Consider the following 56,401-nt stretch of genomic DNA (forward strand, 5'->3'; position numbering starts at 1 on the left):
CGTGCCGCCCTTGAGTGCAAAGCCCGGCTCCGAGGCCAACACCGGCAGGATCTCGACCAGCAGCCGCACGCGGTCCGTGTAGCGCCGGTCCCGGTGGTCAAGCCAGGTGCTCATTGAGGTCTCCCGGCAAGGTGATCTGGTAGGTCGGATGCAGGCGTCCGCCGGGCACCAACGCGCGCTTGCCACGGCCCAGATCGACGTCATCCAGCGGCACATGCGAGAGCCACGCATGGCGATGGCGATCGGCCAGGGCCAGGAACAGCCGCTTGGCCTTGATGCTGCGGCAGTGGCGCAGCAGCAGGCCAACGCGCTGCGGCCGCAGCGTGGTCATAGCCTGCATCACCGCATCGGCCTCGTAGACCCCTGCCGCATCCGGCACACCATCGCACAACTCCAGCATGGCCCGCTCGGGCGTCGAGCAGACCAGGGCATCTGACCCAGGCGCCGCGGAATGCCATGCCAAGCCCACCTCGGACAACGTCTTCTCGGAGACTTCCGCCGTGACGGGCATGGCCGGCAGATCGAACGGCCCCTTGCCCAGGAACTCGAAACGTTGCTCCAGCGGCAGTTTGCCCAGCCAGCCCGGTGGCCGCTGCGGCCCATACAGAGTGATCGTCCCAGCATCGCCCAGGCGCAGGTAATGCTCGTGCCCCTGCAGGGCCAGCGCGAAGCGCCCCCCGACATGCAGCGGCATCCCCTCCCCGATCTGCAGGCTGCGGACCACGCCCTCCCATTGCAGACGCCCGCCCGTGCGCATGTAGACACCGCGCGCCGGCGACACCAGCCAGCCGCTGCCCACATAGCGCGCAACGAGGCTGTTGGAGTAGCCGTGCGCGCGCAGCCAGCGACTGGACACCAGGCGCGTATCGCCCAGTTCGGCCAGCAATCGGTTCAGTTTTCCTGAATTTTGAGCATCCATGGTGCTCAAAATAACAGATTTATAAACCTTAACCAAGATCGACCAGTTTGACAAGGACCATAAAAGATCACCCAGAGTGATCATTTCGTCTTGTTCGCAAACCTTGCGCTGGTCGCCGAAAGAAAGTCTCGATACGGTCATCATGCGGCCCTCCCTTCACAAAGCCGCACTGAGCACCGGGACCGACGCGTTCTCCGGCAGCAGTTTCGGCACATGGGGCCGCCCGTCGATCCAGGCATCGACCATGTCCGCCCACTCCTGCAGCATGTGGCGCCGCTGCTCGGCGTACTCGGCCTTGTTGTAGACCGAGCGCGAAGAGCGCCCTTCCTCGTGCGCCAGGCACTTCTCGATCCAGTCGCCGTTGAAGCCCACTTCGTTGAGCAGCGTCGAGCCGGTACGGCGCAGGTCATGCACCGTGAAGGGCTCCAACGGCAGGCCCGCGGCCTTGGCCCGCTCCACGATGAGTTGGGTGACGCGGTTCAGGGTCGCATGCGACATGCAACGGATAGGCTCGTAGCGCGAGGGCAGCACGAACTTCGAGCCAGCAGCGCAGGTGTGCAGCGCCACGAGGATGTCCAGGGCCTGGCGTGACAGGTAGATCACGTGCGGGTTGCGCCCCTTCATGCGCTGCTTCGGGATCGTCCAGGTGGCATTCTCGAAGTCGATCTCGCTCCAGGTGGCCTCGATCAATTCTCTCTTGCGCACCAGGGTCAGCAGGACCATGCGTAGCGCCAGGCGGATCGTCGGATACGTCGCGATGGACTCCAGCTGATGGAACGCCAGCCGGATTTCCGCCGGCGAAAGCGCCCTGTCTTTCGGCACGAAGGTCGCGATCGAGGCCGCCGCCACATCGCTGGCCGGGTTGTCCACCTTCTCGCCGTGCAGGATGGCGAAGGCATAGACCTGCTTCACGATGTCGCGAACATGCACCGCGGTGGCAGGCGCCCCGCGCGCCTTCACCTTGTTGCACAAGGCTCGCAGGTCGTCCGCGGTGATTTCGTTGAGCAGCCGGTTCTGGAACGCCGGCAGGATGTCCCGATCGACGACGTGCTTGCGCATCGCGCGCGTGCTGTCAGCCATCCGTGCGTCCGCCAGCCACTTGAGGGCCACGTCGCCGAAGTTCTTGGCCGCCGTCAGCCGGCGTTTCTCGCGCTGCTTCTCCAGTGCCGGGGAACGGCCAGCAGCGACGGCCTTCTTGGCGTCGAGCAGCTTTTCACGGGCCAGTGCCAACGAGATGCCGGCAGGGCCATAACGGCCGATGGTGAGGGTCTCACGGCGCCCGTTGAGACGGTAATCGTAGCGGAAGGTGACGGTACCGGCGGTCGATACCGTCGCGTACATCCCATCCCGGTCAGAAGCCTTATAAGTCAACGACTTAGGCTTCAGATTGCGCAGTGCTGTGTCGGTCAACATCGAGGTTCTACTCCTGTTTCGTGACGGCTTTTACCGTCAGGGGTCAGGAGACCTGCTGATGCCTGGAAAGCCGCATGAAACAAGCTTTCCAGAGGAGCTTTTTACCGTCAAAGACCGATTTGGTCTCAATAGTAAACGGGAGGGTCTTAATCCGACCTCCGGTTCTTACCGTCCGTTCTACCGTCAACCCGTTTTGCTGGCCGGCGATAGCCACCGATAGCTTCCGTGACGTATTTCCTTTTAAATCAACACGTTAGGACAGTTTTTCGATAACTGGCGATAGTCCCCGAAGGACCCGATTTCACTCCCACTCGATCGTCGCCGGCGGCTTGCTCGACACGTCGTACGTCACCCGGTTGATCCCGCGCACTTCATTGATGATGCGCCCCGACACCTTCTTCAGCAGCGCATAAGGCAGCTCGGCCCAGTCGGCCGTCATGAAGTCGCTGGTCTGCACCGCACGCAGCGCGACCACGTAGTCGTAGGTTCGGCCGTCGCCCATCACGCCCACGCTTTTCACCGGCAGGAACACGGTGAAGGCCTGGCTCGTGAGGTCGTACCAGGTCTTGCCGGTTTCGGCGTCGGTGAAGTTGCGCAGTTCCTCGATGAAAATCGCGTCGGCGCGGCGCAGCAGGTCGGCGTATTCCTTCTTCACTTCGCCAAGAATGCGCACGCCCAGGCCCGGGCCGGGGAACGGATGGCGATACACCATCTCGGGCGGAAGGCCGAGTGCCACGCCCAGTTCGCGCACTTCGTCCTTGAACAGGTCGCGCAGCGGCTCCAGCAGCTTCAGGCCGAGCTGCTCGGGCAGGCCGCCCACGTTGTGGTGGCTCTTGATGGTGACGGCCTTCTTGCTCTTGGCACCGCCCGATTCGATGACGTCGGGGTAGATGGTGCCTTGCGCCAGGAAGGTCGCGCCCTTGACGGCCGGTCGGCCGTCGACTCCGCTCTTGCCGCCGTCGCCCGCCGCCTTGAGCTTGGCGGCTTCCTGCTTGAACACGGTGACGAATTCGCCGCCGATGATCTTGCGCTTGGCTTCGGGGTCGCTCACGCCGGCGAGCTTGCCGAGGAACAGGTCGCTGGCGTCCACGCGGATCACCTTCGCGTGCAGCTTGCCTTCGAACATTTCCATGACCATGTCGCCTTCGTTCAGGCGCAGCAGGCCGTGGTCGACGAACACGCAGGTCAGCTGGTCGCCGATGGCGCGGTGGATGAGCGCGGCAGCCACGCTCGAATCGACACCGCCCGACAGGCCCAGGATGACTTCTTCGTCGCCCACCTGCTCGCGGATCTTCTGCACGGCTTCTGCGATGTGGTCGCGCATGACCCAGTCGGGCTTGGCGTCGCAGATGCCGAGCACGAAGCGCTCGATGATCGCCTTGCCCTGCACGGTGTGCGTCACTTCGGGATGGAACTGCAGCGCGTAGTAACGGCGCGCCTCGTCGGCCATGCCTGCGATGGGGCAGCTGTCGGTGCTGGCCATGAGCTTGAAGCCCGGCGGCAGTTCGGTGACCTTGTCGCCGTGGCTCATCCACACGTTGAGCATGCCGTGGCCTTCCGGCGTGGTGAAGTCGGCGATGTCCTTGAGCAGCGCGGTGTGGCCATGGGCGCGCACGGCCGCGAAGCCGAACTCGCGCTTGTGGCCGCCCTCGACCTTGCCACCGAGCTGGTGGGCCATGGTCTGCATGCCGTAGCAGATGCCGAGCACCGGCACGCCGAGGTCGAACACGGCTTGCGGTGCCTTGTCGGTGGTTTCCTCGTACACGCTGGCGTGGCTGCCCGAAAGGATCACGCCCTTCAGGTGGCCGTCGGCGGCGTATTCGCGCACCCATTCGTCGGTGACGTCGCAAGGGTGCACTTCGCTCAGCACGTGGGCTTCGCGCACGCGGCGTGCGATCAGCTGGGTGACTTGCGAGCCGAAATCGAGGATGAGGATCTTGTCGTGTTGCATGGCGGAAGGACTCAGAGCGTTGAAATGTCGAACAGCCTGACGCCTGCTTGCGGCGCGGCCTGGATGAGGCGCTCGTCGAAAGTGGCGAGCGGAAGATTGAGCGATTTTGCGAGCCAGAGATAGCCCGCGTCGTACTGGGACACACCGGCGTCGATGGCCACGGCGAGCACGGCCTTGTGCTGCGCCGGCGCAAGCTCGTGCAGTTCGACGCGGTGGCGAATGGCGTCGAGCACGCTCCACAGCCCCTCGACCGCGGACGAGGGAATGCGGCCGCTTCGCACGCCGTTGGCCAGGATGTTGGCGCACTCCCATTGCCACACATTGGGCGCCTGCGGCTCGACCTCGTCGCGGCGAATGGCGGCGTAGAGCTTGCGGGTGTGTTCGGTGGCGTGGTCGGGCAGCAGCCAGGCGGCGGTGACCGAGGCGTCCATGACGAATGCGGTCATGGCTGGCGCCCTTCGGCCCGCAAGGCGCTCGGCGACGGGCCGGGCTGGATGGTGGCATGCAGCGCGTCGATCTGGCCGAGTTCGCGCTGGATCTGCTCGTCGGTGATGACCGGCTTGCGGCGCACCGGCAGCATGCGCACGACTTCCTTGCCGTGGCGGGTGATGCGAACCTCCTCGCCCTTTTCGACCGAGTCGATCAGGGCCGAGAAGTTGTTCTTGGCTTCAGCGATACCGATGGATTGCATTTGGGCCAGAAGTTTTAAATCTGGCCCAAATTCTAAACCCGATGTGGCCTGACTTTCAAGGTCTGGCCAGAATGCACTTATTCAGCGCGGTAGTTCGGCGCTTCCTTGGTGATCTGCACGTCGTGGACGTGGCTCTCACGAATGCCGGCCGTGGTGATCTCGACGAACTCGGCCTTGTTCTGCATGTCCTCGATGGTCGCGCAGCCGCAGTAGCCCATGCTGGCGCGCACGCCGCCGGCCATCTGGTAGACGATGGAGACGATTGAGCCCTTGTAGGGCACGCGGCCTTCGATGCCTTCGGGCACCAGCTTGTCGGTGTTGGGGTTGCCGGTGGTCGATTCCTGGAAGTACCGGTCGGCACTGCCCTGCTGCATCGCGCCGATGGAGCCCATGCCGCGATAACTCTTGTAGCTGCGACCCTGGTACAGCACGATTTCGCCCGGCGCCTCTTCGGTGCCGGCGAACATGCTGCCCATCATCACGGTGCTGGCGCCGGCCGCGATGGCCTTGGCGATGTCGCCCGAGTAGCGCACGCCGCCGTCGGAAATCAGCGGAATGCCAGTGCCCTGCAGCGCGGTGGCCACGCTGTCGACCGCCATGATCTGCGGCACGCCCACGCCGGCCACGATGCGGGTGGTGCAGATGGAGCCAGGGCCGATGCCGACCTTGACCGCGTCGGCGCCGACGTCTGCCAGCGCACGCGCGGCGTCGCCGGTGGCGATGTTGCCGCCGATGACGTCGACCTGCGGATAGTTCTTCTTGACCCAGCGCACACGCTCGATCACGCCGGCGCTGTGGCCGTGTGCGGTGTCGACCACGATGGCATCTACGCCGGCCTTCACCAGAGCCTCGACGCGTTCCTCGGTGCCGTCGCCCACGCCGACTGCGGCCCCCACGCGCAGGCGGCCGTTGGCGTCGCGTGCGGCGTTGGGGAAGCTGGTCTGCTTGGTGATGTCCTTGACTGTGATCAGGCCCTTGAGCTCCCAGTCGCCGTTGATGACCAGCAGGCGCTCGAGCTTGTACTTGTTGAGCAGTGCCTTGGCTTCGGCCAGCGTGGTGCCGTCGGGCACGGTAATGAGCTTCTCGCGCCGCGTCATGATTTCGCTGACGGGCACGTCGTAGCGGTTTTCGAAGCGCAGGTCGCGCCCCGTGACGATACCGACCACCTTGCCGGCGTCCACCACCGGGAAGCCCGAGATGCCGAGCTGGTCGGAAAGCGCCATCACCTGGCGCACCGAATGCGTCGGGGTGATCACGACCGGGTCGCGCAGCACGCCCGATTCGTATCGCTTCACGCGGGCCACTTCCGCGGCCTGCTGCTGCGCGGTGAGGTTCTTGTGCACGATCCCCATGCCGCCCTCCTGCGCGATGGCAATCGCAAGGCGGGCTTCAGTCACGGTGTCCATGGCCGCCGAGACGAGCGGCAGGTTCAGCGTGATGTTGCGGGAGAGTTTGGTGGCGAGGGAGGTGTCCTTGGGCAGGACCTGGGAGAACGCTGGCACCAACAACACGTCGTCGAAGGTGAGCGCTTTGCCGAGAAGGCGCATGGGTGAAGCTCCAAAAGACGGATTGTAACGAGGCCCTCGAGGGGTTTGCTGGCGCAGGCATTTGACAAACGTTGCAAAACCACCCAATCCGGATGTTGCAAAAAGTAAGGCAAGGCTAAACTTCAGGGATGAAATTCGTGCACTGGCTCCTATTGGGATGTGTCGTTGCGATGCCGCTGTCTGCAAGCGCGCAGTGGCAATGGATCGACAAGAACGGCAAGAAGGTCTTCAGCGACCAGGCGCCTCCGCCGGACGTGCCCGAGAAGAACATCCTGCGCCGCGTCGGCCCCCAGCCCGGGGCGCGCTCCACGGCAAACCCGAACGTAGACGCACCGCCGGCCGAAGGCGCGGCCGACGCCGCTGCGGGCACTCCCGCAAAGGCCGCAGCCGCCCCCAAGCCGACCGGTGTCGACAAGGAACTCGAGGAAAAGACCAAGAAAGCCGAGGCCGACGCCAAGGCCAAGCAGACTGCGGAAGCCGCCAAGGTAGCCCAGGCCAAGGCCGAGAACTGCACCCGTGCCCGTCAGGCCAAGGCCACGGTCGACAGCGGCATGCGCATTGCGCGGGTCAATGCGCAGGGCGAGCGCGAAATCATGGATGACACGGCGCGTGCCGCCGAGCAGAAGCGCGTGCAATCGGTGATCGACTCCGACTGCAAGTAAGGCGCCGGCCCCGCCGGCTTCAGTAGCCGGCCTTGCCGCCCTTGCGGCGGTTTGCAAAAAGGCCGGTGCCCTTCGAGCCCTGGCGCTGAAAACGCTCCCGCCGCGCCACCTTGGGATCGACCGACAGGGGCCGGCACAGCTCGATGCGGTCGCCGTCTTTCAGTGCCTGCTCCCACTCGACCACGCGGCCCCAGATGCCCGGCGTCATGGAATGGCGCCAGTCCAGGTCGGGAAAGCGCGCGGAAAGGCCGCTCGCCTTCACCGCTTCGACCAGTGTGGCGCCGGACGCGAGCTGCAGCACCTGCTCGAACACCTCGCGCGCAGCGGGCGAACAGCTCAGCGTGACCTCGATCATCAGGCGCTGCCGTAGACCTGCTCGGCGCGCTTGACGAAAGCCTCCACCAGGCTCGATGCGATGGTGTCGAACACCGGCCCCACCAGCGCCTGCAATGCGAAGTTGCTGAAGCCGTAGCTCAGGTGCAGTTCGACGCGGCAGGCGCGCTCGCCCTCTTCGCCCACGGGCACGAATTTCCACTTGCCATCGAGGTTGGAGAAGGGCCCGTCGACCAGCTTGAGCTGGACTTCGCGCCCCGGCACATGCGTGTTGCGGGTGGTGAAACTCTGGTGCAGTCCGGCAAAGGCCAGGCCGACTTCGGCGGTCATGCCGGCCTCGTCCTGCTCGATGACTCGCGACTTGTCGCACCAGGGAAGAAACTGCGGATACTTGGCCACATCGGTGACGAGCGCATACATCTCTTCGGCGCTGTACCAGATGAGGACGGACTTGTTGACTGTTTTCATAGAATCGGCACAGCGTGCGCGATGGATTGTATTGAAGCCATGCAGCCCCAACATTCCCGAGTCATGGCCACAAAGAAACAAGATACCTCCTCCCGAATCGCCGACAACAAGAAGGCCTCGTACAACTATTTCTTCGAAGAGCGCTTCGAGGCCGGCATGGTCCTCGAAGGCTGGGAAGTCAAATCGCTGCGCGAAGGCAAGGTGCAGCTCACCGACGGCTACGTCGTGATCCGCAATGGCGAACTGTTCGTCGTCGGCTGCCAGATCAACCCGCTCAAGAGTGCGTCGACCCACGTCAACCCCGATTCGGTCCGCACCAAGAAGCTGCTGCTGAAGAAGGACGAGATCCGCCGCCTGATCGGCAAGGTCGAGCAAAAGGGCTACACGCTGGTGCCTCTGAACCTGCACTGGAAGGCCGGCAAGGTGAAGTGCGAAATCGCGCTGGCCAAGGGCAAGGCCGAGCACGACAAGCGCGACACCATCAAGGACCGCGAAGGCAAGCGCGAGGTCGAACGCGCCATGAAGAGCCGCAACCGCTGAATCTTTTTTGCACGCGATGGAATAAAACGCGGGCTGCGGGCGTTTGTGCGGTTGTCATCGGATCGCCGGTGGCAAGCCCACCACCCCAGGAGCCCTTTCATGTCGCCTTTTCGTGCCTCTTCCGCCGGCCTTGCCGCCATCCTGCTGAGCGGCGTGCTCGCCCTGCCGGCCCTCGCCCAGCCCAAGCCCGCAGACGGCGCGCTGGTCGGCCCCAACGGCATGACGCTGTACACCTTCGACAAGGACACGGCCGGCAACGGCAAGTCGGTGTGCAACGGCGCCTGCGCCACCAACTGGCCACCATTCATGGCCGCCGAGAGCGACAAGCCCGCCGGCGACTTCACCGTCGTCACGCGCGACGACGGCAAGAAGCAATGGGCAGCCAAGGGCTGGCCGCTGTACTACTGGGCCAAGGACACCAAGCCGGGCGACAAGACCGGCGACGGCGTCAACGGCACCTGGAAGACCGCCAAGCCCTGACACACTGAATCCCCATGGACGCCCGCCTGCTGGTCGAGCACATCCCGAGCCTGCGCCGCTACGCCCGGGCGCTCACCGGCAATGCGTGGGCGGCCGACGATCTGGTGCAGGACACGCTGGAGCGCGCCTGCGGCAAGTGGCGGCTGTGGACGGTGGGCAGCGACCTGCGGGCGTGGCTCTTCACCGTCATGCACAACATCTTCGCAAGCCAGGTGCGGCGCACGCCGCCGCCGCACGCTGTGGTGCCCATCGACGACCTGCCGCACGAACTGCACGGCGGCATCGACCCCGGGCGCGGCCAGGACACCAGCCTCGACCTGCAACGCTGCCTGATGCAGTTGCCCGAGGAGCAGCGCGCAGTGCTGCTGCTCGTGACGCTCGAAGACCTGTCGTATGCCGAAGTGGCCAAGGTGCTGGGCATTCCCGCCGGCACCGTGATGTCGCGCCTGTCGCGCGCCCGCGTGCGGCTCCAGGAGTTGATGGACGGCACCTCGGCGCCGGTCCGCCCCGGCCTGCGCCGCCTCAAATGAAACCCGCCGCACCATGAATCGCCCCGTCCCGCCCCCCACCGACGACGAACTGCACGCCTGGGTCGACGGCCAGTTGGCCCCGGACCGTCATGGCGCAGTCGAAGACGCCATCGCCCGCGACCCCGCCGTGGCTGCCAGGATCGCGTCCTGGCACACGCAGCGCGACGCCCTGCGCCGGCTGCACGGCGAGCTGCTCGATGCCCCGGTTCCAGAAGCGCTGATGGGCGCGCTTGACCGCAACCAGCCCCGCCACGCGCAACGCGGCGCATGGATGCGCCTGGGCGGCATGGCGGCCGGCCTGCTGTTGGCCTTTGCAGCCGGCTGGCTGGGCAATGCCCAATGGTCCGCGCCGCGCGGCGGCGCGCAGCAGCAGCAACTGGCGCGCGCCGCGGCGCTGAGAGAGTTCGTGCATGACGCATCGATCGCGCATGCCGTCTACACACCCGAGAAAAGACATCCGGTCGAAGTGACTGCCGCCGAGCAGCAGCACCTGGTGCAATGGCTGTCGAAACGCCTCGACCGGCCGCTGAAGGTGCCCGATTTCTCCGCCCAGGGCTACACCCTGGTCGGCGGCCGCCTGCTGCCCGGGGAAACCGGCGCGCGCGCCCAGTTCATGTTCGAAGATGCCGCCGGCGAGCGCGTGACGCTCTACGTCGGCACCCTCGACGCCAATGCCGCCGGTGCCATCGCTGCCCGTGAGACTGCCTTCCGCTTCGCCTCCGAAGGCCCCGTCCCCAGCTTCTACTGGGTCGACCAGGGCTTCGGCTACGCCATTGCCGGCAAGCTGCCGCATGACCTTTTGCTCAAACTCGCGACGCTGGCCTACCGCGATCTGTCTTGATCAGCGCATAAACTGCCGGCTCGCGCAACCACCCCGGCCAGTCACCCCGGCCTTGTTTTCGCGATTCATCAACTGAAGGAGAAACTGCATGAAATTGCTCAGCGCCTCGATCCTCGCAGCGGCACTGCTTGCCGGCTGCGGCAGCATGTCCCCGGCCGCCCCCGACACGCCCACCCGCACCGCCGACGGCATCCTGGTCGGCCCGAACGGCATGACGCTGTACACCTTCGCCAAGGACACGGCCGGCGCCGGCACCTCCGCCTGCAACGCCCAGTGCGCCACCAACTGGCCCGCGCTCGGCGTGGCCGAAACCGCCAAGCCCATGGGCGGCTACACCATCATCATTCGCGAAGACGGCAAGCGCCAATGGGCCTACAAGGGCTGGCCGCTGTACTACTGGTCGAAGGACGCCAAGCCTGGCGACAAGACCGGTGACGGCGTCCTCAACGGCGCATGGAAAGTCGCCCGTCCCTGATTCCATCGGGACCTGACGCAAGACAACGCCGGCACCCGCCGGCGTTTTTTTGTCCGTTTCGGCCGACGCGAAGGCCCTGGGCACCCACGGCAGAATCCCCGCATGATTTCTGACGCCAATCCGGACGCGTTCCTTGCCCTGCTGAGCCAGGGCCTCATCACCGACTCGCAGCACGACGCAGTGCTCGCCCACCCCGAGACCCCTACCCTCCCCCCGCTTCCGAGCCCGGGCCACGCGCTCGCCTGGATGCGCGTGAAAGGCCTCGTCACCGAAGAAGAACAGAATGCGGCGCTCGACCGGATCGAAGCCGCAACGCCCCCGGACCCGAACGCGGACGACGCGGCCGACACCGCCATCGACGCGGACGACCTCATGGAATGCGCCGGGCGCGGAATCACGCACGAGGCGGTCCAGGCGCTCTACCGCGACGGCCTGATCGACGCGGAAACGCGCGACATGGCACTGCAAGAAACGCCGGTCGCGGGCAGTGTTCCCGCCGCGCTGGGCGCCACGCTCGCCTGGCTGGTGACGGACGGCCCGCTCGAGCGGGAGCGCTTCGACGCCACCCGCGCACAGGTTGCCGCCGAACCCGCCTTTGCAATGGCGGCCGAACGCTCCCGCATCGTCGCCGAGGCCCAGGCATTGATCGAGGCCGAAGACCGGACCATCGCGGAATGGAAATCGCGCTCGCAGCGCCAAGGCCGCATCGGCGCATGGAAATTCATCCTCACGGTTCTCGTGATCGGCGGCGGCCTGGGCTGGTATCTGTTCGCACCCGACAGCGTGCCCGCCTGCGACGCCAGCTCCACGCGCAAGACGCTGAACAACATGATGTTCCGCGTGACCATGGACGTGCGCATGCGCACCTTCGATGCCGAGAAACGCGCCGACATCCACACGCCCTTGCTCGGCGGCATCCGCGAAGTCGGCTACCGCAAAGACCAGCGCGTGCGCGGCTGCATCGCGACCCTGACCCAGGGCGACGACAAGGACACGATGGCCTTCACCATCGGCGCGACTTCGCCCAAAAGCGACGAAATGGTGGTGCGCGGCGCGGACGCGGACATCGTCGAGGCACGCTTCGGCCACCTGGACGCGAGCGGCAAGCCGCTTTTCAACGCCGAACCCCTTGGGCGCGAGGCGATGGAAAAGGCTTTCCGCGAAGGCGCCGAATCGCTGTCTGCGCGTTCACAGTCCGGCGCGCTGGCACGCATGCGTGCCCAGGAGCGCGCCGCCTCGGGGCTGCCGGACCTCGACCCGGACCGCACGCGCGAAATCGCCGACATCGAGCCCACGGGGCCCTGCCGGGCGCTCGATGGCGGCGCGGGTCGGCAGGCGTGCCCGCTGGTTGTCGAATACAACGACCGCCTGCTGGGCGCCCTTAGCGGCAACGGCGGCACGTCGCTGCCGCTGACGGGCGAATTCACCTTCGTGCAGGACAACGGCACTTGGCGCATGGGCGACGATTTCATGCAGACCTTCATGCGCAAGGTGGTCGAGGCTCGCATGCGCAAGATCGGCGCCACCGATATCGCCATGCCCGCGTTCCCGGCCCCGCCCAAGCCATCACGCTGAGAGGCACGGGCCCCAGACGGCAAAAATCACCAGCGGTGACGGCTTCACGAAGAAGCCGCACCGGATGGTGACTTTGGGAGTCATGCATTGCCGTGCGCCAGGACGCACGGCAAGGCAAAGGCGATCAGCCCTGCGACGTGTCGCGGCCGGCGCGCTTGCGCTCGTGTTCCTTCAGGAAACGCTTGCGCAGGCGAACGCTCTTGGGCGTGATTTCGACCAGTTCGTCGTCCTCGATGAATTCCACGCCGTATTCGAGCGTGAGTTCGATCGGGGGCGTGATCTTGATCGCGTCTTCCTTGCCGCTCACGCGGAAGTTGGTCAGCTGCTTGGTACGCGTGGCGTTCACCACCAGATCGTTGTCGCGGCTGTGGATGCCGACGATCATGCCTTCGTACACCGGGTCGTTGGCGCGCACGAACATGCGGCCGCGGTCGTCCAGCTTGCCCAGTGCGTAGGTGAAGATTTCACCGTCGTCCATCGAGATCAGCACGCCGTTCTTGCGGCCGCCGATGTCGCCCTTGTGCGGCTCGTAGCTGTCGAAGATGTTGCTGATGAGGCCGGAGCCGCGCGTCAGGTTCAGGAATTCGTTGGTGAAGCCGATCAGGCCACGCGCCGGAATGCGGTACTCCAGGCGCACGCGGCCGCGGCCGTCCGGTTCCATGTTGACGAGTTCGCCCTTGCGCTCGCCCAGTGCCTGCATCACGCCGCCCTGATGCTGCTCTTCGATGTCGGCCGTGACCAGCTCGATCGGTTCGTGCTTCTCTCCGTCGATGGTGCGGAACACCACGCGCGGCTTCGACACGGCCATCTCGTAGCCTTCGCGGCGCATGTTTTCCAGCAGGATGGTCAGGTGCAGTTCGCCGCGGCCCATCACTTCGAACACGCCTTCTTCGTCGGTCTCGTTCACTCGCAGGGCCACGTTGTGCTGCAGTTCCTTTTGCAGGCGGTCCCAGATCTGGCGGCTGGTGACGAACTTGCCTTCGCGGCCGGCCAGCGGGCTGGTGTTCACGCAGAAGTTCATCGTCAGCGTGGGCTCGTCGACCTTCAGCATGGGCAGCGGTGCGGGATTGGCCGGATCGGTGATGGTCACGCCAATGCCGATGTCCGCAATGCCGTTGATCAGCACGATTTCGCCGGGGCCGGCCTCCGTGGCCTGCACGCGGTCCAGGCCCTGGAACGTCAGCACCTGGTTGATGCGGCCCTTGACCGACTTGCCGTCCGGACCTTCCATGACCACGACGTCCGTCATGGGCTTGAGCGTGCCCTGGCTGATGCGGCCCACGCCGATGCGGCCGACGAAGGTCGAGAAGTCGAGTGCCGAGATCTGCAGCTGCAGCGGCGCGGCGGGGTCACCCTTTTGCGACGGCACGTGCTTCAGGATGGTGTCGAACAGGGCCGACATGTCGGGGCCCCACTGCTCGCCGGGCGCACCCTCTTCGAGCGACGACCAGCCGTTGATGCCCGAGGCGTAAACCACCGGGAAGTCGAGCTGTTCGTCGGTCGCGCCGAGCTTGTCGAACAGGTCGAAGGCGGCGTTGACCACCTTGTCGGGGTTGGCGCCGGGCTTGTCGACCTTGTTCACCACCAGGATGGGCTTCAGGCCGAGGGCCAGTGCCTTCTTGGTCACGAAGCGCGTCTGCGGCATCGGGCCTTCCTGGGCGTCGATCAGCAGCACCACGCCGTCGACCATCGACAGCGCGCGCTCCACTTCACCGCCGAAGTCCGCGTGGCCCGGGGTGTCGACGATGTTGATGTGCGTGCCTTGCCAGGTCACGGCGCAGTTCTTGGCCAGGATGGTGATGCCGCGCTCTTTTTCGATCGCGTTGTTGTCCATCACCGTGTCGACCACTTTCTCGTGCTCGGCGAAGGTGCCCGACTGGCGCAGCAGCTGGTCGACCATGGTGGTCTTGCCATGGTCCACGTGGGCAATGATGGCGATATTGCGAATTTGCTTGGTACTCATGGTGTCGCTTCGGTCTGTTGTGCGTTCAAAAGAATTTGCTGGATTTCGATGGGGTTCAGCAAGCGCCCCGGAATCAGTTCGCCACCGGTGACGTGGGCCGTCCCGAGAAAGGCGGCAGGCTCGGCGCCGAAAACGGCCACCTCGCCGGCGTCGGCCCAGCTGCCACGGCGGCGCAGGCCCGAAAGAAAGCGTGCAGCATCTTCCGCGCCAAGCGTGACGCGGCTGTGGCCGTCCACCAGCGCCTCGGCGGGCAGCAGCCGCGCAAGCCGCTCGTCTTCGTCCATGGACTCCAGCGCCTCGAGCGTGACGCACTGCGCCTCGACGAAATCGCCGGTGGCGATACGGCGCAGCGACGTCAGGTGCGCGCCGCAACCCAGCGCCTCGCCGATGTCCTCGCCGAGGGTGCGGATGTAGGTGCCCTTGCTGACGGTGGCACGGATGCGGATGACGTTGTCGCCCACCGCGCCGATCGCGAGCCTGTGGATCACCACGTCGCGCGGCGCCCGCTCGACTTCGACGCCTTCGCGGGCGTATTCGTACAGCGCCTTGCCGTCTTTCTTGAGCGCGCTGTGCATCGGCGGCACCTGCCGGATCGGGCCGGTGAATTGCGCCTCGACGCGCGCCAGGTCTTCCGGCGTGACGTGCACGGGCCGCTCGGCGATGACCTCGCCCTCGGCGTCGCCGGTGGCGGTTTTCACGCCCAGGCGGGCCGTGGCCTCGTAGGTCTTGTCAGCATCCAGGTGGAGCTGGCTGAATTTGGTGGCCGCGCCAAAGCACAGCGGCAGGACGCCCGTCGCGAGCGGATCGAGCGTGCCGGTGTGGCCCGCCTTTTCCGCGCGCAGCAACCACTTGGCCTTCTGCAAGGCCTGGTTGCTGGAGAGTCCCAGCGGCTTGTCGAGCAACAACACCCCATGCACAGGGCGCCGCTGCACCCGTGTGCGTGGCGCGTTCATGGCTAGTCGTCTTTCGAGCGCGAAGCGACGGCTTGCGCGATGAGCGCGTTCATGTCGGCCGCACGCTCGGTGGTGCGGTCGAACAGGAAGTGCAGCGTAGGCACGGTATGGATATGCAGGCGCTTGAACAGGCCGTTGCGCAGGAAGCCCGCGGCCTGGTTCAACGCTTCGGTGGTCTCGGTCACGTCGCCCGTGAGCATGCTGAAGAAGACCTTCGCATGCGCATAGTCGGGCGTCACCTCGACAGCCTGGATCGTGACCATGCCCACGCGCGGGTCCTTCAACTCGCGCGCGATCAATTCCGTCAGATCCCGCTGGATCTGGTCGGCGACCTTGAACGCGCGGTTGGGGGCGGCGGCTTTTCTTTTCGGCATGGACTCTTTCGCGTCGAACGCTTACAGCGTCCGGGCGATTTCCTTGATCTCGAAGAATTCGAGCTGATCGCCCTCTTTGATGTCGTTGTAGTTCTTGAGCTTGATACCGCACTCAAAACCTTCGCGGACTTCGCGGACATCGTCCTTCATGCGCTTGATCGAATCGACTTCGCCGGTGTAGATCACCACGTTGTCGCGCAGCAGGCGGAAATGCGCGCTGCGGTTGACCGAGCCAGAGGTGATGTACGAACCTGCAACGGTACCGATCTTCGAGGCCACGAACACCGTGCGGATCTCGGCCGAGCCGATGATTTCCTCGCGGCGCTCCGGTGCCAGCATGCCCGACATCGCGACCTTGATCTCGTCCACGGCGTCGTAAATGATGCTGTAGTAGTTCAGCTGGATGCCATTGCCCTCGGCCAGCTTGCGCGCACCGGCATCGGCGCGCACGTTGAAGCCGATAACGACCGCCTTCGACGCGATGGCCAGGTTGATGTCGCTTTCGCTGATACCACCCACGCCGGCGTACACGATCTGAACCTTGACCTCGTCGGTCGCCAGCTTGAGCAGCGACTGGGCCAGCGCTTCCTGCGAGCCCTGCACGTCGGCCTTGATGATGATGCGCAGCGTCTGCACTTCGCCGGCCGACAGGTCGGTGAACATGTTCTGCAGGTTCGCGGCTTGCGCCTTCGCCAGCTTGGTGTTGCGGAACTTGCCTGCACGGTAGGTCGCGATTTCGCGCGCACGGCGCTCGTCGCTCATCACCATGAACTCGTCGCCCGCCTGCGGCACTTCGGTCAGACCCTGGATTTCGACCGGGATCGACGGGCCGGCGGCCTTGGTCGACTTGCCGTCTTCGTCCAGCATGGCGCGCACGCGGCCATAGGTCGAGCCGGCCAGCACCACGTCGCCGGTCTTGAGCGTGCCGGACTGAACCAGCACGGTAGCGACCGGGCCGCGGCCCTTGTCGAGCTGGGCTTCGATGACCAGGCCCTTGGCGGCGGCATCGACCGGCGCCTTGAGTTCGAGCACTTCGGCCTGCAGCAGCACTTGCTCGAGCAGGTCGTCGACGCCCTGGCCGGTCTTGGCCGACACGCCGACGAACGGAACGTCGCCGCCGTACTCTTCAGGCACGACCTCTTCGGCCACCAGTTCCTGCTTGACGCGGTCCAGGTTGGCATCGGGCTTGTCGATCTTGTTGATCGCGACCACGATCGGCACACCCGCCGCCTTCGCGTGCTTGATGGCTTCCTTGGTCTGGGGCATGACGCCGTCGTCGGCCGCCACCACCAGGATCACGATGTCGGTGGCCTGTGCACCGCGGGCACGCATGGCCGTGAAGGCCTCGTGACCCGGGGTGTCGAGGAAGGACACCATGCCGCGTTCGGTCTGCACGTGGTACGCGCCGATGTGCTGCGTGATGCCGCCGGCTTCGCCCGCGGCGACCTTGGCGCGGCGGATGTAGTCCAGCAGCGAGGTCTTGCCGTGGTCGACGTGGCCCATGACGGTCACGACCGGTGCGCGCGGCAGGGCTTCCGCCGTTTGCGCCGACACGTCCTCGTCGGTGAAGGCTTCCGGATCGTCCAGCGCGGCAACCACCGCGTTGTGACCCATTTCCTCCACCAGGATCATTGCGGTGTCCTGGTCGAGCGACTGGTTGATGGTCGCCATCTGGCCGAGCTTCATCAGCTGCTTGATGACTTCCTGTGCCTTGACGGCCATCTTGTGCGCGAGTTCGGCCACGGTGATGGTTTCAGGCACGTGCACTTCGAGAATGCGCGCCTCGACCGGTGCGGCCGGTGCGTGTTGCTCGTCGTGACCGCCGCGGTCGTTGCCACGGCGACCACGCGGGCCTCCGCGCCAGTTGCCGCGACCGACACCGCCGCTGGCGTCGCCGCGGGTCTTGATTTCCTTCTTCTTGGCAGGATCGCCAGCCCAGCTCGACGAGAGCTTGGCGGACTTGACTTCCTTGCCGGCACCGGCGGCTGCGCCGGGTGCGGCTGCAGCGCCGGGCGCCGCAGGCGCGCCAGGGCGGGCCGCAGGCGTGGCCGGCTTGTGCAGAGTGCCCTTGACCGCGGCCTTCTCGGGCTGCGGCTTCTCGGGCGCCTTGTGCGGCACCAGCACGCGGGCCGGTGCGTTCATCATGGCGCGAATGGCTTCGGCTTCGGCCAGGGCCTTGCGGCGACGCTCGTCGAGGTCCTTGGCGCGAGCGGCTTCTTCATCGGCACGGGCCTTCGATTCGGCGGCGGCCTTGGCCTTCGCGTCTTCCTTGGCTTGCGCGGCGGCGTTCTGCGCGGCGAGCTTGGTGTCGGCAGCCTGCTGCTCGGCAGCGGCTGCCGCGGCGGCCGCTGCCGTCACTGCGGGAGCGGGTGCGGGCGCAGCCGGCTTGGCGGGAGTGCTCTTGGCGGCCGCTGCGGCAGCTGCCGCCTCGGCGGCGGCCTTCTTCTCGGCGGCCGCGCGTGCGGCTTCCTGCTCAGCCTTCTCTGCGCGCTCGGCCTTCTCGGCCTGTTCGCGTTCGCGGGCTTCGGCTTCTTCGCGCAGGCGGCGCTTCTCGGCCAGTTCTTCTTCCTGGCGGCGGATCAGTTCGGCCTGGCGGCGCGCTTCTTCCTCGCGGCGGGCCAGTTCGGCCTCGTCGACGCGGAGAGCGGCGGGTGCCGCGGCGGGCGCTTCCGACGCTTGCGGTGCAGCCTCGGGCAAAGCCGGATGGCCGTCTTCGCGCTGGATGAAGGTGCGCTTCTTGCGCACCTCGACCTGGATGGTGCGGGCGCGGCCGGTGGCGTCGGCCTGCTTGATCTCGCTGGTCGACTTCTTGGTCAGCGTGATCTTCTTGCGTTCGGGCTCGACAGTGCCGTGGCTGGCCTTGAGGTGGCCAAGCAGGCGCTGCTTGTCAGCCTCGGTGAGCGCATCGGTGACGGCCGCTTTGGGCACGCCTGCGCTCTTGAGCTGGTCAAGCAGGGTTTCGGGAGTCTTCTTGAGCTCGTTCGCGAACTCGGCGACAGTGGTACTGGACATATTGGTTTCGTGCCTCCATGACCGTCACTCTTGGCCGGCGAACCAATGTTCGCGGGCTTTCAAGATGAGGGCTTTGGCGTCATCGGCGCTTTGGCCGGTGATCTCGGTGAGTTCATCGACCGCGAGGTCGGCAAGATCGTCACGGGTGTTCACACCCGCTGCGATCAGCTTGGGAATCAGCTCGGGGTCGAGCCCTTCGAGGTCGTGCAGGTTCTGGGAAACCTGCGACTGGGCCTCGACGCCCTCTTCCTTGGCGATTTCCATGGTGAGCAGCGCATCCTTGGCACGCGCGCGCAGCTCGTTGATGGTGTCTTCGTCGAATGCCTCGATCTCCAGCATTTCGGAAATCGGCACGTACGCGACTTCCTCGAGGCTGTTGAAGCCTTCGGAGATGAGGATGTCGGCGATTTCCTCGTCGACGTCGAGCTTTTCCATGAAGAGCTTGCGGCTGGCGTCGGTCTCGGTCGCCTGCTTCTGGGCCGACTCGTTGGCGTCCATGATGTTGATCTTCCAGCCGGTGAGGTCGGAAGCCAGGCGCACGTTCTGGCCGCCGCGGCCGATGGCGATGGCGAGATTTTCCTCGTCGACCACCACGTCCATGGCGTGCTTTTCTTCGTCCACCACGATCGACGACACGTTGGCCGGGGCCAGCGCACCGATCACGAACTGGGCCGGGTCTTCGCTCCACAGCACGATGTCCACGCGCTCGCCGGCGAGCTCGTTGGTCACGGCGTTCACCCGGGTGCCGCGCACGCCGACGCAGGTGCCGATCGGGTCGACACGCTTGTCGTGCGAGAGCACGGCGATCTTGGCGCGCGAACCGGGGTCACGGGCGCAGCTCTTGATTTCGAGCAGGCCCTGTTCGATTTCAGGCACTTCCTGGCGGAACAGCTCGACCATGAACTCGGGAGCAGAGCGCGACAGGATGATCGGCGCGCCGCGCAACGTCAGGTCGACTTCCATGATCATGGCGCGCACGCGGTCGCCATTGCGCAGGTTCTCCTTGGCGATCATCTCGCTGCGGCGCAGGCGCCCTTCGACACGGCCGGCCTCGACGATGATGTCGCCCTTGTCCAGTCGCTTGACGGTGCCCACGAAGATCTTGTCGCCGCGCGACATGAAGTCGTTGAGCAGCATCTCGCGCTCGGCGTCGCGGATCTTCTGAAGGATGACCTGCTTGGCAGCCATGGCACCGATACGGCCGATCGGCACCGATTCGACCGCTTCCTCGATGTACTCGCCGACCTCGATGTCCGACATTTCTTCCTTGGCTTCGAAAAGCAGGATTTCCTGGTCGGGCAGTTGCAGGCCGGCTTCGTCCGGAACGACGTGCCAGCGGCGGAAGGTTTCGTAGTCGCCGCTGTCGCGGTCGACCGAGACGCGGATGTCCACGTCGCCCTGATGGAGCTTCTTGGTGGCTTGCGCCAGTGCGGACTCGACCGCGCCGAAAACAACGTCACGCTCGACGTTCTTCTCGCGCGAGATCGCATCCACCAACATCAACATTTCGCGATTCATGCCACCACTCCTCTGTCATTCCGGAACTTGCGTTCCGTCGTCAATATCCGAAAAACCCGGTTGGGTTTTGGCCTTGCGGCCCTTGAAATCCACAATGGGCGCGAGCCGCGCCTCGCGCAGCTCGTCCAGCACGAAGCCCAGCGCATGCAACGGTGCAGGCGCGCGCTTCTTGCTCACTTTTTGACCCGGCTTGGGTTCCGGCGCCTCGCTCCACACGATTTGCCAGCCCGGGGCTGCGTCAGCCCCCTCTGCCGCTGCGGCACGCTCCAGCGTGCCGCGAAACTTCTTGCGGTTGGCCGACACCTGGCCCGCCGCGGCGGCGCCCATGGGCGCCTTGAGCGTGATGTCGATTACCTCGCCCACGAAACGTTCGAAATCCTGCTCATTGCGCAGCGGACGGTCAATACCCGGCGAGGACACCTCGAGCCGCTTGTAATCGACACCATCGACCTCCAGCGCGAACTGCAACTGGCGGGTCACCTTCTCGCAGTCTTCCACCGTCACGAAGGGCTCGGGCACGCCGGCAGCCACATCTTCTGAGGTGGGGGCCGTCCAGGGCAAATCAATCGTCACGCGCAGCAATCCCCCGGCGGAGCGCTCGATCTCTACCAGGTCGTAGCCCAGACCGGCTACGGTTTGTTCCACTATTTGCTGCAATGCCACGTGTTCGAAAAAGCCTTTTTAAGAATCGGTTTCCGTGTCACCCGCCCGCCGTGGGTGCCACCTGCATGAATAAAGCCAGAAAGCTCGAGAATGCATAGACCAAAAAAAACGGGCGGTTTGTACCCGCCCGTTTGGTCGTGAGCCTCGAATTATATGCTATTCACGTGATAAATGAAGGGGCTCGACCATTCAAACTGCCATCAGACGGCGAGATTTGGACCAGACCAGCGCAAATAAGACGGATCCGAACGCCAAAGCAGCCGCCGCGACCAGCAAAGGCAGCCCGAAAGAGCCGGTGCGTTGCGCAAGCGGCGCCGCGAAGAGCGGCCCGACGATCTGCCCCACTCCATATGACGCCGTGGCATAGCCGATCAGCCCTGCCGCCGCATTTCCGCGCAGCCGCCGCGCTTCCCGCACCGCGAAAAGCGTGATGGCGGTAAATGGCATGCCTAGCAGCAAGCTGCCGAACGCGAAACCGACGATCGTCGGCCAGGCAACCGACAGCACCACGCCAAGCGCCTGCAGCGCATAAGCCACGGCCAGCAATAGCCGGTTGTCCCAATGCGTCGGCGCGCGGGCGCCGATCAATGCCCCTGGAATGACGGCCAGCCCGAACAGCGGCCAGAAATAGTCCGGCCACGACGAGTCAGGCAGCGCCTGGCGCGCAATCACCGGCAGGAAAGTGGCCGTGATGATGTAGCCGAAGCCCGCCAGCCCGTAGAGCGACACCAGCCAGATCGCATCGCTGCGATCCGTACCCGTCCCCGTCGCGCCCGAAGCAGCGGCAGCCGAAGTGGCCGCCTTGCCTGACGCCAGTTGCCCATCGTCGAAAACCCGCCAGATCACGGCAATCAGCACGAAAGCCAGCAGGCCCAGCCCGATCCATCCGGCCTCGGAGCCCCATCGCCCGAGTGCTCCGCCCAGCAAGCCGGTCATGGCAATTCCAATGCCGGGACCGGTGTAGATCACGCCACCCAGCGTCGGCGCGTTGGTCTCGGCCAGCCTTCGCAACCCCCAACCCGAGGCGAAGACGAAAACCCACGCGCTCATCACGCCGGCGGTCCAGCGCAGCACGCCCCAACTGGTGAAACTGTGCAGCAGACCCATGCCGATCAGCAGCAGAGCCGTGGCGACCAGCCCGCCGCGCACCATGGTCGACGCCTTGATGCCGATGGCGGCGCAAGTGACAGCCCCCAGGAAATAGCCCAGGTAATTGAGCGACGCCAATACCCCGCCGGCCGCCAGTTCCAGCTTTCCCTCGTGAAGCATGATGGGCAGCATGGGCGTGAAAGCAAAGCGCCCCAGGCCCATTGCCACCGCAAGAGTGACCATGCAGGCCAGCGCCGCGCGCCAGGCCTCGCGCCGGTCGCGTCCGGTTTCCGACATTTCTTGCTTGCTCCGTTTATTCCAGCAGCGCGGCGGCCACCAGTTTTTTTGTATAGGGATGCTCAGGCCTGTCGAGCACGCGCTCGACAGGCCCGGTTTCCAGAATGGCCCCATCTTTCATCACGATGACCTGATGGGCCATGGCCCGGATCACCTCCACGTCGTGCGTGATCAGCAGATAGCTCAGCCCACGCTCGCGCTGCAGCCGCTGCAGCAGGCCCAGCACCTGCTTCTGGATCGTCACGTCGAGCGCGCTGGTCGGCTCGTCGAGCACCAGCAGTTGCGGATCGACGATCAGCGCCCGCGCAATGGCCAGCCGCTGCCGCTGGCCGCCCGAGAACTCATGCGGATAGCGGTCGAGCAGCGAAGGAAACTGCGATTCGGTCAATCCCACGTCGGCCAGCGCAGCGAGCGCACGGGTCCGGCGCGCCTCGGCGCCGAGTTCGGGCGCATGCACGCGCAACCCCTCGCCCACGATCTGCTCCACCGTCATGCGCGGCGACAGCGACGAGAACGGGTCCTGGAACACGACCTGCATCACCCGGCGCAACCCCAGGTCGGACGCACGGTCGACAGCCCAGTCCTTGCCGGCGATCTTCAGCGCCCCCTGGTGCTTCAGCAGGCCGAGCGCCGCCAGCGCGAGCGTCGACTTGCCCGAGCCAGATTCGCCGACCACTCCGAGCGTCTCGCCCGGCACGATGCGGAAATCCGCCCCCTGCACTGCCACGAACTCGCCCTTGCGGAACCAGCCGCCGATGCCGGGCTTCGGCACCGGATAGATCACGCGCAGCGCCTTGGCCTCGAGCACCGGCACGGTGCCGGGGCTGGCCGCCACTGCGGCAACATCGCGCGTCGGATGGCTGTCGATCAGCTTGCGGGTATAGGGGTGCTGCGGCGCGTCGAACACCGGGGCCACGGCGCCATGCTCGACGATGTGGCCGTTCTCCATCACGACCACGCGGTCGGCGAAGCGGCGCACCAGGTTCAGGTCATGCGTGATCAGCAGCACGGCCATGCCGTACTTGCGCTGGAGATCGGCCAGCAACTCCAGGATCTGTGCGCGCACCGTGACGTCGAGCGCCGTGGTCGGCTCGTCGGCCAGCAGCAGGCGCGGCTTGCAGGCGAGCGCCATCGCGATCATCGCGCGCTGGCGCTGGCCGCCCGACAGCTGGTGCGGAAACGCCCTCGCCCGCCGCGCCGGCTCGGGAATGCCCGTGTCGGCCAGCAGTTGCACGGCGGCGGCCTGCGCGGCGCGGGCCGACAGGGCTTCATGCAGCTCGAGCACCTCGGCGATCTGGTCGCCCACGCTGTAGAGCGCGTTGAGCGCGGTCATCGGCTCCTGGAAGATCATCGCGATCTCCTTGCCGCGGATGCCGCGCAGCTCGCGCTCGGGAATCGACAACAGGTCGCGCGGTGCTTGCTGGCGCTTTGCGCCGAAGAGCCGCGCCTCGCCGGTCACATCGGCGTTCTGCACCAGCCGCAGCAGCGACAGCGCGGTGACGGTCTTGCCCGACCCCGACTCGCCGACGAGCGCCAGCTTTTCACCGGTGGCGATCTGGAAGTCGATGCCGTGCACCACCTCCTTGCCGCCGAACGCGACGCGCAGGCCCTTCACATCGATCAGGGGCTGGCCGGCTTTATTGTTGTTGTCGCTCATCACTTGTCAGCCTTGCGCGGATCGAGCGCATCACGCAGCGCGTCGCCCATGAAAGTCAGCAGCATCAGCGTGACTACCAGCACGCCGAAGGTGGAAATGGAAATCCACCAGGCGTCGATGTTGGCCTTGCCCTGGCTCAGCAGTTCTCCGAGCGACGGCGTACCGGGCGGCACCCCCAGGCCCAGGAAGTCGAGCGAAGTCAGCGCCAGGATGGCCGCGCTCATGCGGAACGGCAGGAAGGTGACGACCGGCACCATGCTGTTCGGCAGGATGTGGCGCCACATGATCTGCAGATTGCTCACGCCTAGGGCACGCGCGGCACGCACGTAGTCCATCTGGCGATTGCGCAGGAACTCGGCGCGAACATAGTCGGCCAGACCCATCCAGCCGAACAGGCTCAGCAGGATGAGCAGCAGCGCCACGCTGGGCGCGAAGATCGCGCTGAAGATGATCAGCAGGTAGAGCTCCGGCATGGAGCTCCAGATTTCGATGAAGCGCTGGAACGCGAGGTCGATCTTGCCCGCGAAATAGCCCTGCACCGCCCCAGCGGCCACACCCAGCACCGTGCCGATGGCCGTGAGCGCCAGGCCGAACAGCACGCTCACGCGAAAACCGTAGATCAGCTGTGCGAGCAGGTCGCGGCCACGGTCGTCGGTGCCGAAGATGTTGTCGGCCGTCGGAGCGGCCGGACTGGGCGCTTTTGCGAAGTAGTTGAGCGTCTTCGGGCCGTACGGGTTGGGCGCGTAGATCGCCCAGTTGTCGCCCTTGGTGATCCGGTCGCGGATGTAGGGATCGAGGTAGTCGGCGGGCGTCTCGAAGTCGCCGCCGAAAGTCTTCTCGGAGTAGTCGCGCAGCACCGGAAAATAAGTACGGCCTTCATAGCGCAGCACCAGCGGCTTGTCGGTCGACAGCACCTCGGCGAACAGGCTGAGCACCACCATCACGGTGAAGAGCACCAGGCTCCAGAAACCGAGCCGGTTGCGCTTGAAGCGAAGCCAGGCACGGCGGCCGGGCGAGATATGGATTGAAGAACTACTCACTACAGAGCCCATTCCAGAAGCACCGAGGAACCGGCTCCGCCGGGCCTCAGGTGTTGCCCCCGGTAAGGGGACGGCGAAGCGGCACGAAGTGCGCGCAGCCTGGGGGCGAGCCAGTGTTCATTCGAATTTGACACGCGGGTCCACCCATACGTAGCAGAGATCGGAAATCAGCTTCGTCACCAAGCCGATCAGCGTGAAGAGGTACAGCGTGCCCAGCACCACCGGATAGTCGCGGCGGATCACGCTCTCGTAGCCCAGCAGGCCCAGGCCGTCGAGCGAGAACAGGGTCTCGATGAGCAGCGAGCCCGCAAAGAAGGCGCCGATGAAGGCAGATGGAAGGCCCGTGATGATCGGGATCAGCGCATTGCGGAACACATGCTTCCAGAGCACCTGCCGCTCGCCCAGCCCCTTGGCCCGCGCGGTCAGCACGTATTGCTTGCGGATTTCCTCGAGGAAAGCGTTCTTGGTGAGCATCGCCGTCACCGCGAAACTGCCGAGCACCATGGCCGTCACCGGAAGGGTGATGTGCCACAGGTAGTCGACGATGCGCGCCCCCCAGCCGAGTTCGTCCCAGTTGGCGGAAGTCAGCCCGCGCAGCGGGAACCACTGCAGTTGCCCGCCGAAGATCACCAGCAGCGCAACCCCGAGCACGAAGCCCGGAATGGCATAGCCGATCAGCACGATCAGCGTGCTGATCAGGTCGAAGCGCGTGCCCGCCCTCACAGCCTTGGCAACGCCCAGCGGCACCGCCACGCCATAACTGATGAAGAAGGTCCACAAGCCCAGGCTGATCGACACCGGCAGCTTCTCGAGGATCAGCGTCCAGACATCCTTGTTCTGGAAAAAGCTCTTGCCGAGGTCGAATCGCGCGAACTGGCCAAGCATCTGCCAGAGGCGCTCGTGCGGCGGCTTGTCGAAGCCATACAGCGCCTTGATCTGCTCCAGGCGCTTGGGGTCCACGCCCTGGTTGCCCCGGTAGCTGCCGCCACCCGATTCAAAACCGCCGCCTCCGCCGCCGCGGCCCGCCGTCTTGGCCTCGGCCAGGTACTGCTCGACCGGCCCGCCGGGCACGAACTGGATGACAAGAAAAGTGACAAGCAGGACACCGAGCAGGGTCGGAATGAACAACAGCAATCGCTTGAGGACATAGGAGAGCACTGGCTGTTTCCTTCTCTTCTATTTGTTCGATTGCTTCTGCGGCTGCCTGGCCCACCATGTGCCCATGACCCAGTCTTCACCGCCGGCATAGGGCGGCATCGGGGACTTGAACGCCAGGCGCCAGTCGTCGTAGACGATGCGGTGCGAGGTCAGCGTCCACTGGGGAATCAGGTAGTGGCTGTGCATGATGACGCGGTCCAGCGCGCGGCAGGCGGGCATCAGGTCGGCCTTGGTGTCGGCATCGACGATGTCCTTGAGCAGGGCATCGACCGCCGGGGTCGAAACGCCCATGTAGTTGCCCGAACTCTCCGTCTTGGCGGCCTTGCTGCCGAAGATTTCGAGCAGCGACTGGCCCGGGTTGTTGGTGCCCGGGAAGTTGATGGTGGTGATGTCGAAGTCGAAGCGGTCGAGCCGCTCCTGGTAGAGCGCGAAATCGACCGTCGCGAAATTCAGCGTGATGCCAAGCTTCTCGAGGTTGCGGACCCACGGCGACACGGTGCGTACGCCGCCTTCCTTGCTGTCGAGGTACTCGAGCGTCATGGCCTCGCCCTTGGCGTTGCGCAGGGCGCCATCGCGATACTCCCAGCCGGCCTCTTTCAGCAGGTCGCGCGCGCGGCGCAGGTTGTTGCGCAGCGAATGGCCCTCGCCCTCGGTGACGGGCGGCGTGTACATCGGCCCGAAGCTCGCGTCGGGGATCTTGCCGCGCCAGGGTTCGAGCAAGGCCTTTTCTTCCGGCGACGGCAGGCCCTGGGCCTCGCAGTCGGTGTTGCCGAACAGGTCTTTCACGCGCGGGTAGCCGCCGTAGAACATCTGCCGGTTCATCCATTCGTAGTCGAGCGCCAGGCCCAGCGCCTCGCGCACGCGCGGATCTTTCAGCCTCTCGCGGCGGCTGTTGAGCACGAAGCTCTGGAAGCCCGCGGGCTTCTTGTGCTGGAACTCGCGCTTGGCCAGTTCCCCGGTGTTGAAGCGCTTGCCGTTGACCCGCCTTGCCCAGTCGCCGGCCGAGTAGAAGCTCATCATGTCGAACTCGCCGGCCTTCAGCGCCTCGAGCCGGGCCGTGTTGTCCTTGTAGATCTTCACGGTGATGCGGTCGAAATTGTGCGAGCCGCGATTCACGGGCAGGTCGCGCCCCCAGTAGCCGGAGTCGCGCACGTAGGTGATGTCCTTGCCGAAGCGCACCGGGCCGATCTTGTAGGCGCCGCTGCCGATGGGGATGTCCATCACCACCTGGTCGAAGGGCTTGGCCTTGCCGTTCTCCACGCCCCATGCGCGGCTGAAGACCGGCAGGCTGCCGACGATCAGGGGCAACTCGCGGTTCGGCGTCTTGAACCGGAAGCGGATGGTGCGGGCATTGACCACGTCGGCGCCGTCGACCTCCTGCAAAAGCGTCTTGTAGCCGGGCGAGGTGTATGGGCCGATCAGCGTGTCGTAGCTGTGCTTCACGTCGGCCGCCTCGACCGGCATGCCATTGTGGAACCGGGCCTCTGGCCGCAAGCGGAAGGTCACGCTGCGGCGGTCGGGCGCCACGGTGACGTCTTCAGCCAGCAGGCCGTAGCCGGAGGCGGTTTCGTCCATGGAGCCGGTCAGTAGTGTGTCGAACAGCAGGCTGTCGAGGTAGGCCGGCGCCGAGCCCTTGATGGTGAACGGGTTGTACTTGTCGAAGGTGGAAACGCGCAGGTTGCTCACCAGCCGCAGTTCGCCTCCCTTGGGCGCCGCCGGATCGACGTAATCGAAGGCCTTGAAATCGGGCGCGTACTTCAGGTCGTCCCAGAGTGCATAACCGTGCGCGGCCCACGCGGGAACCGCACACACCATCAACGACCAGGCCCAGAGAAACCGCATGCGAGAATTCTGCCCAAGATTTTCACGAGGCAACTTCATGGGCTTTCTTTCCGGCAAGAAACTGCTGATCACTGGTGTATTGAGCAATCGCTCCATTGCTTATGGCATTGCCAAGGCCTGTCATGAACAGGGCGCGGAGCTCGCCTTCAGCTACGTCGGCGAGCGATTCAAGGACCGTATCACCGAATATGCCGCAGACTTCGGCTCGAAACTCATTTTCGACTGCGATGTGGGCGACGACGCGCAAATCGACAAGCTCTTCGCCGATCTGGCGCAGACCTGGCCCAAGTTCGACGGCTTCGTGCACAGCATCGGCTTCGCGCCGCGCGAGTCCATCGCCGGCGACTTCCTCGACGGGCTCTCGCGCGAAGGCTTCAAGATCGCGCACGACATCAGTGCCTACAGCTTCCCGGCCATGGCCAAGTCGGCCCTGCCCTATCTCAACGACAAGTCGGCCCTGCTCACGCTGACCTACCTGGGCGCCGAGCGCGCGCTGCCCAACTACAACACCATGGGCCTGGCCAAGGCCTCGCTCGAAGCTTCGGTGCGCTACACGGCCGCCTCGCTCGGCCCCAAGGGCATGCGGGTCAACGGCATCAGTGCCGGCCCGATCAAGACGCTGGCGGCCAGCGGCATCAAGGGCTTCGGCAAGATGCTCGCGGCCGTGGCCGACGCCTCGCCGATCCGCCGCAACGTGACGATCGAGGAAGTCGGCAACGTGGCCGCCTTCCTGCTGAGCGACCTGGCCAGCGGCGTGACCGCCGAGATCACCTATGTGGACGGCGGCTTCAGCAACGTCGTCGGCGGAATGGCCGAGTAAATCCGGCCATTGAGACCCGGCACGGCCACCAGATGGCCGCGCCTCGCTATTCATTTCATAGCATCGTGCTGAACCGACGCTCCCTCCTGCTTGCCGCTTTCGGCCTCGTTGCCGCGCCCGCCGCGTTCGCGCGCGCGGCGGCCCCCTCGTTGATGCTGGCCGACGTCTACCGCCCCGGCATGTCGCTGCACGACTACTGGGTGAGCGAAAAGTACGACGGCGTGCGCGGCTACTGGGACGGCAAGCAACTCTGGACTCGCGGCGGCGAGCGGATCGCGGCCCCCGCATGGTTCACCGCTGCGCTGCCGGCGCAGCCGCTAGATGGCGAGCTGTGGGCAGGACGAGGCCGGTTCGCGCATGCGGTGGCGACGGTGCGCAGCCAGACACCCAACGACATCGCATGGCACGAGATGCGCTTCATGGTGTTCGACCTGCCCAACCAGCCCGGCGACTTCACGGCACGGCTGGGCGCACTGCGCAAGCTGCTGCCGATCACCGACGCACCGTGGGTCGTGGCCGTTCCGCAGGAACGCGCGACCACACACGCAGAACTGCAGTCGCTGCTCGACAAGACGGTGAAGATGGGCGGCGAGGGGCTGATGCTCCACCGCGGCAGCTCGCAGTACCGTGGCGAGCGCAACAACGATCTGCTGAAGGTCAAGCCGTACGAAGACGCCGAGGCCCGCGTGGTCGAGCACGTGCCAGGCAATGGCAAGCATGCAGGCCGGCTGGGCGCGCTGCTGGTCGAGACGGCCGACGGCAAGCGCTTCAAGCTCGGCACCGGGTTGACCGACGCCGAGCGTGAGAATCCGCCGGCCATCGGCAGCTGGGTGACCTACCGCTACAACGGCACTACCACGAAGGGCCTGCCCCGCTTCGCCCGCTTCATGCGGGTGCGCGAAGGCTAGGCCAGCCCTTCGATCGGTCCGGCCGACTGGCCCCTACTTCATCTGCTTGACGCAGTCAGCGTAGTAGCGCTTCTTGCCCGTCTCGTCGACGCGCGCCACCAGGCCGTGGATGTCGGTTTCGAAGCCCGGGCACTGCAGGTTGAACTCGCGCGAGAACTTGAGGTAGTCGACGATCTTCTTGTTGAACACTTCGCCCGGGATCAGCAGTGGAATGCCCGGCGGGTACGGCGTGATCAGGCTGGTGGTGATGCGGCCTTCCAGCTCGTCGATCTCCACCCGCTCGGTCTTGCGGTGGGCAATGTGGGCGAAGGCGTCGCTGGGCTTCATGGCCGGCGTCAGGTCGCTCAGGTACATCTCGGTCGTGAGGCGTGCCACGTCGTAGCGCGCGTACAGCTGGTGGATGTGCTGGCACAGGTCGCGCAGGCCGAGGCGCTCGTAGCCGGGGTGCTGCTGGCAGAACTCCGGCAAGATGCGCCACATCGGCTGGTTGCGCGCGTAGTCGTCCTTGAACTGCTGAAGCGCCGTGAGCAGCGTGTTCCAGCGGCCCTTGGTGATGCCGATGGTGAACATGATGAAGAAGCTGTACAGCCCGGTCTTCTCCACGATCACGCCGTGCTCCGCCAGGAACTTGGTGACCACGCTGGCGGGAATGCCGGTCTCGGCAAAGTTGCCTTCCAGGTCGAGGCCGGGCGTCACGATGGTCGACTTGATCGGGTCGAGCATGTTGAAGCCGTCGGCCAGTTCGCCGAAGCCGTGCCAGTTGCGCGGCGACTTCTTGCTCTTGGCCTTGGACGGACCGTTCTTCTCGCCATGCATGATCCAGTCTTCGGCGCGGCCGATGCCCTCGTCAACGAGTTTCTCGGGGCCCCAGACCTTGAACCACCACTCGTCCTTGCCGAATTCTTCCTCGACCTTGCGCATGGCGCGGCGGAAGTCCAGCGCCTCCAGGATGCTCTCCTCCACCAGCGCGGTGCCGCCGGGCGGCTCCATCATGGCGGCGGCCACGTCGCAGCTCGCGATGATCGCGTACTGCGGGCTGGTCGACGAATGCATCAGGTAGGCCTCGTTGAAGAGGTCGCGGTCGAGCTGGCGGTTCTGCGAGTCCTGCACCAGCACGTGGCTGGCCTGGCTGATGCCGGCGAGCAGCTTGTGGGTGGACTGGGTGGCGAACACCAGCGATTCCTTCGGGCGCACGCGGCGCTTGCCCATCGCGTGATAGGCACCGTAGAACGGGTGGAAGGCGGCATGCGGCAGCCAGGCTTCGTCGAAGTGGAGCGTGTCGACGTAGCCGTCGAGCATGTTCTTGATGGTCTCGGTGTTGTAGATGACGCCGTCGTAGGTCGACTGCGTGAGCGTCATCACGCGCGGCTTGACCTTGTCGGGGTCCACGTCGGCCAGCAGCGGGTTGGCCTTGATCTTGGCCTTGATGGCGCTCTGCTCGAACTCGCTCTTGGGAATGGGGCCGATGATGCCGAAGTGGTTGCGCGTGGGCTTCATGAACACCGGAATCGCGCCGGTCATGATGATCGCGTGCAGGATCGACTTGTGGCAGTTGCGGTCGACCACCACCACGTCGTCCGGCGCCACCGTGTGGTGCCACACCATCTTGTTGCTGGTGCTGGTGCCGTTGGTAACGAAGAAGCAGTGGTCGGCGTTGAAGATTCGCGCCGCATTGCGCTCGCTGGCCGCCACCGGGCCGGTGTGGTCGAGCAGCTGGCCCAGTTCTTCCACGGCGTTGCAGACGTCGGCGCGCAGCATGTTCTCGCCGAAGAACTGGTGGAACATCTGGCCCACCGGGCTCTTCAGGAACGCCACGCCGCCCGAATGGCCCGGGCAGTGCCACGAGTAGGAGCCGTCTTCCGCGTAGTCGATCAATGCCTTGAAGAACGGCGGCTGCACGCCTTCGAGGTAGCTCTTGGCCTCGCGGATGATGTGGCGCGCCACGAATTCGGGAGTGTCCTCGAACATGTGGATGAAGCCGTGAAGTTCGCGCAGGATGTCGTTCGGAATGTGGCGCGAGGTCTTGGTCTCGCCGTAGATGTAGATCGGCACATCGGCGTTCTTGCGGCGCACCTCGCCGATGAAGTTGCGCAGGCTCAGCACGGCCGGGTCGAGGTCGGGGCCGACGGTGAATTCCTCGTCGTCGATCGACAGGATGAAGGCGCTGGCGCGGCTTTGCTGCTGGGCGAACTGGCTCAGGTCGCCGTAGCTCGTGACGCCCAGCACCTCGAAGCCCTCCGTCTCGATGGCTTGCGCGAGCGCGCGGATGCCGAGGCCCGAAGTGTTTTCGGAGCGGAAGTCCTCGTCGATGATGACGATGGGAAAGCGGAATTTCATGAGCGGGGCTCCGGGTCAGGCAATGAGACGAGGCGCGAAGTGTACGGAATTCAGATGAAGAATCCGGTCAGCTTGCCGCAAGCCATCCGCTGCAGGCGGGCAAGGGCCGCGCCGACCCGGCGCCAGTACCCCTACGCAAGACAAGCGCTTGGGGGCAATGCCGCAGAATGGCGCGCATCGAACAAGCAAGAAGAGGAGTCGACAACATGGCGAATTCCACAGTCTGGTGGCTGATCGCGGGGGCGGCCATCGTGGCCGAGCTGCTTTCGGGCACGGTCTACCTGCTGTTGCTGGCCGCGGGCTTTGCCGGCGCGGCAATCTCGGCACACCTGGGCTTCGACATCGTCACGCAGTTGATCGTGGCCTCGGTGATCGGCGTGGGGGCCGTGCTGGTCTGGTATTCCATTCAACGCAAGCGCCCGCCCGCCCCGCCCAGCGGCGCCAACCCCGACCTGAACCTCGACATCGGCGAGATCGTGCACGTGGAGGCATGGAACGCCGACGGCACTGCCACCGTGCGCTACCGGGGCGCGCAGTGGACGGTGGTGCCCCGCGCGGGCCGCGCGCCTTCGACCGGCGAGCACCGCGTGGTCGAGATGATCGGCAGCCGTCTCGTTGTCGACAAGGTTTAGTCAGTACGTCCGTAGAACTCAGAAAAGGAAGCGCACCATGGAATTTTCGGTCCCTCTCATCATCCTGGTCATCGCGATCATCTTCATCAGTCAGTCGGTCAAGTTCGTGCCGCAGCAGAACGCCTGGGTGCGCGAGCGCCTGGGCAAGTACCACGGCACCATGACGCCCGGCCCCAACTTCCTGATTCCGTTCATCGACCGCGTGGCCTACAAGCACAGCCTGAAGGAAATCCCGCTCGACGTGCCCAGCCAGATCTGCATCACGCGCGACAACACGCAGTTGCAGGTCGACGGCATCCTGTACTTCCAGGTGACCGACCCGATGCGCGCGAGCTACGGTTCGTCGAACTACATCGTGGCGGTGACGCAACTCGCGCAGACCTCGCTGCGCAGCGTGATCGGCAAGCTCGAGCTCGACAAGACCTTCGAGGAACGTGACGTCATCAATGCCCAGGTGGTGGCCGCCATCGACGAGGCCGCGCTCAACTGGGGCGTGAAGGTGCTGCGCTACGAAATCAAGGACCTGACGCCGCCGAAGGAAATTTTGCTGGCGATGCAGGCACAGATCACCGCCGAGCGCGGCAAGCGCGCGCTGATCGCGGCTTCCGAAGGCCGCCGCCAGGAGCAGATCAACATCGCGACCGGCGAGCGCGAGGCCTTCATCGCCCGCTCGGAGGGCGAGAAGCAGGCGCAGATCAACAACGCACAGGGCGAGGCGGCCGCCATCACGGCGGTGGCCACGGCCACGGCGGATGCCATCGAACGCGTGGCGGCGGCCATCCGCCAGCCGGGCGGGGAGCAGGCAGTTCAGCTCAAGGTGGCCGAGCGCGCAGTCGATGCCTACGGCAAGGTAGCGGCCGATTCCAAGACCACGCTGATCGTGCCGAGCAACATGTCGGAGACCGCCGCGCTCATCGCTTCGGCAATGCGCATGGTCCAGGCAGGCAAACCTTCTAATCCGACCTGAACAGACTGCTACAATCGTGGGCTCAGGAGCGGTGGATGAGCGGTTTAAGTCGCACGCCTGGAAAGCGTGTGAGGGTTAATAGCCCTCCGCGGGTTCGAATCCCGCCTGCTCCGCCAGAGATTGTTTGTTCGTAACCGTTCGCGAACATTGCTGATCAGGAAAAGCCCGAGTCGCCACAAGCGCTCGGGCTTTTTTGTCGTCCGCAAGACGGGCCAGAGCGTTGCGTTACAACAACTGGCATCGGCGCCCCAGGCACTTTCGTCTGGCGTACGATCCAAAGGTTTTACTTTCAAGCCCGCAAAGGAGCCTCGATGGCTGGACAACCGCAACCCTCGCCGCGTGGCAAGACATCGCTGGATAGCGCCCTGAAAAAGAGCGAACAAGTGGCCGCAGACGTGCAGCGGGCATCGGACAACCTCGCCGTGGTGAACACGGTGCTCGAACAAGAGCTGCCTGAAGAGGTTCAGGTCGGCGAAGTGGCGCAGGCCATCGAACACACGAGCCAGCTCGAGGAGAAACTGGCCAAGTCCGCCGAGAAGCTGGCCGAGGTCAATGCGGCCCTGAGCGAAGAAATCGAGAAGCGTCTCGAAGTGACTGCCGAGCGCGACGAGAGCCAGGCGCTGGCCGAAAAGCTCAAGGCCAAGATCCGCTCGGGACAGACGGACTGAACGTCGCATCGCGCGCCGCTCTCTCCGTCCGTCTCCCTTCTCCTACGCCGCGCCGGCATCAGGCACGCTACGCTATTGGTTCTCAAAGCGAAACCACGGCATGGCCCTCATCACGTTCCTCGTCGAGGACAACAAGACCATCAGGGACAACCTGGTCCCGGCACTGGAGGACCTGGTCAACGGCCGCGTGGTCGGCTTCGCCGAAACCGAGTCGGACGCACTGGCTTGGATCGCGGCGCATCCGGACGACTGGCAACTCCTCATCGTCGACCTGTTCCTCAAGGAAGGCTCCGGCCTGGGCGTGCTGGCAGGCTGCAAGACGCGCAAGCCCGGCCAGCGCGTCGTGGTGCTGAGCAACTACGTCACCGCTGACATCCGGGCGCGGTGCGGTGCGCTTGGCGCCGATGCCGTGTTCGACAAGTCGCGCGACCTCGATGCCTTCATCGAGTACTGCAACGCCGACCGGCCGTCAGGTCTCGCGCCGCTCTGAACCCGCCTTGGCGCGGACATGAAAAAAGGGCCCGAAGGCCCTTTCTCTTTTGCGGCAACCGCGCGGCTCAGCGCACCACGGCGATCTGCGTGCGCACACCACCCTTGTAGGTGTACAGCGTCAGCGCGCCGTTCTTGATGTCGCCCTTTTCGTCGAAGGCGATCGGGCCGGTCACGCCCTTGTATTGCACCTTGCCGACTTCCGGCAGGTACTTCTCAGGGTCGGACGAACCGGCCTTGACCATGGCTTCGGCCAGCACGTTGACCGCGTCGTACACGTACGGTGCATAGATCTGGACGTCCACGCCGTTCTTTGTCTTGAACTTGGCCTTGAAGTCTTCCAGCGGTTGCTTGAAGTCGCCGTCCACGCCGCCGGCTTCAGCGCACACCACCATGTCTTCGCCGATGGCATCGCCAGCCAGCTTGGGCAGTTCGCCGGTGCACAGGCCATCGCCGCCCATGAACTTGACGTTCAGGCCGAGTTGCTTGACCTGCTTGAGCATTGGGCCGCCGACGGCGTCCATGCCGCCGAAGAACAGAACGTCGGGCTTGGCGGCCTTCAGCTTGGTCAGGATGGCGTTGAAGTCGGTCGACTTGTCAGTGGTGAATTCGTGGCCCACGATGGTAGCGCCGGCAGCCTTGGCCGACTTCTCGAATTCTTCTGCGACGCCCTGGCCGTAGGCGGTACGGTCGTCGATCACGGCAATGTTCTTGCCCTTGAGCGTGTCGACTGCGTACTTGCCCAGCGTGCCGCCGAGTTGCGTGTCGTCAGCCACCACGCGGAACGTGGTCTTGAAGCCTTGACGCGTGTACTTGGGGTTCGTGGCCGAAGGCGAGATCTGCGGAATGCCAGCGTCGCTGTACAGCTTGGAGGCGGGGATGGTGGTGCCCGAGTTCAGGTGGCCGACCACGCCGTTGACCTTTTCGTCGACGAGCTTCTGAGCCACTGCGGTGCCTTGCTTCGGATCGCCTGCATCGTCTTCGGCGACCAGTTCGAACTTGGCGGTCTTGTCGCCGATCTTGACGCCCTTGGCGTTCAGGTCCTCGATGGCCATCTTGGCGCCCATTTCGTTGTCCTTGCCCAGGTGGGCAATGGGACCGCTGGTAGGTGCAACGTGACCGATCTTGACGACCAGCGTGTCCCCGGCAGGTGCTGGTGCAGGTGCGGCAGCCGGAGCAGCGGCGGTTGGCGCGGGCGCTGCAGCGGGAGCAGCGGCTTCTTCTTTCTTGCCGCAAGCCACAAGCGTGATTGCAGCCAGTGCGACCGCAGTCCATTTCAATTGCATGAGAACCTCCAGAACTTGGATGAAAAGAATAAAAAACCGGTCGTGTGATCCGGGCGGCTAGACCTCGCAAGTTTCGCGCCGCGGACCAGCGGCACCCTCACGCCCTTCCGACCTGCGGGGCAGTTTAGCCGAGGATTTATGCGCCGGAAGCTGGCGTAGACCCTGTGTTTTCGCTGAGTTCGGCGGCCATTGCCTCGATCACCAGAGCACGCAGAACAGCTTCGATTTCATTGCGCAAGCGCGGCACCATTGCATCGAGTTGATGCTGAACGGCAGCTGACACGGTGTCGCTCAAACGCTCTTCCAAAGAGAGGTCGACACGCTGCAGAACGCGATGCAGCAGTTGCTCTTCGAGGCTGACGATTTCCGCCTGCGAAAGCTGCGCGGCAGGTGGCAATGCCATGGTGCTTGCGGGGTCGGCTTGCGTCGCCGGCGGGGCCTCTGGCGGCTCGGGGCTCGCGGGCTCCGCCGGAATCTCGAGCACCGTGGTGAGGGTGGGAACGAAACGGGGCGGCGTGCGCAGCGTGCTGGCCATGTCAGGAACTCTTTGCGAAGTCGTGCGGCTGGATGGTGTAGCCGCGGTCGGCGTAGTGGCGCCAGCGCGAGCGGCCGACCTGGCGGTCGTTGCCCTCGTCGCTCACGATGTCGATAAGGCGCTCGTAGCGCTCGAAGCCGGCCGGCACCTCGAGGCCGAGGTTCACCAGCATCTCGCGGTGCGGCAGCGTCGCCGCGTCGGCGCCGTCGGAAGAAAGAATGACGGGCGTGCGCGCCAGAACATGGGCTGGTGCGTCACCGCGGCAGTGCGCGACGAAGTCGACCGGAGAGAGCTGCCAGAGCGCGGCATCCACCACGTCGAGCGCACGCGCGTCACCAATCACCACCACGCGCAGGCCACGCGCGTTGACGGCTTTTCGAACCAGCCTGCAGGCGTAGTTCAGCTTGTCCGGCGCGTTGTAGTGAAAGCCGATTTCCGTCACTTGGCGGACCGGGCCTTTCGAGCCGGGGTTCCGGGCGCTGCCGCGGCCCTGGGAGCGCCGCTCGCGGCACGGCTCGTGAGGTACGACACCAGCAGCCCCACCGGCCGGCCGGTCGAACCCTTGGCCGCCCCGCTCTTCCAGGCCGTGCCTGCGATGTCGAGGTGAGCCCAGGCGAAGTCGCCTGCAAAGCGCTGCAGGAACTTGGCCGCGGTGATGGCACCGCCGGCACGGCCTGCGATGTTGGCCACGTCGGCGAAGTTGCTCTTGAGGCCCTCGGCGTAGTCGTCGTCGAGCGGCAGGCGCCAGCAGCGGTCTTGCGAGGCTTCGCCGGCCGTTTCCAGCGCGGCGGCCAGCGTTTCGTCGCTGGAAAACAGGCCGCTGCGCACGCCTCCTAGCGCCACCACGCAGGCGCCCGTCAGCGTGGCGATGTCGATCACCGCGGCGGGGTCGAAGCGCTTGGCATAGGTGAGCGCGTCGCACAGGATCAGGCGGCCTTCGGCGTCGGTATTGAGCACCTCGATGGTCTGGCCGCTCATGCTGGTGACCACGTCGCCCGGCTTGACCGAGCGGCCATCGTTCATGTTCTCGCACGACGGGATCAGGCCGACGACGTTGATCGCGGGCTGGATGTCGCCGAGCGCCCGGAAGGTGCCGAGCACGCTCGCCGCGCCGCACATGTCGAACTTCATCTCGTCCATTTCGGCTGCCGGCTTGAGCGAGACGCCACCGGTGTCGAAGGTGATGCCCTTGCCGACCAGCACCACGGGGGCCTGGTCCTTGGGGCCGCCCTGGTAGCGCAGCACGATGAAGCGCAGCGGCTCGGCCGAGCCCTGCGCCACGGCCATGAAGGAACCCATGCCGAGCTTCTCGACTTCCTTCGGGCCCAGCACCTCGCACTTGATCTTCGGCAGCTTGGCCAGCCCCTTGGCGGCCTCGGCCAGCAGCGTGGGCGTGGCGTGGTTGGCGGGGCGGTTGCCCCACTCCTTGGCCAGCTCGATGCCCTGCACGGTGGCGCGGGCATCGTTGAAAGCGCCGGTAACAGCCGTTGCGTCATTCACGCCGACCGTCAGGTGCCGGATGCTGCGCGGCTCGGGCTTCGACTTGGTGGTGGTGTAGACATAGCTGGCGTCGGCCGCGGCCGTGACGGCGCAAGCCACCGCGGCGCCGTCCGCGGGTTGCGCGAACACCACGACCACCCGCTTCGGCCCGTGGGCTTTGGCCGCATTGACCGCCGCGGCGACGCCGTTGCGCACCGATCCGGGCTTGCCGTCGCCGATGGCCGCGAGCAGCACGCGGGCCGCCACGACGTCGTCCGGACGGTAGAGCGTGAGCAGTTTTCCGGCCTTGTCGGGCAGGTCTCCGGCCTTGCGGGCACTGGCGGCCAGCACGGAAAGCGGGTCTTTGGTGGTGAGCGGAGCGCTGCCGACGAGCACGATCAGGACATCGGATTTCTCGGCTGCAGCCTGGGCGACGGTGAGGGTCTTGAGTTGAAAGTCCATAATCCTTTTTTTCCTCGAACGATGTTATTCCATTCTTCCCTACGCAAGGAGCTGTCCCGCAGCTTCGGAGCGACCCTCGTGGTTCTGGTCACCATCGTGATGACCATGATGCTCATCCGTACCCTCGGGCTCGCGTCCAAGGGCAGTGTGAACCCGCAGGAGGTGTTCCTGGTCATGGCCTACACGGTGCTCGGCTACATGCCGACCATCCTGAGCCTGAGCCTGTTCATCGCCATCGTCGGCACGCTCTCGCGCATGTACCGCGACAGCGAAATGGTCATCTGGTTCTCCAGCGGCCGCGGCCTCATGGACTTCGTGCAGCCGCTGTTCCGCTTCGCCTGGCCGGTGCTGATCCTGATCGCGGTGATGGCACTGGTGGGCTGGCCGTGGGCCAACTCGCAGACCATCGGCATGCGCAAGCAGTACGAGCAGCGCAGCGACATCGAGCGCGTGTCGCCCGGTGAATTCCGCGAATCCGCGGGCCGGGTGCGGGTGTTCTTCATCGACAAGGAAACGCCGGACAACTCCAAGGCCACCAACGTCTTCATCTGGTCGATCGAGCGCAACATGCAGATCACCACCTCGGCGCGCAGCGGCAGCATCGAGAACATCGGAAACTCCCGCTACCTGCTGCTCAACAACGGCCAGCGCCTGGAACAGCCGATGGCCAACACCGGCCTGAAAATCAGCGAATTCAAGACCTACGGCACCCGCGCCGGCGGCAGCGACGGGCTCACGAACGACGCCACGCCTTCGCGCGCCCGCACCACGCTGTCGCTGCTGACCGACCCGAGCGACATGAGCCGGGGCGAACTCGCCTGGCGCATCGGCATGCTGCTGACCGCCATCAACTTCGTGCTGCTGGCGCTGAACGTCTCCAGCGCCAATCCCCGCGTCGGGCGCAGCGGCAACCTGCTGCTCGCGCTGTTCGCCTTCGTCGTCTACTACAACATGCTCAACCTGGGCCAGAGCTGGATCAGCTCGGGCCGCTTCAGCATGGGCAGCTTCATGCTTGTGCTGCACGGCGGCGTGCTTCTCATCAACCTCGCATGGCTGAGCGCGCGCCAGAACAACTGGGGCCGCCGCGCGAAGAAAGTCCGCGCCGCCGCGCCTGCGACCACTCCCAAGATCGAACCCACCGCGTGAAAACGATAAGACGCCTGATCTACGTGGAGGTGCTGAAGTCCGTCGCGTTCGTGACGCTCGGCTTCCTGAGCCTCTTCTTCTTCTTCGACTTCGTCGATGAACTGCAGTCCATCGGCAAGCCGGACAGCCTCGACTACGGGCCCGTGCAGGCACTGATCTACGTGGCCCTGCTGATCCCTAGCCACCTGTACGAGCTGCTGCCGATCACCGTGCTGATCGGCTCCATCTTCGTCATGGCGCGGCTCGCGCAAAGCTCTGAATACACCATCCTGCGCACCAGCGGCCTGGGCCCGTGGCGCGCGCTGCGCACCCTGCTGCTGCTGGGCCTGAGCTTCGTCGTGCTGACCTTCGCGGTCGGCGACTACCTGGCGCCGAACTCGGAGCGCACCGGGCAACTGCTGAAGGCGCGCTACCAGGGCACCTATTCGCTGGCGGGCAACACCGGCGCGTGGCTCAAGGAAAAGCGCGGCGATGTCTCGTACGCGGTGAATGTGCTGGCCATCGACCGCGGCGGCTCGCTCAAGAGCCCGCGCATCTTCGAGTTCGACGACAAGGGCTACATCAAGACGCAGACGCTCGCGGCCTCCGCCCGCATCGGCGACGACGGCCACTGGATCCTCACCGACGTCGACCAGCAGAAGTACGACACGCAGGGCTCGGCCGACCAGGCCCACATCGTCAGCACCAAGCTCCCCGAGCTGAACTGGCCGACCTCGCTGACCGCCGAAATGGTGTCGGTCGCCCTCCTGCGCCCCGACCGCATGAGCACGATCGACCTGTTCGACTACATCCGCCACCTCGACGCCAACGGCCAGACCGCCCAGCGCTACGAGATCGAGTTCTGGCGCAAGGTTTTCTATCCGCTGTCGTGCCTGGTGATGGTCGTGCTCGCCCTGCCCTTCGCCTACCTGCACTTCCGCCAGGCCGGCATCACGACCTATGTGTTCGGCGGCGTGATGATCGGCATCAGCTTCTTCCTGCTGAACAACGTGTTCGGCTACCTCGGCAACCTTGGCAACTGGTCGCCATGGCTCACGGCGGCGGCGCCGGGGCTGATCTACTCGGTGATGTCCTTGACGGCCTTCAGCTGGCTGGTGCTCCGGCGATGACGGCGCCGGCACGAGGCAGGCAGGTCCAGGGCATCGTCCTGCTGGCGCATGGCTCGCGTGACGAGCGTTGGCGCGAACCCATCGAGGCAGTGGCCGCGCGCGTGACCAGCCGCACCCCTGACGCGCTGGTGGCCTGCGCCTACATGGAACTGGCCGCCCCCGACCTTTCCACGGCAGTAGCGGCCCTGGTGACCGCCGGCGCCACGGCCATCAGGCTCGTTCCGCTCTTCCTGGGCATGGGCAAGCACGCACGCGAAGACCTCCCGCTGCAGGTCGAAGAGCTTCGCCAGCGCTGGCCTGCCATCGACATCTCGCTGGCCCGGATCGTGGGCGAAGAGCCTGAACTGGTCGACCTGCTGGCCAAAATTGCTATCAAAAACTGAAGATCCGGCAATTTCGATAGATTCCGAAGGCATAATGAATTCCGCAATAAGACGGAATTTGATATGAATCTGCATCAGTTCAAGTTTGTTCAGGAAGCCGTGCGGCGCAACCTGAACCTCACCGAGGCAGCCAAGGCGCTCCACACCTCGCAGCCCGGTGTCTCCAAGGCCATCATCGAGCTCGAGGAAGAACTGGGCGTTGAAATCTTCGCGCGCCACGGCAAGCGGCTCAAGCGCGTCACCGAGCCGGGCCAGCATGTCATTGCCAGCATCGAACTCATCATGCGCGAGGTGGGCAACCTCAAGCGCATCGGCGAGCAGTTCAGCGCGCAGGACAGCGGCACCCTTTCCATCGCCACTACCCACACCCAGGCGCGCTACGTGCTGCCGGTGCCCGTGGCCAACCTGCGCGAGGCCTACCCCAAGGTCAACGTGAGCCTGCACCAGGGCTCGCCCGACCAGGTGGCGCGCATGGTGATCGACGAGATCGCCGAAATCGGGATTGCCACCGAATCGCTCGACGGCTACGCCGAACTGGTGACGCTGCCCTGCTACGAATGGCAGCACGTGCTGGTGCTGCCCAAGGACCATCCGCTGGCGGCCAAGGAGCGCATCTCGCTCGAAGACCTGGCGAGCGAGCCGATCATCACCTACCACCCGTCGTTCACCGGCCGCACGCGCATCGACCACGCCTTCGCACAGAAGAAGCTCACGCCGCGCATCGCGCTTGAAGCCATCGACTCCGACGTGATCAAGACCTACGTGCGCCTTGGCCTGGGCGTGGGCATCGTGGCGGAGATGGCCGTGCGCGACGAGTCGAACGCCGACCTCGTGGTGCGCCCCATGGGCCATGTGTTCGGCCAGAATATTGCCCGCGTCGCCTTCAAGCGCAGCGCCTACCTGCGCAACTTCGTCTTCAAGTTCGCAGAGCTGCTCTCCGATCGCCTAGACCGCAACCTGATCGCCAAAGCCCTCAGCGGCCACCAACAAGACTACGAGCTATGAGCACAGTTCACGCCCCGCGCACGCCCGAAGTGGGCACCAAGCTGCCCTCCGTCGGCACCACCATCTTCACGGTCATGTCGACCCTGGCCGCCGAGAAGAACGCGGTCAACCTGGGCCAGGGCTTTCCGGATTTCAACTGCGACCCGAAGCTGCTCGAGGACGTGACGGCCGCCATGGCCGCGGGCCACAACCAGTACCCGCCGATGCCGGGCATTCCGGCGCTGCGCGAGGCCATCGCCGCCAAGATCTCGGCGCTGTACGGCCACGGCTACAGCGCGGCCACGGAAATCACCGTCACCGCCGGCGCCACGCAGGCCATCATCACGGCCATCCTTGCCGTGGTGCGCCCGGGCGACGAAGTGATCGTGCTGGAGCCCTGCTACGACAGCTACGTGCCCAACATCGAGCTGGCCGGCGGCAGCGTGGTGCGCGTGCCCCTCGTGCCCGGCACCTTCCGCCCCGACTTCGACAAGATCGCAGCCGCGCTGACCCCGCGCACGCGCGCCATCATCATCAACACGCCGCACAACCCGAGCGCCACGGTCTGGACCGAGGCCGAGATGCGCAAGCTCGAGGAACTGCTCGCGCCCACCGACGTGTTCGTGATCAGCGACGAGGTCTACGAACACATGGTGTTCGACGATGTGCGCCATGAAAGCGTGGCCCGCTTCCCGGGCTTGGCGGCACGCAGCTTCATCGTCAGCAGCTTCGGCAAGACCTACCACGTCACCGGCTGGAAGGTCGGCTTCGTGGCGGCCCCCGCGCCGCTGATGGCCGAGTTCCGCAAGGTGCATCAGTTCAACGTGTTCACCGTGAACACGCCGATGCAGCACGCGCTCGCACGCTACATGGCCGAGCCCGCGCCCTACCTGGAGCTGCCCGCCTTCTACCAGCGCAAGCGCGACCTGTTCGCCGCCGGCTTGGCCGAGAAGACGCGTTTCAGGCTGCTGCGCAGCGAAGGCAGCTACTTCCAGTGCGTCGACATCTCTGCGGTGAGCGACCTGTCCGAAGCCGACTTCTGCCTCTGGCTCACGAGCGAGATCGGCGTGGCGGCGATCCCGCTGTCGGCCTTCTACGGCAACGGCTTCGACCAGCGCGTGGTGCGCTTCTGCTTCGCCAAGAAAGACGAGACGCTGCTCTCCGCGCTGGAGCGGCTCGCGCGACTCTGACGCCGGCAGCGCCGACACCAGCGGTAGGACGTTGGCTGACCACCGAAGGGGCGGCTATCCGGCGCCCCGCGCGACATGGCGGGGTGAGCATGAAAGCTCATCACAACAACGCCCTGGAGAAAACATGTCGCTCTCGTTCATTCTGCTGATCGTTCTGATCCTGATACTGATAGGCGCGCTGCCGAGCTGGGGCTACAGCCGGTCCTGGGGCTATGGTCCCAGCGGCGGCGTAGGCCTGATCGTGCTGATCGTCGTCATCCTCGTGCTCATGGGACGCATATAGGCACGAGCGGCCCATGAATGGAAAAAGCCCGCATCCGCGGGCTTTTTTCCGTCCGCCGCGCCCCTTGGCGCTCAGGCCTGCAGCTGCGCCCAGGCCTTGTCCAGCCGCTTCACGCTCACCGGCTGCGGCGTGCGCAGTTCCTGCGCGAAGAAGCTCACGCGCAGCTCCTCCAGCAGCCACCGGAATTCGAGCATTCGATCGTCCACCACGCCCTTGCGCTCGGCCACCAGGCGCCAGTAGCGCTGGTCTTGCGGCTTGAGTTCGGCGAGCTTCGCGGCGTCTCGCGCGGGGTCCGCGCGCAGCTTGTCGAGCCGCAGCACGATGGCCTTGAGGTAGCGCGCGAAGTGCTGCAGCTGCGTCCACGGCGCGTCGGCGATGAAGCGCTTGCCGACCAAGCGCTGCAGCTGTTGTGCGGCGTCCTGCACCGCATCGGGCTGGATTTTCGTGTCCTTGATCTTGCGTGCGGCGGCAGCGTATTCGACGAGGATCGTCGAAGCCAGCCTTGCCACCTCGTTCGCGATCAGTGTGAGCCGGCCACGGCCTTCGTCCAGCCGCTTCCTGAACGCGAATTCGTCGGTCGGCAGAGGCTCCTGCAGGAATGCGCGGTCGATCGCCACGTCGATGATCTGGGTGCGCAGCTCCTCCGAGGTGCCGAGCGGCATGTAGGCCACCGACATTTTCTGCAGGTCGGGGATGTTCTTCTCGAGGTACTTGAGCGCGTCTTTCAGCTGCAGCGCGAACAGGCGGCGCAGGCCGGCGCGGTGCTTGGCGGCGGCCACGGCCGGCTCGTCGAACACCTCGATGGTCACGGCGTCCCCTTCGTCGCGCAGCGCCGGAAAGCCGATCAGCGACTGCGAGCCGCGCCGCACTTCCATCAGCTCCGGCAACTCGCCGAAGGTCCAGCTCGTGTAGCGCTGGCCGGCGGGCAATGCGGCGGGCGCGGGTGCGCTGGCGGCTTTCGCAGGCGCCTTGGAGCCTTGGTCCGACGAGGCCGCGTCTTTCTTCTCAGGCGACGCCTTCACGTTGAGCCCCGCCAGCGCCTGGAACGCTCCGCGTGCCTGTGCACCGAGTTCGGCCTTCAGCGCACCAAGATTGCGCCCCATGCCCAACTGCCGCCCGTGCTCGTCGATCACGCGCAGGTTCATGAACAGATGCGGCGGCAGCATGTCGAGCTTGAAGTCGGCGCGCTTGACGTCGATGCTGGTCATGTCGCGCACGCGCTTGAGCAGCACGTCGGTCAGCGAGCCGGTGCCGAACAGCTCGGGCACCGACAGCTCCTCCGCCAGCTTGCCGGCCGATTCGGGCAGCGGCACCAGCCGCGAACGCGGGCGCTGCGGCAGGCTCTTGAGCAGCGCCTGGATCTTGTCCTTGAGCATGCCCGTCACCAGCCACTCGCAGCGCTCCTCGCTCACCTGGTTGAGCACGAACAGCGGCACGCTGACCGTGAGGCCGTCCTTTGCGTCGCCCGGCTCGTGCAGATAGCTCGCGGCGCAATCGACGCCGCCCAGGCGCAGCGTCGGCGGGAACGACTGGGTGGTGATGCCCGCCGCCTGATGGCGCATCAGCTCGTCGCGCGTCAGGTACAGCAGGCGCGGCTGCTCCTTCGAGGCATGGCGATACCAGTTCTCGAAAGTGATGCCGCTCGCCACGTCGGCGGGCAACTGCGCGTCGTAGAAGGCGAAGATCAGCTCGTCGTCGACCAGCACGTCCTGCCGGCGCGACTTGTGCTCCAGCCCCTCGACCTCGCGCACCAGCTTGCGGTTGGCCGTGAGGAACGGGAACTTGCTCTCCCACTGCCCGCCGACCAGCGCCTCGCGAATGAAGATTTCGCGCGCCGCGACCGGATCGACCTTGGTGAAGTCGACGCGCCGCCCGCTGTAGACCACCAGGCCGTAAAGCGTGGCGCGCTCCAGCGCCGAGACCTGCGCGCCCTTCTTCTCCCAGTGCGGGTCGAGCAGCTGCTTCTTCAGCAGGTGGCCCGCCACCTGCTCGAGCCACTGCGGCTCGATGTTGGCAATGCCGCGCCCGAAGAGCCGCGTGGTCTCGACGAGTTCGGCCGCCACGATCCAGCGGCCCGGCTTCTTCTTCAGGTGCGCGCCCGGGTGCTTGTAGAACTTGATGCCCCGCGCGCCCAGGTACGCCTCGTCGTCCTCGAGCTTCCAGCCCACGTTGCCCAGCAGGCCGGCGAGCATCGACAGATGCAGCGGCTCGTAGCCCGCGGGCTCGGCGTTGATGCGCCACTTGTGCTCGGTGACCACCGTGAGCAGCTGCGAATGGATGTCGCGCCATTCGCGCACGCGTCGGATGTTGATGAAGTTCTGGCGCAGCAACTGCTCGTACTGGCGGTTGCTGAGCTTGTGGGTGTCGCCGTGGCCGCCGCGCGCGTCGGCGATCCATTTCCACAGCCGCAGATAGCCGCTGAACTCGCTTTTCTCGTCGTCGAATTTCGAGTGCGCCTGGTCGGCCTGCTGCTGCGCGTCCATCGGGCGGTCGCGCACGTCCTGCACGCTGAGGGCCGACGCGATGATCAGCACTTCTTCGAGTGCGCCGCGCGCGCGGGCTTCCAGAATCATGCGGCCCACGCGCGGATCAAGCGGCAGCCGCGACAGTTCGGCGCCGGTGTGCGTGAGTTCGTTGGCGTCGTCGACCGCGCCAAGCTCGTTCAGCAACTGATAGCCGTCGGCAATCGCGCGCGGCGACGGTGCCTCGAGGAACGGAAAGCGCGCCACGTCGCCCAGCCTCAGCGACTTCATCCGCAGGATGACGCCCGCCAGCGAGGAGCGCAGGATTTCCGGATCGGTGAAGCGCGGGCGGCCTTCGAAGTCTTTCTCGTCGTACAGGCGGATGCAGATGCCGTTCGCCACCCGCCCGCAGCGGCCCGCGCGCTGGTTGGCCGCGGCCTGGCTGATCGGCTCGACCAGCAACTGCTCGACCTTGCTGCGGAAGCTGTAGCGCTTGACGCGCGCGGTGCCGGTGTCGATCACGTAGCGGATGCCCGGCACGGTGAGCGAGGTCTCGGCCACGTTGGTGGCCAGCACGATGCGCCGTCCGTTGTGGCTTTCGAAGATGCGGTCCTGCTCGGGGCCCGACAGCCGCGCAAACAGCGGCAGCACTTCGGCGCTGCGGAACAGCGGCTGGTGGCTGACGTGGCGGCGCAGGTGGTCGGCGGCTTCGCGGATCTCGCGCTCGCCGGGCAGGAAGACCAGGATGTCGCCCGCGTTGTGCGGGTCGCGCCAGAGCTCGTCGACCGCATCGGCGATGGCGTCGTTCAGGTCGTGCTCGCGCGACTCTTCGAACGGGCGATAGCGCTGCTCCACCGGGAAGGTTCGGCCCGACACCATGATGGTCGGCGCCGGCCCCTTGGCCGAGGCGAAATGCTGGGCGAAGCGGTCGGCGTCGATGGTGGCCGAGGTGACGATCACCTTCAGGTCGGGCCGGCGCGGAAGAATCTCGCGCAGGTAGCCCAGCAGGAAGTCGATGTTCAGCGAGCGCTCGTGCGCCTCGTCGATGATGAGGGTGTCGTAGGCCTTCAGCAGCGGATCGGTCTGCGTCTCGGCCAGCAAGATGCCGTCGGTCATGAGCTTGACCGAGGCATCGCGCGACAGGCGGTCCTGGAAACGCACCTTGAAGCCGACCACGTCGCCCAGCGGCGTCTTCAATTCTTCCGCGATGCGCTTGGCCACCGAACTGGCGGCAATGCGTCGCGGCTGCGTATGGCCGATGAGCCGGCCCTTGCCCGGCTCGGCGTTGAGCTTGCCGCGCCCCAGGGCGAGTGCGATCTTGGGCAGCTGCGTAGTCTTGCCCGAGCCCGTTTCGCCGCACACGATCACGACCTGGTGCGCCGAGATGGCGGCCATGATCTCGTCGCGCCTGCCCGAGACAGGAAGCGATTCAGGAAATTCGATGCGGAGGGGTGTCGTGGTCGTCAAGGGAAAACAGTCGTCGGGCCGGCGCGGCGGGCAAACCGCAGATTATCGGTGCGCACTGCCGCTGTTGCACGGCATCCACAGGACGCGGCTTCGCTGCGACACGATCCGTAAATAGTCTTTACTCAATTGCAAACCGCCACTACGATCGCGTCCATGTCCTATCGCCTTGCCCCCACCACCTTGCGCCGTCGCTGCGCAAGCCATGCGCTCGCTGCGCATGGAAGGGCCAAGTTGCCTCGCCCGGCCTGAAGCCCGCGCCTCGCGTGCGCTCCGTACGCCGGAGCACCGCAACCGACATCCACAGCGTCCGGCCGCCGGCTCCTTGTTTCGAAGGAGCGGCCGCCTTTGCGTACCTGTACTTGTTCGACAAGAAGAAAAACACCATGCCAAAAGACATCCGTTCCAACCTGCACGCCGAGCTTTCCGAGCGCTCGCGCCATCTGCAGACCGTTTCCGAGGCGCTGAAGACCGAGCTCTTCGGCATCGACGACATCATCGATCGCGTGATCGATTCGCTGCGCGCCTGGTATGTGCTGCCGCAGCTCATCAGCCGCCCCGTGGTGGTCTGCCTCTGGGGCCTCACCGGCACCGGCAAGACCCAGCTGGTGCGCAGGCTCGCCCAGCACCTGGGCTTCTACGACCGCTTCATCGAAGTACAGATGGACGGCTTCAGCCACGGCTCGGGCTATCACAGCCGCGGCTCCATCTCGGCCATGCTGGCCGAGTCGGGCATTGCCGAGGGCAAGCCCGGCATCCTGGTGCTCGACGAATTCCAGCGCTTTCGCACAGTCGACGGCAACGGCCACGACGCCAAGGTCGAGCGCTACCAGGACGTGTGGGCGCTGCTGTCCGACGGCCGCCTGCCGCCGGCGCTGTCGATGCTGGGCGAAATCGAATCGTCGCTAGCGCAGGCCGAGTACGTGCAGGACCGCGACGGCGCCAGCGACAACAAGAAGAAGGACGACAAGAAGCGCAAGCTGCACCTGTCGCCCTGGGAAGCGCGCGAGGTGAAGCGCTGCCTCAAGCTGTCAGAAACCCTGCTTCAGATCATGGCCTGGAAGCCCGCCGAGGTGCACGCGCGCCTGCGCGCCTTCCGCGACACGCAGCAGAGCTGGGAGACCGACTACAGCAAGCTGCTGGTGTTCGTATCCGGCAACCTCGACGAGATGTACGCCGAGACCGCCCGCCGCGTCGAAGACTGCGACACCGACGCCGACATCTTCCATGCGCTGACGAAGAAGCTCTCCGTCATCGACGTGAAGAAGGCGCTGGCCGAGCGCTTCCGCCCCGAGCAGATCGCCCGCCTGGGCAACAACCACGTGATCTACCCCTCGTTCAACCGCGCGACCTACGTGCGCCTGATCCTGTCGATCTGCGACCGCTACGTGGCCGAGATCCAGGAGAGCTCCGGCGTGCGCTTCGTGCTCGACGCCAGCGTTTACGAGCAGATCTATGCCAACGCCGTGTTCCCGGCGCAGGGCACGCGCCCGCTCTTCTCTTCGATCCACGCGATCCTGAGCGCCACGCTGGTAAATGCCGCGCTGTGGGCGCTGGAGCAAGGCGCCGACGGCAGCGAGCCGGTGTGGCTCGCGCTGGACGCGCGCGCCTCGTGCATCGCGGCCAAATACCGCAAGGCGCGCCGCCAGTTCCCCGTGGCGCTGGAGCTGAACCGCCTCAAGCAGCGTTCGAGCGAAGACTTCCGCGCCCTGCTCGCCGTGCACGAAGCCGGCCACGGCGTGGCCTACGGCCTGCTGTTCGGCCGCGCACCGCAGGAGATCAAGATCAACGTGGCCTCGTTCGAGGGCGGCTACAACAGCTACGAGCAGCGCAAGGCCTGGTCGAAGGAAAACCTGCGCGACCGCATCTGCGTCAGCCTGGCGGGCCGCGCCGCCGAGCTGCTGGTGTTCGGCGAGGCGGCCACCACCTCGGGCGCCGTGCAGGACTTCATCCAGGCCACGGCCTGCGCTGCGCAATACGTGCGCCACTTCGCCTTCGGCACGCGCCTGAGCCGCACCGACATCTCGAACGATCCGGAAGACAACCGCAATACCGACGTCAAGGCGACCGACCCCGAGATCGAGGCCCTGCTGGTGCAGGAGCATGCACGCGCTCTCTCGCTGCTCGAAGCGCACACACCCACGCTGATGGCGGTGGTCGACGCGCTGATGCGCGAAGGCTCCATCGCGCCGGCCGACCTCGCCGCCATGCTCGACCTGCCGGACCCGGCGACGAGCGATACCGGCGCATCGACCGATGCCTATTCGGCGCTGCTGGCGAGCTTTCGCGCGCGCCACGGCGGGCTGCCCGCGCCACCTTCCGAGGGTTCCGGCGGCGGCTCCATTCCGGCCAGCGCGGCCCGCGTGCTGCGCGCGATCGCCTGACATGGCCTGATATCGCCCGGCATTGGCCAAGTCAGGCAAACGCCTTTTCATGAATGCACAATCACGCCCCATGTCCACCGTCTTCAATTTCACCTTCGTGCCCTGGTTCCGCTCGGTCGCGCCCTACATCCACACGCATCGCGGTAAGACTTTCGTGGTCGGGCTGGCGGGCGAGGCGATCGCGGCGGGCAAGCTGCAGAACATCGCGCAAGACCTGGCGCTGATCCAGAGCATGGGCGTCAAGATCGTGCTGGTGCACGGCTTTCGCCCGCAGGTCAACGAACAGCTCGCGGCCAAGGGCCACGAGGCAAAGTACTCGCACGGCATCCGCATCACCGACGAAGTGGCGCTCGACTCCGCACAGGAAGCCGCCGGCCAGTTGCGCTACGAGATCGAGGCCGCCTTCAGCCAGGGCCTGCCCAACACGCCGATGGCCGGCTCGACGGTGCGCGTGATCTCGGGCAACTTCATCACCGCGCGCCCCGTGGGCGTGGTCGACGGGGTCGACTTCAAGCATTCGGGCCTGGTGCGCAAGGTGGACGCGGCGGGCATCCGCCGCACGCTCGACTTCGGCGCGATGGTGCTCATGTCGCCCTTCGGCTTCTCGCCGACCGGCGAGGCCTTCAACCTGACGATGGAAGAAGTCGCTACCAGCGTCGCCATCTCGCTGCAGGCCGACAAGCTGATCTTCCTGACGGAAATACCGGGCATCCGCATGGACAGCGAGCTGCCCGAAAGCGAAGACAACCCCATCGACACCGAACTGCCGCTGGACGCCGCCGAGAAGCTGCTCGCCTCGCTGCCGCCGCCGCAGAAGCCGACGGACACGGCCTTCTACCTGCAGCACTGCGTGAAGGCCTGCAAGGCCGGCGTGGAGCGCAACCACATCCTGCCGTTCGCGCTCGACGGCTCGTTGCTTCTGGAGGTGTACGTGCACGACGGCGTCGGCACCATGGTGATCGACGAAAAGCTCGAAAGCCTGCGCGAGGCCACGGTGGACGACATCGGCGGCATCCTGCAGCTCATCGAGCCCTTCGAGCGCGACGGTACGCTTGTCAAGCGCGACCGCAACGAGATCGAGCGCGACGTGGGCCACTACACGGTGATCGAGCACGACGGCGTGATCTTCGGCTGCGCGGCGCTCTACCCGTACCCCGAGGAGCGCACCGCCGAGATGGCCGCGCTCACGGTGTCGCCGCATACGCAGTCGCAGGGCGACGGCGAACGCATCCTCAAGCGCATCGAGCACCGCGCCAAGGCCATGGGCCTGGACAGCATCTTCGTGCTCACCACGCGCACCATGCACTGGTTCCTCAAGCGCGGCTTCCAGCAGGTCAACCCCGACTGGCTGCCCGAGGCCCGCAAGCGCAAGTACAACTGGGACCGCAAGAGCCAGGTCCTGGTTAAGAAAATCTGACGCGAAGGAGACCCCACGATGTCGCTCGCCACCGCCCTGCTCTTCGCCATCGTGGCCTTCGCCGCCATCGCCACGCCCGGCCCCACGGTGCTGCTGGCGCTCAGCAACGGGTCCCGGCACGGCGTGCGACGCGCGCTGCCGGGCATGCTCGGTGCGGTGCTCTCCGATTTCGTGCTGGTGGGCGCCGTGGCGCTCGGGCTCGGCGCGCTGCTGGCTGCGTCGGAGTTCTGGTTCTCGATGCTGAAGTGGGTCGGCGCGGTCTACCTCGCGTGGCTGGGCCTGCGCATGCTGCGCTCCAAGGGCGGGTTGCAGCTGCCGACGGCCGATGCCGCCGCGTCGGTGACGGCGGGCGAAAGCCGCCGGATCTTCTTCAAGTCCTTCCTGGTGGCGGTGACCAACCCGAAGGGCTACATCTTCTGCTCGGCGCTGTTGCCGCAGTTCATCGATCCTTCGGCTGCGCAGGCGCCGCAGTACCTGATCATTGCCCTGATCTTCGCGGGCCTGGACATGACCGTGATGCTGGCCTACGCCTTCGTCGGCGCCCGCGCGATCCGGCTTCTGACCGTGTCGGCCACCCGCTGGATCGACCGCGCCTGCGGCGGCATGCTGCTGGCGCTGGCTGGCTCGCTGGCCTTCTACAGGCGCAGCGCGGCCTGACCGCCCCTACCACCCCCAATGTTCCCGCCTGGCCGGTCCTGACGGCCAGGCATGCCTGCGCGTTTCTTTTTTAACGGAGGAGAAGAAAGAATGAAGTACTGGAACTGGACAACGACCCTGGGCGCCACGCTCTTGGCGGCATCGGCACTGGTGGCTGGCTGCGGCGACAAGGCCGGCACGGCCGACAAAACAGGGGCAGCCCCGCAAGCCAAGGCCATGCCCGCCGACACCGAGCAGCAGCAAATCGAGAAATACAACATCTACGTCGACGTGTCGAACAGCCTGAGCACCTCGTTCCAGCAAGCGCGCGAGGAATACATGGCGCAGCAGGTGCCGCTGCTGCAGGCCAAGGCGCCGCTGACCAGCCTGCGCATCCAGAACGACATCTTCATCGACCGCTCGGCGAAGAAGCTCGATACCGCCGCAGCCATCGGCGCGCCGATGCCCGAGATCGATGAATCGGCCAAGGCGTTTTCCGCCGCTCTCAAGGTGCTCTCGCCGCTGAGCCGCGAGCTGAACAACTACGCCAACTCCAAGGGCTACCTTGCCGACAACGGCGACAAGGCCCGCCAGATGAACACCGACTACCTGGCCGCGCTCACCACCGTCGCCAAGGCAGAGGCCGCGTTCGACGACGGCCTGAGCGCCCGCGACCGGGTCCTGACCAAGGAGGCCTTCGAGAAGGCCCCGAAGGACACCGCCGCCTACTACCGCGCCGGGCTCATCTACCACGGCAAGCTCAACCACGGCGACGCCAATGCGTTGTTCGAATCGCCCAACGACCCCAAGGCGCTGGCTGCCTTCGAGGCCTCGCTGGCGCTGGTGGCCGAGTCGGCCGAGGGCTGGAGCAAGAAGATGGGCGAGCAGTCCGCCAAGAGCGGCAAGGTCTGCGACGGCGGCATGCTGAAGATCAACGAGTTCATCGGCCAGTCGCGCTCGATGGTCAAGGACATCAAGGACGGCGTGTTCAAGCGCAAGGAAAGCGGTGCGATGGCCCGGTTGCCGGCGCACATGCGCAGCTCCAGCATCGTCAACTCGGCCAACCGCTACAACCAGAACTTCGCCAACATGATCGGCCAGTTCAACCACCCGCTCTGCTGAAGCGCTGCCGGTCACGACGCGGCCTGCGGCAGGCTGAGCAGGCACGCGTCCATCGGCGGCCCGGGCGGTCGCCGATAATCCGGGCCATGAATCCCTTGCTCTCCAGGTTGCAGCCCTATCCCTTCGAGCGGCTGAAGCAACTGTTCGCGGGCGTCACGCCCAACCCCGAATTCCCCGCCATCAGCCTGGGAATCGGCGAACCCAAGCACGCCACGCCGGCCTTCATCAAGGAGGCGCTGAGCAACAGCCTGGGCGCGCTGGCCGCCTACCCGGCCACCGCCGGCGACCTGAAGCTGCGCACCGCCTTCACCGACTGGCTCCAGACCCGCTACGGCCTGGCGCTCGACCCGGCCACGCAGGTGCTGCCGGTCAACGGCTCGCGCGAGGCGCTGTTCTCGCTGGCCCAGACCGTGATCGACGCCACCGTGTCGCCGCAGCCGGTGGTGATCTCGCCCAATCCGTTCTATCAGATCTACGAGGGCGCAGCCCTGCTCTCGGGCGCCGAGCCTTACTACGCGCCGAGCATTCCCGCGCGCAATTTCGCGGTCGACTGGGACAGCGTCCCCGAAGCCGTCTGGGCCCGCACGCAGCTGGTGTTCGTGTGCTCGCCGGGCAATCCGACCGGCGCGGTGATGTCGCTCGACGAATGGAAGAAGCTCTTCGCCCTGTCGGACCGCCACGGCTTCGTGATCGCGGCCGACGAGTGCTACAGCGAGATCTACTTCCGCGACGAGCCCCCGCTCAGCGGCCTGGAGGCCTCGGTGAAGCTGGGCCGACCCGACTTCAGGAACCTGATCGCGCTGACCTCGCTGTCCAAGCGCAGCAACGTGCCGGGGCTGCGCAGCGGCTTCGTGGCCGGCGACGCGGCCATCATCAAGAAGTTTCTGCTCTACCGCACCTACCACGGCAGCGCCATGAGCGGCACCGTGGCCGCCGCCAGCATCGCGGCCTGGGGCGACGAGGCCCATGTGGTCGAGAACCGCGCCATGTACCGCGCCAAGTTCGCGGCCGTCACGCCACTGCTCGAACCGGTGCTCGACGTGCGGCTGCCCGACGCCAGTTTCTACCTCTGGGCCGGCGTGCCCGAAGTGTGGGCTGGCGACGACGAAGCCTTCGCCCGTGCGCTCTACGCTCAATACAATGTCACGGTTCTGCCGGGCAGCTATCTGGCGCGCGACACCAGCCACAGCGCCAACCCCGGGCGGGGCCGCATCCGCATGGCGCTGGTGGCGGAAACAGCCGAATGCGTCGAGGCCGCCGAGCGCATCGTGCGCTTCTGCAAGGACAACACGGCCGGCCGCCGCTGACCCGCGCCCCGGCTCCCATTTTTCACACGAGACCTTCTCCATGACCCAGCAACTGCAACAAATCATCGACGCCGCGTGGGAAGACCGCGCCAACATCTCGCCCTCCGCCTCGTCGGCCGAAGTGCGCGACGCCGTCGATCACGTCATCACCGAACTCAACAACGGCAAGCTGCGCGTGGCCACCCGCGAAGGCATGGGCCAGTGGACCGTGCACCAGTGGATCAAGAAGGCCGTGCTGCTGTCGTTCCGCCTGAAGGACAACGAGCAGATCCAGGCCGGCTCGCTCGGCTTCTACGACAAGGTGCCGACCAAGTTCTCGCACCTGTCGGCCAGCGAGCTGAAGGAATCGGGCGTGCGCATCGTGCCGCCGGCCGTGGCCCGCCGCGGCAGCTACATCGCCAAGGGCGCGATCCTGATGCCCTCGTACGTGAACATCGGCGCCTACGTGGGCGAAGGCACCATGGTCGACACCTGGGCCACCGTGGGTTCGTGCGCGCAGGTCGGTGCCAACGTGCACCTGTCGGGCGGCGTGGGCCTGGGCGGCGTGCTCGAGCCCCTGCAGGCCAACCCGACCATCATCGAGGACAACTGCTTCATCGGCGCGCGCTCCGAAGTGGTCGAAGGCGTGATCGTCGAAGAAAACTCGGTGCTCGGCATGGGCGTGTACATCGGCCAGAGCACCCCCATCTTCAACCGCGACACCGGCGAAATCTCCTACGGCCGCGTGCCGAGCGGCAGCGTGGTCATCAGCGGCAACCTGCCCAAGAAGACCAAGTCGGGCCAGGACTACAGCACCTACGCCGCGATCATCGTCAAGACGGTCGACGCGCAGACGCGCTCCAAGACCAGCCTGAACGACCTGCTGCGAGACTGATCGCTCCCCCGGAGCACGCGCCTTTCCGCCTGAGAGAACAACAGCACCCGAGGAGAGAGACCGATGAACATGATGGAGCGAATTCTTCGCCTGATGGCCGAGCGCAGGGCCTCCGATATCTATCTGTCGGCCCACTCCCCGGTGCTGATCCGCATCAACGGCAACTGCGTGCCCATCAACGCTCAGGTGCTGCCGCCCTCGGCGCCGCTGGCGCTGCTGGCCGAGGTGGCGCCCCCCGAGCGCATCCAGGAACTGGAGAGCACCGGCGAGCTCAACATGGCGCTGGCCCTCGAGGGCACCGGCAACTACCGTATCAGCGCCATGCGCCAGCGCGGCTCCTATGCGGTGGTGGTGCGCTACATCAGCCACACCATTCCGCGCTTTGCCGACCTGAACCTGCCAGACATCCTGAAGACGCTCATCATGGAACGGCGCGGGCTGATCCTGATGGTGGGCGCCACGGGCGCGGGCAAGACCACCACGCTGGCCTCGATGCTGGACTACCGCAACGAGAACGCCAGCGGCCACATCATCACGGTCGAAGAGCCGATCGAATTCACATTCACCAACAAGAAGTCGGTGGTGAACCAGCGCGACGTGGGCAGCGACACCGCCTCGCTGCATGTCGCGCTGAAGAACGCGCTGCGCCAGGCGCCCGACGTGATCCAGATCGGCGAAATCCGCGACCGCGAAACCATGACGGCCGCCATTGCCTATGCGCAGTCGGGCCACCTTTGCGTGGCCACGCTGCACGCCAACAACAGCTACCGCGCGCTGAACCGCATCCTGGGCTTCTACCCCGTCGAGGTGCGCGCCACGCTGCTGGGCGACCTGGGCGGCGCGCTGCGCGCCGTGGTGTCGCAGCGCCTGCTGCGCACCCAGGCCGGCAGCCGCGTGCCCGCTGTCGAGGTCATGCTCAACACCGCGCTGGTGGCCGAACTCATCGAAAAAGGCGACTTCTCCGGCGTCAAGGAAGCCATGGAGAAGTCGATGGCCGAGGGCTCGCAGACCTTCGAGGAAGACATCGCCCGGCTCATCACCGAAGAGCGCGTGACCCGCGAAGAAG

52 protein-coding genes and 1 tRNA gene (2 of these 53 running past the window's edge) are annotated in these 56,401 nt (G+C 65.7%); 27 read left to right on the forward strand and 26 right to left on the reverse strand.

Annotated features, from left to right (window positions below; translation table 11 throughout):
- The 7 genes from ACQY8B_RS11480 to guaB form a co-directional block, all read right to left on the reverse strand.
- Positions 1-114, reverse strand: partial view of a nucleotidyl transferase AbiEii/AbiGii toxin family protein gene (locus tag ACQY8B_RS11480; protein WP_422086831.1) — the beginning only. 834 nt of this gene lie to the left of the window's left edge; the window shows 114 of its 948 coding nt (coding positions 1-114); the start codon lies at positions 112-114; its stop codon lies beyond the left edge, outside the window.
- Entirely contained in the window at positions 98-919 is an 822-nt protein-coding gene (locus ACQY8B_RS11485) for a type IV toxin-antitoxin system AbiEi family antitoxin domain-containing protein (protein WP_422089182.1), read from the reverse strand. The genes ACQY8B_RS11480 and ACQY8B_RS11485 overlap by 17 nt, the downstream gene beginning before the upstream one ends.
- 156 nt (positions 920-1,075) lie before the next feature.
- Positions 1,076-2,332, reverse strand: coding sequence for a tyrosine-type recombinase/integrase (locus ACQY8B_RS11490; protein ID WP_422086832.1), 1,257 nt, complete (start codon positions 2,330-2,332; stop codon positions 1,076-1,078).
- Positions 2,333-2,633: 301 nt separating this feature from the next.
- On the reverse strand, positions 2,634-4,283 hold the full coding sequence (gene guaA, locus ACQY8B_RS11495; RefSeq protein ID WP_422086833.1) for a glutamine-hydrolyzing GMP synthase: 1,650 nt from the start codon (positions 4,281-4,283) through the stop codon (positions 2,634-2,636).
- An 11-nt stretch (positions 4,284-4,294) separates the two neighbouring features.
- A complete protein-coding gene (locus ACQY8B_RS11500) occupies positions 4,295-4,729 on the reverse strand; it encodes a type II toxin-antitoxin system VapC family toxin (RefSeq protein ID WP_172839940.1) in 435 nt (144 codons plus the stop codon).
- Complete coding sequence (locus ACQY8B_RS11505; RefSeq protein WP_409195426.1) at positions 4,726-4,974, reverse strand: type II toxin-antitoxin system Phd/YefM family antitoxin; 249 nt, start codon at positions 4,972-4,974, stop codon at positions 4,726-4,728. Before ACQY8B_RS11505 ends, ACQY8B_RS11500 begins: the two co-directional genes overlap by 4 nt.
- Before the next feature lie 77 nt (positions 4,975-5,051).
- A complete protein-coding gene (gene guaB / locus ACQY8B_RS11510; protein WP_422086834.1) occupies positions 5,052-6,521 on the reverse strand; it encodes an IMP dehydrogenase in 1,470 nt (489 codons plus the stop codon).
- Between the two features lie 128 nt (positions 6,522-6,649).
- Here guaB and ACQY8B_RS11515 point away from each other — a divergent pair, with 128 nt between their 5' ends.
- Positions 6,650-7,183 (forward strand): DUF4124 domain-containing protein, encoded by a 534-nt coding sequence (locus ACQY8B_RS11515; protein ID WP_422086835.1) that lies wholly within the window; start codon positions 6,650-6,652, stop codon positions 7,181-7,183.
- A gap of 19 nt (positions 7,184-7,202) precedes the next feature.
- Here the strand turns inward: ACQY8B_RS11515 and ACQY8B_RS11520 are convergent, their stop codons facing one another.
- Both ACQY8B_RS11520 and ACQY8B_RS11525 read right to left on the reverse strand, forming a co-directional pair.
- Positions 7,203-7,538 (reverse strand): RnfH family protein, encoded by a 336-nt coding sequence (locus ACQY8B_RS11520; RefSeq protein ID WP_422086836.1) that lies wholly within the window; start codon positions 7,536-7,538, stop codon positions 7,203-7,205.
- Positions 7,538-7,984: a type II toxin-antitoxin system RatA family toxin gene (locus ACQY8B_RS11525; RefSeq protein WP_422086837.1), complete on the reverse strand. Its 447-nt coding sequence runs from the start codon at positions 7,982-7,984 to the stop codon at positions 7,538-7,540. Before ACQY8B_RS11525 ends, ACQY8B_RS11520 begins: the two co-directional genes overlap by 1 nt.
- A 63-nt stretch (positions 7,985-8,047) precedes the next feature.
- Here ACQY8B_RS11525 and smpB point away from each other — a divergent pair, with 63 nt between their 5' ends.
- From smpB to ACQY8B_RS11555, 6 genes are all read left to right on the forward strand, one after another.
- Entirely contained in the window at positions 8,048-8,524 is a 477-nt protein-coding gene (gene smpB, locus ACQY8B_RS11530; RefSeq protein WP_422086838.1) for an SsrA-binding protein SmpB, read from the forward strand.
- A gap of 99 nt (positions 8,525-8,623) precedes the next feature.
- Entirely contained in the window at positions 8,624-9,004 is a 381-nt protein-coding gene (locus ACQY8B_RS11535) for a hypothetical protein (RefSeq protein WP_422086839.1), read from the forward strand.
- 14 nt (positions 9,005-9,018) lie between these two features.
- Positions 9,019-9,534 carry an RNA polymerase sigma factor gene (locus tag ACQY8B_RS11540; RefSeq protein WP_422086840.1) on the forward strand — a complete coding sequence of 172 codons (516 nt, stop codon included), beginning with the start codon at positions 9,019-9,021 and terminating at the stop codon, positions 9,532-9,534.
- Between the two features lie 13 nt (positions 9,535-9,547).
- Entirely contained in the window at positions 9,548-10,375 is an 828-nt protein-coding gene (locus ACQY8B_RS11545; protein ID WP_422086841.1) for an anti-sigma factor family protein, read from the forward strand.
- Between the two features lie 88 nt (positions 10,376-10,463).
- On the forward strand, positions 10,464-10,850 hold the full coding sequence (locus ACQY8B_RS11550) for an ATP-binding protein (RefSeq protein ID WP_422086842.1): 387 nt from the start codon (positions 10,464-10,466) through the stop codon (positions 10,848-10,850).
- 102 nt (positions 10,851-10,952) lie between these two features.
- Positions 10,953-12,425, forward strand: coding sequence for a hypothetical protein (locus ACQY8B_RS11555; RefSeq protein WP_422086843.1), 1,473 nt, complete (start codon positions 10,953-10,955; stop codon positions 12,423-12,425).
- 124 nt (positions 12,426-12,549) lie between these two features.
- Here ACQY8B_RS11555 and typA read toward each other — a convergent pair whose 3' ends face one another.
- The 11 genes from typA to ACQY8B_RS11610 all read right to left on the reverse strand — a co-directional run bounded on the left by typA (position 12,550) and on the right by ACQY8B_RS11610 (position 27,991).
- Positions 12,550-14,388, reverse strand: a complete 1,839-nt coding sequence (gene typA / locus ACQY8B_RS11560; protein WP_422086844.1) for a translational GTPase TypA — start codon at positions 14,386-14,388, stop codon at positions 12,550-12,552.
- Positions 14,385-15,341: a tRNA pseudouridine(55) synthase TruB gene (truB, locus tag ACQY8B_RS11565; RefSeq protein WP_422086845.1), complete on the reverse strand. Its 957-nt coding sequence runs from the start codon at positions 15,339-15,341 to the stop codon at positions 14,385-14,387. The genes typA and truB overlap by 4 nt, the downstream gene beginning before the upstream one ends.
- Before the next feature lie 2 nt (positions 15,342-15,343).
- A complete protein-coding gene (gene rbfA / locus ACQY8B_RS11570; RefSeq protein WP_081270552.1) occupies positions 15,344-15,715 on the reverse strand; it encodes a 30S ribosome-binding factor RbfA in 372 nt (123 codons plus the stop codon).
- Positions 15,716-15,736: 21 nt separating this feature from the next.
- Positions 15,737-18,727, reverse strand: a complete 2,991-nt coding sequence (gene infB, locus ACQY8B_RS11575) for a translation initiation factor IF-2 (protein WP_422086846.1) — start codon at positions 18,725-18,727, stop codon at positions 15,737-15,739.
- Positions 18,728-18,751: 24 nt separating this feature from the next.
- A complete protein-coding gene (gene nusA / locus ACQY8B_RS11580; RefSeq protein ID WP_081270551.1) occupies positions 18,752-20,245 on the reverse strand; it encodes a transcription termination factor NusA in 1,494 nt (497 codons plus the stop codon).
- A 15-nt stretch (positions 20,246-20,260) separates the two neighbouring features.
- Complete coding sequence (rimP, locus tag ACQY8B_RS11585) at positions 20,261-20,908, reverse strand: ribosome maturation factor RimP (protein WP_422086847.1); 648 nt, start codon at positions 20,906-20,908, stop codon at positions 20,261-20,263.
- Between the two features lie 189 nt (positions 20,909-21,097).
- Positions 21,098-22,294, reverse strand: coding sequence for a YbfB/YjiJ family MFS transporter (locus tag ACQY8B_RS11590; protein WP_422086848.1), 1,197 nt, complete (start codon positions 22,292-22,294; stop codon positions 21,098-21,100).
- Between the two features lie 16 nt (positions 22,295-22,310).
- Positions 22,311-23,951, reverse strand: a complete 1,641-nt coding sequence (locus tag ACQY8B_RS11595; RefSeq protein ID WP_422086849.1) for an ABC transporter ATP-binding protein — start codon at positions 23,949-23,951, stop codon at positions 22,311-22,313.
- Positions 23,951-25,003, reverse strand: coding sequence for an ABC transporter permease (locus tag ACQY8B_RS11600; protein WP_422086850.1), 1,053 nt, complete (start codon positions 25,001-25,003; stop codon positions 23,951-23,953). The genes ACQY8B_RS11595 and ACQY8B_RS11600 overlap by 1 nt, the downstream gene beginning before the upstream one ends.
- Positions 25,004-25,108: 105 nt before the next feature.
- A complete protein-coding gene (locus tag ACQY8B_RS11605; protein WP_081270546.1) occupies positions 25,109-26,149 on the reverse strand; it encodes a microcin C ABC transporter permease YejB in 1,041 nt (346 codons plus the stop codon).
- A gap of 18 nt (positions 26,150-26,167) precedes the next feature.
- Complete coding sequence (locus ACQY8B_RS11610) at positions 26,168-27,991, reverse strand: extracellular solute-binding protein (protein ID WP_422086851.1); 1,824 nt, start codon at positions 27,989-27,991, stop codon at positions 26,168-26,170.
- A 37-nt stretch (positions 27,992-28,028) separates the two neighbouring features.
- Here ACQY8B_RS11610 and fabI point away from each other — a divergent pair, with 37 nt between their 5' ends.
- Both fabI and ACQY8B_RS11620 read left to right on the forward strand, forming a co-directional pair.
- Positions 28,029-28,811 carry an enoyl-ACP reductase FabI gene (fabI, locus tag ACQY8B_RS11615; protein ID WP_130424770.1) on the forward strand — a complete coding sequence of 261 codons (783 nt, stop codon included), beginning with the start codon at positions 28,029-28,031 and terminating at the stop codon, positions 28,809-28,811.
- Positions 28,812-28,876: 65 nt separating this feature from the next.
- Complete coding sequence (locus tag ACQY8B_RS11620; protein ID WP_422086852.1) at positions 28,877-29,719, forward strand: DNA ligase; 843 nt, start codon at positions 28,877-28,879, stop codon at positions 29,717-29,719.
- A gap of 33 nt (positions 29,720-29,752) precedes the next feature.
- Here ACQY8B_RS11620 and ACQY8B_RS11625 read toward each other — a convergent pair whose 3' ends face one another.
- The gene (locus tag ACQY8B_RS11625) at positions 29,753-32,056 is read right to left on the reverse strand and encodes an Orn/Lys/Arg decarboxylase N-terminal domain-containing protein (RefSeq protein WP_422086853.1); all 2,304 of its coding nucleotides are present in this window, start codon (positions 32,054-32,056) and stop codon (positions 29,753-29,755) included.
- A gap of 206 nt (positions 32,057-32,262) precedes the next feature.
- Between ACQY8B_RS11625 and ACQY8B_RS11630 the strand changes: the two genes are divergently transcribed.
- From ACQY8B_RS11630 to ACQY8B_RS11650, 5 genes are all read left to right on the forward strand, one after another.
- Positions 32,263-32,688, forward strand: coding sequence for an NfeD family protein (locus tag ACQY8B_RS11630; protein ID WP_422086854.1), 426 nt, complete (start codon positions 32,263-32,265; stop codon positions 32,686-32,688).
- 37 nt (positions 32,689-32,725) lie between these two features.
- Positions 32,726-33,655, forward strand: coding sequence for an SPFH domain-containing protein (locus ACQY8B_RS11635; RefSeq protein ID WP_093054740.1), 930 nt, complete (start codon positions 32,726-32,728; stop codon positions 33,653-33,655).
- A 25-nt stretch (positions 33,656-33,680) separates the two neighbouring features.
- Positions 33,681-33,771, forward strand: a tRNA-Ser gene (locus ACQY8B_RS11640).
- A 267-nt stretch (positions 33,772-34,038) separates the two neighbouring features.
- Positions 34,039-34,323, forward strand: a complete 285-nt coding sequence (locus ACQY8B_RS11645; protein WP_422086855.1) for a hypothetical protein — start codon at positions 34,039-34,041, stop codon at positions 34,321-34,323.
- A gap of 100 nt (positions 34,324-34,423) precedes the next feature.
- Positions 34,424-34,813, forward strand: a complete 390-nt coding sequence (locus tag ACQY8B_RS11650) for a response regulator (protein WP_081270538.1) — start codon at positions 34,424-34,426, stop codon at positions 34,811-34,813.
- Between the two features lie 67 nt (positions 34,814-34,880).
- Here the strand turns inward: ACQY8B_RS11650 and ACQY8B_RS11655 are convergent, their stop codons facing one another.
- The 4 genes from ACQY8B_RS11655 to ACQY8B_RS11670 all read right to left on the reverse strand — a co-directional run bounded on the left by ACQY8B_RS11655 (position 34,881) and on the right by ACQY8B_RS11670 (position 38,574).
- Positions 34,881-36,098: a branched-chain amino acid ABC transporter substrate-binding protein gene (locus tag ACQY8B_RS11655; RefSeq protein WP_422086856.1), complete on the reverse strand. Its 1,218-nt coding sequence runs from the start codon at positions 36,096-36,098 to the stop codon at positions 34,881-34,883.
- A gap of 136 nt (positions 36,099-36,234) precedes the next feature.
- Complete coding sequence (locus ACQY8B_RS11660) at positions 36,235-36,633, reverse strand: hypothetical protein (RefSeq protein WP_422086857.1); 399 nt, start codon at positions 36,631-36,633, stop codon at positions 36,235-36,237.
- 1 nt (position 36,634) lies between these two features.
- Positions 36,635-37,075 carry a DNA polymerase III subunit chi gene (locus ACQY8B_RS11665; protein ID WP_422086858.1) on the reverse strand — a complete coding sequence of 147 codons (441 nt, stop codon included), beginning with the start codon at positions 37,073-37,075 and terminating at the stop codon, positions 36,635-36,637.
- Positions 37,072-38,574, reverse strand: coding sequence for a leucyl aminopeptidase (locus tag ACQY8B_RS11670; protein WP_422086859.1), 1,503 nt, complete (start codon positions 38,572-38,574; stop codon positions 37,072-37,074). Before ACQY8B_RS11670 ends, ACQY8B_RS11665 begins: the two co-directional genes overlap by 4 nt.
- Positions 38,575-38,595: 21 nt before the next feature.
- Here ACQY8B_RS11670 and lptF point away from each other — a divergent pair, with 21 nt between their 5' ends.
- The 6 genes from lptF (at position 38,596) to ACQY8B_RS11700 (ending at position 43,669) form a co-directional block, all read left to right on the forward strand.
- On the forward strand, positions 38,596-39,720 hold the full coding sequence (gene lptF / locus ACQY8B_RS11675) for an LPS export ABC transporter permease LptF (protein ID WP_422086860.1): 1,125 nt from the start codon (positions 38,596-38,598) through the stop codon (positions 39,718-39,720).
- A complete protein-coding gene (gene lptG, locus ACQY8B_RS11680; protein ID WP_422086861.1) occupies positions 39,717-40,829 on the forward strand; it encodes an LPS export ABC transporter permease LptG in 1,113 nt (370 codons plus the stop codon). Before lptF ends, lptG begins: the two co-directional genes overlap by 4 nt.
- Entirely contained in the window at positions 40,826-41,212 is a 387-nt protein-coding gene (locus ACQY8B_RS11685; protein WP_422086862.1) for a sirohydrochlorin chelatase, read from the forward strand. The genes lptG and ACQY8B_RS11685 overlap by 4 nt, the downstream gene beginning before the upstream one ends.
- A 63-nt stretch (positions 41,213-41,275) precedes the next feature.
- Positions 41,276-42,217, forward strand: coding sequence for a CysB family HTH-type transcriptional regulator (locus tag ACQY8B_RS11690; RefSeq protein ID WP_007832298.1), 942 nt, complete (start codon positions 41,276-41,278; stop codon positions 42,215-42,217).
- Positions 42,214-43,386 (forward strand): pyridoxal phosphate-dependent aminotransferase, encoded by a 1,173-nt coding sequence (locus ACQY8B_RS11695; RefSeq protein ID WP_422086863.1) that lies wholly within the window; start codon positions 42,214-42,216, stop codon positions 43,384-43,386. The genes ACQY8B_RS11690 and ACQY8B_RS11695 overlap by 4 nt, the downstream gene beginning before the upstream one ends.
- A 124-nt stretch (positions 43,387-43,510) precedes the next feature.
- Positions 43,511-43,669, forward strand: a complete 159-nt coding sequence (locus ACQY8B_RS11700; protein ID WP_013541242.1) for a DUF3309 family protein — start codon at positions 43,511-43,513, stop codon at positions 43,667-43,669.
- A 71-nt stretch (positions 43,670-43,740) separates the two neighbouring features.
- Here ACQY8B_RS11700 and hrpA read toward each other — a convergent pair whose 3' ends face one another.
- Positions 43,741-47,526, reverse strand: a complete 3,786-nt coding sequence (gene hrpA / locus ACQY8B_RS11705; protein WP_422089183.1) for an ATP-dependent RNA helicase HrpA — start codon at positions 47,524-47,526, stop codon at positions 43,741-43,743.
- A gap of 455 nt (positions 47,527-47,981) precedes the next feature.
- On the opposite strand from hrpA, the gene ACQY8B_RS11710 reads away from it, so the two are divergent.
- From ACQY8B_RS11710 to ACQY8B_RS11740, 7 genes are all read left to right on the forward strand, one after another.
- Positions 47,982-49,979: an AAA family ATPase gene (locus ACQY8B_RS11710; protein WP_422086864.1), complete on the forward strand. Its 1,998-nt coding sequence runs from the start codon at positions 47,982-47,984 to the stop codon at positions 49,977-49,979.
- A 70-nt stretch (positions 49,980-50,049) separates the two neighbouring features.
- On the forward strand, positions 50,050-51,396 hold the full coding sequence (gene argA, locus ACQY8B_RS11715) for an amino-acid N-acetyltransferase (protein WP_081270528.1): 1,347 nt from the start codon (positions 50,050-50,052) through the stop codon (positions 51,394-51,396).
- Positions 51,397-51,414: 18 nt separating this feature from the next.
- The gene (locus tag ACQY8B_RS11720) at positions 51,415-52,053 is read left to right on the forward strand and encodes a LysE family translocator (protein WP_422086865.1); all 639 of its coding nucleotides are present in this window, start codon (positions 51,415-51,417) and stop codon (positions 52,051-52,053) included.
- Between the two features lie 90 nt (positions 52,054-52,143).
- Positions 52,144-53,154, forward strand: coding sequence for a DUF3829 domain-containing protein (locus ACQY8B_RS11725; protein WP_422086866.1), 1,011 nt, complete (start codon positions 52,144-52,146; stop codon positions 53,152-53,154).
- 86 nt (positions 53,155-53,240) lie between these two features.
- Complete coding sequence (dapC, locus tag ACQY8B_RS11730; RefSeq protein ID WP_422086867.1) at positions 53,241-54,461, forward strand: succinyldiaminopimelate transaminase; 1,221 nt, start codon at positions 53,241-53,243, stop codon at positions 54,459-54,461.
- Between the two features lie 40 nt (positions 54,462-54,501).
- Positions 54,502-55,335, forward strand: coding sequence for a 2,3,4,5-tetrahydropyridine-2,6-dicarboxylate N-succinyltransferase (gene dapD, locus ACQY8B_RS11735; protein ID WP_422086868.1), 834 nt, complete (start codon positions 54,502-54,504; stop codon positions 55,333-55,335).
- 63 nt (positions 55,336-55,398) lie between these two features.
- A protein-coding gene (locus ACQY8B_RS11740; RefSeq protein WP_422086869.1) for a PilT/PilU family type 4a pilus ATPase crosses the window boundary here: on the forward strand, positions 55,399-56,401 show its 5' portion. It continues 146 nt past the right edge of the window; the window shows 1,003 of its 1,149 coding nt (coding positions 1-1,003); it begins with the start codon at positions 55,399-55,401; its stop codon lies off the right edge, out of view.

This window comes from Variovorax sp. (assembly GCF_965279555.1).
GTDB lineage: Bacteria > Pseudomonadota > Gammaproteobacteria > Burkholderiales > Burkholderiaceae_C > Variovorax.

Excerpts from the sequence above, each read along its gene's own strand:
- ACQY8B_RS11485 (WP_422089182.1), bottom strand. The coding sequence starts at position 919 with ATGGATGCTCAAAATTCAGGAAAACTGAACCGATTGCTGGCCGAACTG.
- ACQY8B_RS11490 (WP_422086832.1), bottom strand. The coding sequence starts at position 2,332 with ATGTTGACCGACACAGCACTGCGCAATCTGAAGCCTAAGTCGTTGACT.
- guaA (WP_422086833.1), bottom strand. The coding sequence starts at position 4,283 with ATGCAACACGACAAGATCCTCATCCTCGATTTCGGCTCGCAAGTCACC.
- ACQY8B_RS11500 (WP_172839940.1), bottom strand. The coding sequence starts at position 4,729 with ATGACCGCATTCGTCATGGACGCCTCGGTCACCGCCGCCTGGCTGCTG.
- ACQY8B_RS11505 (WP_409195426.1), bottom strand. The coding sequence starts at position 4,974 with ATGCAATCCATCGGTATCGCTGAAGCCAAGAACAACTTCTCGGCCCTG.
- guaB (WP_422086834.1), bottom strand. The coding sequence starts at position 6,521 with ATGCGCCTTCTCGGCAAAGCGCTCACCTTCGACGACGTGTTGTTGGTG.
- ACQY8B_RS11515 (WP_422086835.1), top strand. The coding sequence starts at position 6,650 with ATGAAATTCGTGCACTGGCTCCTATTGGGATGTGTCGTTGCGATGCCG.
- ACQY8B_RS11520 (WP_422086836.1), bottom strand. The coding sequence starts at position 7,538 with ATGATCGAGGTCACGCTGAGCTGTTCGCCCGCTGCGCGCGAGGTGTTC.
- ACQY8B_RS11525 (WP_422086837.1), bottom strand. The coding sequence starts at position 7,984 with ATGAAAACAGTCAACAAGTCCGTCCTCATCTGGTACAGCGCCGAAGAG.
- smpB (WP_422086838.1), top strand. The coding sequence starts at position 8,048 with ATGGCCACAAAGAAACAAGATACCTCCTCCCGAATCGCCGACAACAAG.
- ACQY8B_RS11535 (WP_422086839.1), top strand. The coding sequence starts at position 8,624 with ATGTCGCCTTTTCGTGCCTCTTCCGCCGGCCTTGCCGCCATCCTGCTG.
- ACQY8B_RS11540 (WP_422086840.1), top strand. The coding sequence starts at position 9,019 with ATGGACGCCCGCCTGCTGGTCGAGCACATCCCGAGCCTGCGCCGCTAC.
- ACQY8B_RS11545 (WP_422086841.1), top strand. The coding sequence starts at position 9,548 with ATGAATCGCCCCGTCCCGCCCCCCACCGACGACGAACTGCACGCCTGG.
- ACQY8B_RS11550 (WP_422086842.1), top strand. The coding sequence starts at position 10,464 with ATGAAATTGCTCAGCGCCTCGATCCTCGCAGCGGCACTGCTTGCCGGC.
- ACQY8B_RS11555 (WP_422086843.1), top strand. The coding sequence starts at position 10,953 with ATGATTTCTGACGCCAATCCGGACGCGTTCCTTGCCCTGCTGAGCCAG.
- typA (WP_422086844.1), bottom strand. The coding sequence starts at position 14,388 with ATGAGTACCAAGCAAATTCGCAATATCGCCATCATTGCCCACGTGGAC.
- truB (WP_422086845.1), bottom strand. The coding sequence starts at position 15,341 with ATGAACGCGCCACGCACACGGGTGCAGCGGCGCCCTGTGCATGGGGTG.
- rbfA (WP_081270552.1), bottom strand. The coding sequence starts at position 15,715 with ATGCCGAAAAGAAAAGCCGCCGCCCCCAACCGCGCGTTCAAGGTCGCC.
- infB (WP_422086846.1), bottom strand. The coding sequence starts at position 18,727 with ATGTCCAGTACCACTGTCGCCGAGTTCGCGAACGAGCTCAAGAAGACT.
- nusA (WP_081270551.1), bottom strand. The coding sequence starts at position 20,245 with ATGAATCGCGAAATGTTGATGTTGGTGGATGCGATCTCGCGCGAGAAG.
- ACQY8B_RS11590 (WP_422086848.1), bottom strand. The coding sequence starts at position 22,294 with ATGTCGGAAACCGGACGCGACCGGCGCGAGGCCTGGCGCGCGGCGCTG.
- ACQY8B_RS11595 (WP_422086849.1), bottom strand. The coding sequence starts at position 23,951 with ATGAGCGACAACAACAATAAAGCCGGCCAGCCCCTGATCGATGTGAAG.
- ACQY8B_RS11600 (WP_422086850.1), bottom strand. The coding sequence starts at position 25,003 with ATGGGCTCTGTAGTGAGTAGTTCTTCAATCCATATCTCGCCCGGCCGC.
- ACQY8B_RS11610 (WP_422086851.1), bottom strand. The coding sequence starts at position 27,991 with ATGCGGTTTCTCTGGGCCTGGTCGTTGATGGTGTGTGCGGTTCCCGCG.
- fabI (WP_130424770.1), top strand. The coding sequence starts at position 28,029 with ATGGGCTTTCTTTCCGGCAAGAAACTGCTGATCACTGGTGTATTGAGC.
- ACQY8B_RS11625 (WP_422086853.1), bottom strand. The coding sequence starts at position 32,056 with ATGAAATTCCGCTTTCCCATCGTCATCATCGACGAGGACTTCCGCTCC.
- ACQY8B_RS11630 (WP_422086854.1), top strand. The coding sequence starts at position 32,263 with ATGGCGAATTCCACAGTCTGGTGGCTGATCGCGGGGGCGGCCATCGTG.
- ACQY8B_RS11635 (WP_093054740.1), top strand. The coding sequence starts at position 32,726 with ATGGAATTTTCGGTCCCTCTCATCATCCTGGTCATCGCGATCATCTTC.
- ACQY8B_RS11650 (WP_081270538.1), top strand. The coding sequence starts at position 34,424 with ATGGCCCTCATCACGTTCCTCGTCGAGGACAACAAGACCATCAGGGAC.
- ACQY8B_RS11655 (WP_422086856.1), bottom strand. The coding sequence starts at position 36,098 with ATGCAATTGAAATGGACTGCGGTCGCACTGGCTGCAATCACGCTTGTG.
- ACQY8B_RS11660 (WP_422086857.1), bottom strand. The coding sequence starts at position 36,633 with ATGGCCAGCACGCTGCGCACGCCGCCCCGTTTCGTTCCCACCCTCACC.
- ACQY8B_RS11670 (WP_422086859.1), bottom strand. The coding sequence starts at position 38,574 with ATGGACTTTCAACTCAAGACCCTCACCGTCGCCCAGGCTGCAGCCGAG.
- lptF (WP_422086860.1), top strand. The coding sequence starts at position 38,596 with ATGTTATTCCATTCTTCCCTACGCAAGGAGCTGTCCCGCAGCTTCGGA.
- ACQY8B_RS11685 (WP_422086862.1), top strand. The coding sequence starts at position 40,826 with ATGACGGCGCCGGCACGAGGCAGGCAGGTCCAGGGCATCGTCCTGCTG.
- ACQY8B_RS11690 (WP_007832298.1), top strand. The coding sequence starts at position 41,276 with ATGAATCTGCATCAGTTCAAGTTTGTTCAGGAAGCCGTGCGGCGCAAC.
- ACQY8B_RS11695 (WP_422086863.1), top strand. The coding sequence starts at position 42,214 with ATGAGCACAGTTCACGCCCCGCGCACGCCCGAAGTGGGCACCAAGCTG.
- ACQY8B_RS11700 (WP_013541242.1), top strand. The coding sequence starts at position 43,511 with ATGTCGCTCTCGTTCATTCTGCTGATCGTTCTGATCCTGATACTGATA.
- hrpA (WP_422089183.1), bottom strand. The coding sequence starts at position 47,526 with ATGGCCGCCATCTCGGCGCACCAGGTCGTGATCGTGTGCGGCGAAACG.
- ACQY8B_RS11710 (WP_422086864.1), top strand. The coding sequence starts at position 47,982 with ATGCCAAAAGACATCCGTTCCAACCTGCACGCCGAGCTTTCCGAGCGC.
- argA (WP_081270528.1), top strand. The coding sequence starts at position 50,050 with ATGTCCACCGTCTTCAATTTCACCTTCGTGCCCTGGTTCCGCTCGGTC.
- ACQY8B_RS11720 (WP_422086865.1), top strand. The coding sequence starts at position 51,415 with ATGTCGCTCGCCACCGCCCTGCTCTTCGCCATCGTGGCCTTCGCCGCC.
- ACQY8B_RS11725 (WP_422086866.1), top strand. The coding sequence starts at position 52,144 with ATGAAGTACTGGAACTGGACAACGACCCTGGGCGCCACGCTCTTGGCG.
- dapC (WP_422086867.1), top strand. The coding sequence starts at position 53,241 with ATGAATCCCTTGCTCTCCAGGTTGCAGCCCTATCCCTTCGAGCGGCTG.
- dapD (WP_422086868.1), top strand. The coding sequence starts at position 54,502 with ATGACCCAGCAACTGCAACAAATCATCGACGCCGCGTGGGAAGACCGC.